Below are 56,910 nucleotides of genomic sequence, written 5' to 3'. Positions count from 1 at the left end.
ATACGGAGCCTGGTCTCCTCGGGGATCGAGGGCATCGCGGTGATCTGCTGGTCGGTGACGACGGCGACCAGCCGTTCGAAGGCGGAGAGCAGCGAGTTGGTGAGCCCGGCCTCGTCACCGAAGGTGGCCAGCGTCTCCTCGTAGGCGTAGTAGGGGCGGTACGGGATCTCCACCGCGCCCCAGTAAGCGGTGAGTTCCTCGCCGGACAGGCCGCGCGGCAGTCCGTCGAACCGGAGCCTCGCCAGCGCCCGCCCGGCGTCCGCCTTCTCCTTCTCCCCCTCGTCGATGCGCATGGGCACCGGCAGGATCTGGATGCCGCGGCCACCGTCGTGCTTGTCGATCTGCCGGGCCACCGCGGCGGCGCCGTCGATGGACTGGTCGCTGAGGGTGAAGCAGTCCACCAGTGCGTCCGGCAGATGGACCGTGCAGATGTCGGCGATGTCGCTCAGACCCGTCCTGCTGTCGATGAGGACGTAGTCGTAGTTGGCCTTCATGTCGTCGCGCAGAGCGTCGAAGAAGTGGCCGCCGCCGAGCCGGTCGTAGAAGTTGTCCCAGTCGAACGTGGAGACGGTGGCGGAGTATTCGCGGTTCTGCCGGCCCGCCGACACGAAGTCGAGGGTGCCTCCGTCGGGGAACTCCCAGCCGAGCGTTTCCGGGGTCAGTGAGACCGCGTGCTGCTGGATCCGTGCGTAGTCCCGGTGCCAGTCGTCGGGCCGGGCGACGGGGCTGGTCGCGGCCCAGGCATACTCGGTGATCAGATCGATGATCCCGGTGGTCGCGCCGAGAGTGGACGGGTCGAGGAAGGGGTGGAAGAAGCGGTAGAGGCCGGGCGCCTCCAGGTCCCAGTCGACCGCGAGGACGCGCTTGCCGTTCGCGGCGAGGATCCAGGCCGTGTTGGCCAGGGCCATGGTCCTGCCGGTGCCTCCCTTGTAGGAATAGAAGGTGACGATGCGTCCGTCACGCCCTGCCGTCATCCGTGTCCTCCGCATCGAGCGCGTTGTCGTGCGTACCGGGTATGAAGTGGGTGGTGGCCTGTTCGGTGGCCATCGGGCCGATGAGACGCGGTCGTTCGCTGTGGCCGCCGCCGCCCGGCGGGTACACCACGGCGTGTTTCAGGTACTGCTGGGCGGCCGCCTCCACGACCTGGGGCAGGATCTGGCCGAAGGCCTCCATGCTCGGCACCCCCTTGGCCGCGGCGCGCGATGTCGCGCGGCCCAGTTGCATCTTGGACGGCATGGTGGCTTCTAGCTGGGCGCTGAGTTCGGCTTCGGATGCTCTGCTCTGGTGGTCGTCGCGGTTCCACGGGACCACCACACTCACCCAGGGGCGGTTCTCCGAGTCGAAGGCGGCGAGCCGCCTGCGCCGCTCCTCGTCGTGCAGCGCCCAGCGGTCGACGAGCAGCACCTCGGGGCGTGACGGGGGCTGCTTCCCGTCGAGGTGGAGCACCTCCTCGTCGAAGGAGGTCACCGTCGCCTGGTAGTTGAGCGAGCGCACCAGGTCCTCGGCCAGTCTGGCCAGCGGTCTGGCGGAGTCCGGCTGGTACGGATTCCAGTCCAGCGGGGTGTCCCCGTAGTACTCGGCGTGCCGCCCGTCGGGCAGATCGTGCCGGGTGGGCGCCGCGACGGTCAGCTGCATCGGGCGCGGGCCGGGGCTCGGCGGGCCGAAGGCGCTGGGTGCGAGCCGGTAGTCGACGGGGCGGCCGGGGCCGACGTCCGACGCGTCGGCGACACTCACGATCCGTTTGGCCAGTTCGTAGACGGCCCGTTCGTATTCCTCGGCGAATATCCGGAGTTTGATCAGTCCGTACAGGCCGTCGGTCACGTACCGGTCCCCGAAAGCCCGGTGGTTGAACTGCAACCGCTCGGCCGGGCCGGGCAGTTGGTGCGGCGGCACCGGCACCCAGAGGGCAGGCACGATCGCCTCGGTGGTGCGGTTGGAACGGGCCTGGTGCTGGATCGCCCGCTGGGCGAAGGCGTACCACTCCTTGCCGCACATCTCGCTGACGAAATAGCGCGGCGAGAAGAGCGGGACGAACACCCGGCAGGTGGCGAGGACCTCCCCGAGCCGCTCCGACCAGCCCTCTCCGGAACGTAACTCCCGGTCCATGAAGCCCGCCGGGGCTCCGGCGGGCAGATCGGTCATGGCCATCACATGGCCGCAGAGGTCACGGTAGAGCCGCTCGACCCACATGTCGGGATCCGGCCCCACGGCGCCGTGCTTGGGCGTGTGCGCATAGCTGAGAAAGAAGTACGGCCTGTGGTTCGCCGCTCTCGGCTGTTCCGTTGCTGCCAACTGGCCCCCGTCCTCCAAGAGGACATCATTCCGGAGCGGAGCGCCTCCACCCCGTCGACGTTCGGTCAATCAACGCCGCTTTTCGGTCATCCACTTCACCGCGTGGTCCACGGCGTCCCCGATCGGTACCAGCAGGGCCGCCGCATTGCCCAGCTTTCCCTCCCGGACCCTCATCCGGGGGAAGTCCGCACCGATCAGCTCGAAATCACTGTCGTCGAGTGCGATGTCCTGGTATTCGAACCATGCGCGCCGTCCGTTCCTGCTGATCACACAGCGGTACGTCTTCAGCGGGATATGCGGAATGCGGTATTCGGCAAGATGGAACGAGGTGCACACCTCGAACCCCACATTGATCATCAATTCGTCGGCCCCGGCTTCCAGCAGTTTCCCGAGCGGCGACTTCTCACCGAGGTGGCTGTCCGGCGGATGTCCCTCTACCAGTTCCCGGGCTCGCGCGCCCAGCGCGGCGAACGAGGTCTGCGGGTGCGCGCTGCGCCGTGCGCCTCGGGTACGCCGGACGCATTCAGCCAGCCGGCCCATGCCCAGGCACGGTGTCAGGCCGGGATCGAAAGGCGGCATCGAGGCCAGGAACGCGGCCTGCTCGCGCGCGGTGAGGCCCGCCACCTGTCGCAGGTGGGCCGAGGACGTCGTGGAGTTCTCCGGTGTGAAGGCCGGCACCACCAGGGTGCCCTCGTCCCCCAGGACGTCCAGCAGCGCGTCGCGCAGCATCCCGGCGCGCAGTGCGGTGCCGCTCAGCGAGGCGTGCACGAGCAGGGTCGCGCCGCGTGTCACCCCGAGGGCGCTCAGCTCGCCGGCCAGCCGCGCACGGTCAGTCACAGACTGTCTCTTCCCACTCGTCCCGGAGGGCGGCCAGCAGGCTCTTGCCGCTGACCGTCAGCTCGGCCGCCTCCTGCAGAGCTTCCAGCGCGGAGCTGATCTGTGTCGGGGCAACGGCACGCTGCTCTCCCGGGCCTTCTCCCGCACGCTTCCGGTACGCGGCGAGGCCGACGCCCTCGAACACCTCGGCCAGCAACCGGGAGACCGGCAGCGGATCCGGCTGCCAGGGCACCGGGTGCAGCCAGGCGCCGTCCTGCGCGTAGAGGTCGGTGACGTCGAGCAGTGCCCGCAGTTTCGCCCGGCGCACGGCGCGCAGCAGGCCTTCCGGGGTGAGCTCCCGCGCGGCGATGCCCAGGGCCCCGGGGCCGTGCCGTCCGACCCGCGGTGCACCGGCGGCCAGCGGGGTCACCGTGGTCAACCGGGCCGCCGCCTCGTCGGCCTGCCCGGGGACGGCGTCGCGCAGCGCCGACCAGGCTCCGGCCAGCCGGCGGCTCCAGTCGGCGGCCTCGGCCAGGCCGAGGCGGGGGGTGACCGGGGTGCCGTAGCAGTCGCGGTACGGATCGAGGTCGTCCAGGAAGAGGTCCGGTGCGCCGTCCCGGCCGAGTCGGCGCACCGGCTCCCAGCCGTCCGTGGCCTCGTCGGGTCGGGCCACCCGGTGCTCGGTGTGTCCGAGCCGCACCAGGAAGCCCTTCTCGACGCGGCGCACCACCGCGTGTCCGCCGCCCCCGGGCGCGGCGAGCCGTAACGCCCCCAGGGTGGGCAGCTGGAGCAGGCCGTCGTCGAAGGCCACGGTGACCGGGGCGTCGGAACCACCGCGTACCGCTGCGGCCGCGACGTATGCGGCCAGCCGGCCCGACGGCCCGAAGCGCCCCCGCTGCACGGCCTCCGCAGCGCCGAGGAGCCAGCTGCGTGCGTAGGGATGGCCGATCACGGTGTCGAACATGCCGTCGGAGCGCTGGTCCACCCGGCCCGCGAGTTCCCAGGCCTCCGCCCACCGCTCGCCGCCCCGGCCGTCCAGATCGGTGTGCAGATGGACCAGCAACATGCGGGAGAGGGACAGTTGCGCGGCGTCCAGTTCCACCGGGTCGGCGATGGCCGGCTCGGTCGTCGCGGCGGCGGTGCGTGTCTCGATACCGCGCACCAGCGCCTCCAGGTCGGTGCAGTAGACACTCTCCTGGTCGAAGGACCGGTCGCGGTAGCGGTGGGTGTAGAGGCCTCCCCCGCAGGACCGGACGACCGGGCACTGCCGGCACTTCTCGCCGACCCCTGCGAGGCCCAGCTGGCGGGCGCGGATCCCGGGGTGCGCGGCGACCTCGTCGAAGGCATGGGTGAACACGTCGAACCCGGTGAACGCGGCGCCTTCGTAAGCGCTCTTCAGCGAGTCGACCTGTTCCAGCGTGCCGTCGGTCTCGACCACCACGAGATCGGTGGGGGCGAGACCCAGCGACTCGGTGAGGCTGGGGCCACCGTTCAGCGTGGAGAGCACCGATTCGAAGAGCCGGACCGGGATCTGCCGCCCCTGTGCGTCCCACCGGTCGAAGACCGTCAGGATCCAGTCCGCGTAGGCGGTGGGTGAACCGGCGGGCCGGTGCGGAGGCTCGTCCCAGGTGGCGTGCGGAAGCAGGAAGTCGACACGCGGCGGGGCGAGGGCGGTCAGTGCGTCGTACACGGCGACGGGATCGTTCCGCACGTCGATGGTGCAGAGCAGGCCGAGATCGAGGTGGGCGTACCGCTCCTGGCGCAGCAGTTCCACGGCTCTGAGCACGAGTGGGTGACTGCTGCGACCGTCGGCGAAGCGACGGTGGCGGTCGTTGGATTCCTGGTCGCCGTCGAGGGAGATACCGACCCGGACCTGGAATTCGTTGAAAAGATCGAGATAGCGCGGGCTGAGCTGCAGCCCGTTGGTGTGGATCCGGAGGTCGAGCTCCGCGACGCCCTCCAGGGCCCCGGTGAGCTCCTCACAGATGCGGCGCAGCCGCGCGGGACCCGCCAGTAGTGGCTCCCCTCCGTGCAGGATCACTGACACGGAGGGCAGGGCATGGGTCCTGGCATGCTCCGCCAGTCGCAGAGCCGTCCAGTGAATCGCCTCGTCAGAGATTGCTTTCGGGCGAGTACGCCAGCTCTGATCTGCGTGTTCGTAGATATAGCAGTGGTCACAGGCCAGATCACATCTGCTGTGGACCTTGAGAACGATCTCGCGGAATGGGACCAGGGGTCCTGTCATTCCGCCAGTCTAGAGCGCCGAGTTGAAGGTCGAGGTCCTCATCGGGCGGCCGTTCGACATGGCGAGCACCCTGCCGAGCTGCTTGGCGGCCTCGGCCCCGCGCACATCGATCTCGGACAGCGGAACGCGTGGCTTCTTCGCCGCGGCGAAGGAGGCGGAAGTTACGGACATGGTGGCGACCGTCCTTGAAGGATGTTTTCCGGACATGGGCTGGAATACCGATAGTGCACCGTTGCAGTGTCGGCGGGTCGACTTTACTCTCATGCAGACCGAAGGCAACTGAGCGCCACCAGCGGTAACAAGCGCATTGCGTCGAGCGTCTTCCAGAAATATGGAAGGCACCATTCCACCTAAAGAGTGAAGACTCGGGCCGGGCGGCCCGAAGTCGCAGACGGGGGTTCACGTGACGGCGTTACCCGGTCCCGGACGAAGCATGGTCTTCCGGAATGCCGATCTGCCCGCGTTGTTCCATCGCGCCGACGGTCTGGCCATCGCCCGACAAGGAGAGGCGGTCGGCTCCACCCGCGCTCAACTGGTTCTTCTGGTGGTGGGGGCCGCGCTGGCGGCGGTGCCCTGGCAGGTGGAGCTGGGCGGCGGGCTGCAGGCGTTCGGCGTGCTGAGCGCGGTGGCGTACGCCGGAGTGTTGCTGCTGACCTTCAGCACCTCCCGGCGCAAGGCGCAGTCTCAGTGGCAACTCAACCGCTCCGCAGCGGACTTCATCAAATCGATGTGCTGGCGCTACGCCGTGCACGGTGCACCCTTCGACGCCGGCTCCGCCGACGCCGACGTGTTGTTCACCACCCGGGTCGAGGAACAGCTCGAGGAGTTGCGGACGGTGGGCTGGACCCTCGAGTCACCGGACGACGACCTGATAACGCCTCAGATGCGGGTACTGCGCGCCAAGTCGTTCGAGGTCCGCAAGGAGACCTACGTGCGGGACCGGCTGATCGAGCAGCGCAACTGGTACCGCCGCAAGCAGGAGGTGTCCCTGTTGGCGACCGCGCTGTGGTCGAGCGCCTTCGCACTGCTCGTCCTGGTCGCGCTGATCCTGGGGGTGCTGCGGGCCTTCTCGGTGACCGAGAACACCGCGATGGCCGGGGTGCTGTCCGCCACGGCCGCCTCCGGGGTGGCCTGGGGCGAGTTCCGCCGCCATCAGCCGCTGATCTCGGCGCATGCGCTGGTGGAGGAGAAGCTGAAGGCGCTGCATATCGCGATGGAGGGCCGGCTCACCGAGAAGCAGTGGTCGTCGGTGGTGTACGAGACCGAGCGGATCGTCTCGCCGCAGTACACCGAGTGGCTGGCCCGGCACGGGAGTTGACCCGCCGAGTCTCGGCTCTTCCCGCTAGTCGCGCTGGACTCCGTCGCGCCAGATGACCGTCACCGGTGTGCCCTTCCCGATGGCGTAGCTCACGATGTCGCCGGTACCGCCGCGCCCGCGGGCCGGCCGGCCGTCCCAGACCGCGACCAGGCGGTCGCAGTTGTCGGCGATATAGGTGCCCGCCGCGTAGTACGCCTCGTCCGTGGCATGGGCGAAGGCCAGCCGGACCTCCTGGGCGGCCCGGCTTCTGAGCCACTGATAGCGGGCGAGCTCGCCCTTGTCGTCGAAGCCCAGCTCGTAGTCGCCGCTGGGGATGACCGCCGTCAGTTCCGCACCGCATTCGAGCGCGATACCGGCAAAGAGCTGGTCCGCGCCGGCCGCCAGGCTGGAAAGCGCCTCCAGGGAGCCCGAATGGCCGCACAGCAGGGCGTGCAGCGCGTCCTGCACATGAGTGAGAGCCTCGTGCGGAATGCTGCGGTGCCCGGTCACTCCGATGCGTTTCATACGCCCCGCCTTTTCCGAGCCCCCCGGCTCTCCCTCCGACATCCTCTCAAAAGTACGCAAGAGCCCCCACCCGGAGAACCGGGCGGGGGCCAGCTGCGGCCGGCAGCACTGCGGAGCACGGACCACCCGTCGGCGGACCGTCAGTAGACGCTGACTCCGTAGGCGTTGAGCGCTTCGGTGACGGGCTGGAAGAAGGTCGTGCCACCCGAGGTGCAGTCGCCGCTGCCGCCGGAGGTGAGCCCGAGGGCCTTGGAACCGGCGTAGAGCGGACCGCCGCTGTCGCCGGGCTCGGCGCAGACGGTCGTCTGGATGAGGCCGGACACCACGTCGCCGCCGCCGTAGTTGACGGTGGCGTTCAGCCCGGTGACCCTGCCGCTGTGGGTGCCGCTGGTGGAGCCGGTACGGGTCACCGTCTGCCCCACGGTGGGGTTGCCCGCACTGGTGATGTCCTGGCCGCCGACGGTGCCCGGGTGGGCGAGGGAGGTGTTGCTGTACTTCACGATGCCGTAGTCATTGCCCGGGAAGCTGGTGCCTACCGTCGGACCGATGCTGGTGCTGTCCGACGCGTTCGTGTACCACGCGGGTGAACCCTCGGTGCAGTGCCCCGCGGTGAGGAAGTAGTAGTTCGAGCCGCTGCGGACGTTGAAGCCGACCGAGCAGCGCCACTGCGTGGTGTAGATCGGGTCGCCGCCCGACAGAAGTTCGTTGAAGGTGCCGGGCACGCGCTGGACATGCACCGCACCGGCGTTGGTGCCGGCCTGGTGCATGATCCCGGAGATCTCGGCCGGGGAGACCGAGCTGTCCGCGGTGACGTGCAGACTGCCGGTCGCTTTGTCGACGTACCAGGCGGTGCCTGCCACATTCGCGCTCTGTACCGCGTTGCTGGCTGCGGCCAGCTGCTGCGGGCTGTACGTCTTGGCCTGGTCGGCGTGGGCGGTGGGTACGGTCAGCGCGGCCGCGACGATCAGGCCGGAGGTGACGGCGATCAGCCGTGCACGTCTCGCGGAGCCGCTATGGGGGGTGGTGTTGATCCTCACTTCAGTTCCTTCCGAAGGGAATCGAGGGTCCGTCAGGGTGGGGGGACCCGGAGGCACAGCCAGCAGGACCGGACGGGGTGTTTCCGCCGTGCCCCTGACAAGCGCTTTCCGGGAGTACAACGCGAACCGGCCATCAGGCGCAAGAGCGCCTTTCGGCCGGGCGCACCGGCGTCGCACAGCGGCGCCCGTGCTGCCCGGTGAGAACCGTGCGTTCTCCTGCCGGGACGTCAATCGGGAGGGTGTTGCCGGGTGGTGGCAAAGGGCAGATGAAGTGCTCGGTGAAGGCGCAGGGCGTCAGCAGCGCCCGGTTGGAGTCGACCTGCCCCTCGATGCGGAAGGCCAGTTCACCGGTGAGGCCGAGCCCACGGTCGCGGCCGTCGGCGTTCGGGACCCGGACGGTGCGGCGCTCGGCGCAGGGCCGGAAGGTTCCGGGCAGCACCCACCTCGGCTCGTACGCGGAGGCCTCGATACGGGCGAAGTCCCGCCGGGCCGCGGACGCCGAGTCCGTGACCCGTATCGCCCAGAGCCCCGCCCGGTACACCACGACCCGATGCCGTTCCCCCTGGGCCGGACGGGCGGATGCGGCCGGTGCGTGGTCGGCGGTGAGCACTGCCCGGCCGGTGAACGGCTCTCCGTCCAGGGTCAGTCCGTCCTCCGCGGTGGCGGTCAGCACCACCGCGTCGCGGGCCGCCTCCCAACGGCCCGCAACGGCCGGAATTCGTCCCTCCGCCGCGTCGTCGAGCCAGTGGGTGCCGGTGAGCGCGAGCGGACCGTACGGCGCGAAGACGGTCGCGGTGCGCTGTTCGGGCCAGTCGGCCCGGTCAGCGGCCGCCGCGTCCTGAGGGCCACCCGTACCGCCGGGGCCGCCCGTACCGTTCGCGTCGTCCGCGCCCGCGCCCATGCGCTCAGTCCTTCCGTCACCCGTACGTCTCAGCCGTCACCCAGACGGTCCCGAAAGATCTTATTTTCATTACGTCAGCAGTCCTGCGTAGGAATAATCCTGACGAACCGCCACAAGTTCTGCACCAGTACCGTCACGAATCCCCTCCGCTCTGCTTATCCGCTTGGCGCGCGATCCGCATCATGGACGACCATAGGGATGCGGAACGCAGACGGACCGCGGTGAAAGGAGGCGTCCATGGGATCGGTACGCAAGGCGAGTGCCTGGCTGGGCCTTGTCGAGGACAACGACGACGACCGCTACTACGACGACGAGTACGCGGAGGGAGCGGCGACCGCTGCCCCCGCCGAGGCATGGGTGACCGACCCCCGGGTCCGCGTCGCCGCCGAGTCGGCACAGGAGAAGAGCCGCCGGATCGCCACGATCACCCCGGACAGCTTCCGGGATGCCCGGAGCATCGGTGAGATGTTCCGCGACGGCGTACCAGTGATCGTGAACCTCACCTCCATGGAGCCCGCGGACGCCAAGCGGGTGGTGGACTTCGCCGCCGGACTGATCTTCGGCCTGCGCGGTTCCATCGACCGGGTCGCGACCCGGGTCTTCCTGCTGACGCCGGCCGACACCCGCATCGTCAGCGGGGAGGCCGCGGGCCGGCCCACCGAGGGCGGCTTCTTCAACCAGAGCTGAGCAGGGTGCTCGCCGGTCGGTCCGGACGCCGCCGGATGTGTGTCTACCGGAACGCGTCGAGACCGGTGAGCGCCTTGCCCAGTACCAGCTGATGCATCTCCACTGTGCCCTCGTAGGTGAGTACCGACTCGAGGTTGGTGGCGTGCCGCATCACCGGGTACTCCAGTGAGATCCCGTTCGCACCGAGGATGGTGCGCGAGGTACGGCAGATCTCGATCGCCTCCCGCACGTTGTTGAGTTTCCCGAAGCTGACCTGCTCCGGCCGCAGCCTCCCGGCGTCGAGACGGCGCCCCAGATGATGCGCGAGCAGGATCCCCTTGTGCAGTTCCACCGCCATGTCGGCGAGCTTGGCCTGGGTGAGCTGGAAGCCCCCGATCGGCCTGCCGAACTGTTCCCGGGTCTTCGCGTAATCGACCGCGGCCTCGAAGCTCGCCCGGGCGGCCCCCATCGCCCCCCAGACGATCCCGTAGCGCGCGTGGCTCAGGCAGCTGAGCGGTCCCTTCAGCCCGGTGACATCGGGCAGCACCGCGTCGGCCGGCACCCGTACGTCGTCCAGCACCAGCTCACTGGTGACCGAGGCGCGCAGTGACCACTTGTGCTTGATCTCCGGAGCCGAGAAGCCGGGGGTGCCGGTGGGCACGACGAAGCCGCGGATGCCGTCGTCGGTCTGCGCCCAGACGACCGCGACGCCCGCCACCGATCCGTTGGTGATCCACATCTTCCGGCCGGTCAGCACCCAGTCGTCACCGCTGCGCCGTGCGTAGGTCCGCATGCCGGCGGGGTCGGAGCCGTGGTCGGGCTCGGTGAGGCCGAAGCATCCGATGACCTCGCCGGCCGCCATCCCGGGCAGCCACTGCTTTTTCTGGTGCTCTGAGCCGAAGCGGTGAATCGCGTACATGGCGAGCGAGCCCTGCACGGAGACCAGCGAGCGGATTCCGGAGTCGGCCGCTTCCAGTTCCAGGCAGGCGAGGCCGTACTGGACCGAGCTGGCGCCCGCGCAGCCGTACCCCTGCAGTGACATGCCGAGCGCGCCGATGGAACCGAGTTCCCTGGCCAGTTCCCTGATGCCGGGCAGCTCGCCCTGCTCGTACCACTCGGCGATATGGGGCAGGACGCGGTCGGCCGCCCAGGACCGGACGGTGTCGCGGATCGCGAGGTCGTCGTCATCGAGCAGGTCGTCCAGGCCGATGGGGTCGCCGGGGTCGAAGGGCGGCAGCTTCGAAGATGCGGACATGGGGATGCCTCCGACGGCTCGCGCGGATAAAACTAGCAGTGTTAGTTACAGCCTGCGGGCGACGTTACGGCTCAACGCGCCGCCCGTCCAGACCCGGCTGCCTCGGCGGGCGCCCGTCGCAGCCGCGGCGGCGCCTGGGCCGGCACCGATGCCTTGGCGGCGGTCTCGCCGGCCGGCGCGGAGGCCTGGGTGACGGGCTCGTCCGCAGCCCCGCATTCCATCACGCGCGGCAGTCGCAGCGCGGCCAGCGCGCCGCACAGCAGCAGCGCCGCACTGACCACAAGCGTCACATGCAGCCCGTGGACGAAGGCTCCGCGAGCCGCGGTGCGCAAGGTCTCGCCGGCCGGACCACCGAGATGCCCGGCCACCTGGTAGGCCTCACCGAGCGAGTTCGACGCCTGATCGCTGGCGGCCGCGGGAACGCCGGGCACCGTGGCGAGCGCGGGCCCGTAGGCCGCGTTCATGACGCTGCCGAGCAGGGCGATGCCCATGCCGGCACCGAGCTGGTAGGCGGTCTCGCCGATCGCCGCGGCGCCGCCCGCCCGGTCCGCGGGCGCATCGCTGAGCATCGACTCGTAGGCACCGAAGAGCGTGGCCTGCAGTCCGAAACCGAGCAGTACGAAGGCGACGGTGAGCAGCCACGGCCGGTCGTGGTCACCCATGGTCACCAGACAGAGCACCGCGGCGGCGGTGAGCGCGAAACCCTGGCTGACCATCCGGCGCGGTCCGATCCGGCGCAGTGCGCAGGAGCCGGTGACGCCCGCGGTGATGGCGGCGAAGGTGAGCGGCAGCAGCCGCAGCCCGGTGGCGAGGGGGCTGAGGCCGAGCACCAGCTGGAGGTACTGGACCGCTATCAGTTCCAGGCCGACCAGCGCCAGCATGGCGAGGACGATGCAGCCGACCGCGGTGGTGAAGGTCGGCCGGGAGAACATCCGCATGTCGATGAGCGGGTGCGCCCGGCGTTCCTGCCGCCGGACGAACAGCACAAGCAACAGGAGGCCCACGACCAGCGGGGCCAGCGTCTCGGGGCCGAAGAGCGCCTCGCCGGCGCCGATGCGCTTCACGCCGAACACCACACCGAGCACCCCGGCCGCTGCCATCAGTGCACCGAGCACGTCCCACGGGCCGTCGGCGCCGCCCTTCGACTCGGGCAGCAGCCAGCGGGCCACCGGCACCAGTACCAGCACCAGCGGGACGTTGATGAGGAAGACCGAACCCCACCGGAAGTTCTCGACCAGGAAACCGCCGAGGACCGGTCCGATGGCGGCACCGACAGCGGCCACCGCGGTCCAGGCCCCGATGGCCACCGCGCGCTCCCGGCGGTCCGGGAATACCGCACGGAGTATCGACAGCGTGGCCGGCATGATCATCGCTCCGCCGATGCCGAGCAGGGCGCGGGCCCCGATCAGCATCTCGGGGCCGGCCGCGAACGCGGCGGCGGCCGAGGCCGCACCGAAGAGCCCGTAGCCGATCAGCAGAACGCGCCGGCGGCCCACCCGGTCGCCCAGGGTGCCGAAGAGGATCAACAGGGAGGCACAGACCAGCGGATAGGCGTCGACGATCCAGAGCAGTTGGACGGCGCTGGGACGCAGGTCCTCGGTGACGGCCGGAACGGCGACATGCAGAACGGTGGCGTCCAGCGCGACCAGCAGCAGACTGACGCAGAGGACGACGAGGACGGTCCAGCGGTTGGCACCGTCGGCGGCACCGGCGCGTGTGCGCCTGCCGGTCATGGACGTCCCTGGCATGCACGTACCTCCCACAGTGGTCCCTCGCACCCGGCGGACCTGCGGGGACGGCGTGCGTCCACCGGGGCCCGGCGTCGACGGGCGAGTGAGTCGCCAGCGTACGCGACACCTCGCCGGCATCCTGTGGCCCATCTCTCACCGGCAGCCTCGACGCCCTGCCGTACGCCGTACGGCACCGCTGGGGGTGATCTTGAAAACTCCCCGCGCCGAGCGCGGACGACGGGAGGATTCCGCGTGAATCACCCCAGAAAAAAGCCTTTACCGCAGGTCTGATAAAGCGAAAGTAAGAAGCTTTCTCACATAAGGCGACAACCGCCGCCCCCTATTCGACATTGCGTTGGAATAAGCCGGGCCGTGAGACATAGTCCACATCACATCGTCATCACAAAGAGACCGGAACGGCCAGGCGCGACACTCGCCCGCTGTAACGTCGATTGGGTGCGTATCGACCGAATCTTTGCCCGCCTGGACCGGGAGCCCGAGCCACCGCGGCTGGAGATCCCGCGAATGAGCCGGCACCGGGTGGCCCTGCTGGGCGCGACGCTGGCGTTCTATCTCGCCATCGTGGTGGCCGTGCTGACCACGTCCTGGCTCGTGGAGCTGGACTGGAAGGTCATGCTCTTCCGGCCCTACCAGCAGTGGCCGCAGCTGCATGCCTTCCTCGACTACTTCGTGGTGCTCGGCCAGCGCGGCCCCACCGCGGTGATGGTCATGGCCTGGCTGGGCTGGCGCTCCTGGCGCCAGCACACGCTGCGCCCCCTGCTGACCCTGGGCGCCGCTCTGCTGCTCCTCAATGTCACCGTGGGCGCGGTCAAGCTCGGGCTCGGGCGCCTCGGCCCGCACTACGCCACCCAGATCGGTTCCGCCGAGCTCTTCGCGGGCGGCGATATATTTCCTTCCGGGCACACCGCGAACGCCGTGGTGACCTGGGGAATCCTCGCGTATCTGGCGACCACGCCGACGGCCAGGCGCTGGCTTTCGGTGGGCTCGGCTTCGCTGGCCCTCGGCGTCGGCGCGACGACCGTCTACCTCGGTACCCACTGGCTGAGCGATGTGCTGCTCGGCTGGGCCGCCGGGCTGCTGATCCTGCTGGGACTGCCCTGGTGCGAGCCGCTGATCGGCCGCACCGAGACGGCGGTACTGGCCTTCCGGGCACGGCTGCGCGAACGCGGGCGGGTTCGCGGGACCACCACCCCGTCCCCGGTGCCCGTCCCGGTCGCCGTCGGGTCCGCGCTCTCCCCTGCCGGGGACCCCCGCTCCGCGGGCACGGCCGGGGAGGATCCGGTCCTGGAGCCGGCGGGCGCCGCCGGGCACTCGCCCGCTCCCAGAGGCTCATCGCATCTCACCGCACCGCATCTCACGGCGCCCCATACCACCGCGGCGTATCCCACCGCTACGCAGTCGCCGCGGCCGCACACGCCCCGCTCCGAGCGGACGCCGGGGACGCCGGTGGTCAGCCGTCGGCCCTCGCACGCCGAGCGCACCCCCCGGGGCAGCCAGGCCCGCCCGGTACCCGGCGCACCCTCGTAGGGAATCCGCCGGAAGCGGGCCGACCGGGCTTCGCCGGTCCGGTGGATCAGCCCGGCCAGCAGCGGGTGACCGTGCCGTCGGTGACCTCGAAGTTGAGCCGGCCCGACAGGAACTCCATGGTGATGACCGAACCCGGCGGCAGGGATCTCACTGTGGACCATCCGCGCTCACGGGCCAGTTCCTCGGCGCGTGCGCCGTCGAGGCCCAGATAGCTGTCGGGATCGTCGTCAGGCTGTACGGGAGGGTCCGGAATGGGTGACATGGCACCCACCGTAGGCGCCCCGACGCCACGGGAAAAGCGCGGCGCCCCGGCCGGGGCGGCACGACGGTACCGCGGACGCGTCACGCTTCTGTCACAGGACCACGACACTCTTCGGCCTCGACGTCTTCACCCGAATGGGCCTTCAGTACAAAGAAAAATCCGAGAAGAACATCGGGCGAACACGGCGTGGATTACTCTCCGGTAATTCAGCCCTGGGCGCCGTGCGGCATACCGAGGAAGACACCGCCGAATTTCCGTCGGACCAGCCACCTCGGAATGCCGCGGACGGAGATCCGGCCCGGCACGAATTCACGGATTCCCTACACGATCCTCACGCCCTGCATGAAAATCCGCACCGCCCACCTGCTGGACGCCGCCGGGCACCGGGGGCGCCCGGTCAGCGCGACCGGAAGTCCACCCGCACGCTGAGGTCGTTGTCCACGGTGTAGTACGGGGCAGCCCGCGCGACCGGGTCCGCACCGCCCCGCCCATCGCCACCGGCATCCGTGTCACCCTCACCACTGCCCCGGTCGGTGACGGCGAAGAACGACGGCGGATACACGAAGACGCTCTTCCGGTCGGCGAGGTCGTCGAGGATCCTGCTGATCCGGATCTCCGGCCCGTTCGGCCCCTCGGGCAGCAGCGACAGGTCCCACAACCGGGATTCCGCCGCTCCGTCCCCGGCCAGCGGCCGGTACGGCAGGGTGCAGCTGAAGCCACCGTCCGCATCGCCCGTCACGGCCTCCCGGTGCACGTGGCCCCGCGCGCCGCGCAGCCGGGCCTGCACGGCGGCGTGTGCGCCGAGTACGGACCCGTAGAGCTGTCCGCGCACGGTGAGCGCCCCGTCCCGCACGGTGAGCTCGCCCGCTTCCGCGTGCGGCGAGCGCATCCAGCAGCGCAGCGAGAGCTTCCCGTTGACGGTCCGGTACGGCACCCGGGCGACGACCGTCCGGGCAGCGGCGGGCGGCATCCGGTCGACGAGCATCCGCAGGTCCCGCAGGCCGGGGTCGATGCGTCGCTCGCCCTCGGAGCCACACTCCGCGAACACGTCCCAGCGGCCCTCCGCGAGTTCGACACCGGCACTCAGCACGGTGCGCAGCCGCCCGTCGCCGGTCGCGGTGAGCGCCAGCGTGACCCGGTCGTCGCTGCTGCGGCGCTTCAGCACCAGTGCCGCGGGGCGGGACGCGGTGACGTCGGAAACCGTGCCGTCCGAAACCGTGCCGTCCGAAACCGTGCCGTCCGAAACCGTGCCGTCGGGAAGGGTGCCGTCGGAAACGGTGAGTTCGAAGGTGAGCGCGCCCTCGGCGTCGGCCGTGCAGTCAGCGGACGGCTGCGGTGCCGTGTCGGTCCGGCTCATGCGACTCTCCCCTTGCGTGCCCGTGCGGCAACCTGGCTGCTCAGTGCGTACGCCTTGCCGAGCAGCGTGCCGCGGGCACGGCTCAGGCCGTCGTGCAGGGCGCTGCGCGGCCGGGTGCCTCCTCGGGCGGCGAGAAGTTCGGCGAACAGGGCCTCGTGACGTCCGGCGATCAAGGCCGGATCGAAGCGGGCCGCGTTCTGCCTGGCGGCCCGGCCCATCCGGCGGCGCAGCCCGTCGTCCTGGATCACCTCCAGGAGTGCTGCTGCGATCGCCCCGGTGTCACCGACCGGCACCAGCCGGCCGTCGACGCCGTCGCTGATGATCTCGCGGGGACCGTGCGGGCAGTCGGTGGAGACGACAACCAGTCCGGAGCGCATCGCCTCGACGATGGACATCCCGAAGGACTCCAGACGTGAGGTGACCGCGGCCACCGATCCCTTGGCCCATTCAGGCTCTATCGGGTTGGCCGGCCCCATCAGGAACACGTGGTTGTAGAGGCCGAGCTCATTGATGAGAGCGCGCAGACTGCTCTTCTCGTTCCCGCTCGCGTCACCGCTGCCATAGATGCGTAACCGCCAGTCGGGGCGTACCGCGACCACCCCGGCGAAGGCCCGGATCAGCAGGTCGAACCGTTTGGTCTCGGTGAGCCGCCCTGCTGCCACCACCCACCGGGCCGTGGAGTCGGAGGGCGGGAGTCCGGGCTCGGGAACACTGTTGGGGATGGCCTCGATCCGCAGACCGGGGATCGCCAGTCGGCGACGGTAAGCCTCCGCGTCGGCCTCGGAGACAGTGGTCACGGCATCGAGCAGCCCGTAGCGGTGTCGGATCTCGCGGTGCAGCAGTCCGCCATGGCTGTCCAGGGTGAGGTGCTCCTGACCTACCCGGACCGGCCCGCGCCGCACCTGGCGGGCGATGTGGACGTTCAGGCCGGGACGGGTACCGACGACGACATCGGCGTCCAGGGTCTTCAGGTAACGGGCGATCCGCGCGTCGGTCAGGCGGCTGTACTGCCGGTGGCGGTTGTCGCCACGGGGGAAGACGGTCGCCGGGCTGGAGTGTTCCGGATCGTCGCCGTCATAGCTCCTGCTGTTCTTCCGCAGATCCACCAGGTGGCTCATCCGCACGCCGGCGGGTGCGCCGAGGGTCGGCCGGTCGAGATGGCGGAAGGCCGACACGATCTCCACGTCGTGCTGCTCGGCGAGCGTCTCGGCGAGGGTGAAGGTGGTCCGGATGGTGCCGCCGATGCCGTAGGCGTTGTGAAGCATGAACGAAATGTGCATGTCGCCGCCGCATCCCCCGTGTTTCTCATGTGACTGCTGTGAATGGACTGTACCTGGGCAGCCGGGAACTTTCGATTGCGTTCGCCTTTACGCGTGACCCCGGCCACGGCTCGCCCGTTGTTCTCTTGATAGCCGGGAACTTCCCGGCGCACGAACCGAGTTCGAGGAGCCACCCGTGCCGCGCATGCTCGACGTCAGCCAGGACGTACGTGCCGAGATCGGCGACGAAGAAGCTGATCAGCTGCTCGCCGGCGACAACGCCTCCGGTAGTTACGACTGCACCTCCTGCCGAACCCCCGGAGACTCCGCGCAGGAACGCACCAGCACCGTGCTCTTCGTCGGCGACGAAACCGCTGTGCTCGCCTTCGCCCACGCCACCTGTATCCCCTCACAGGTGGTGAGGGTCTCCGAGACGCAGTTGCAGGGTGCTGTGCGGAGCATCACCGGCGAAGGTCCGGCGGCGGCAGCAGGACCGGCGCACGCATCCCCGGTCGCCGCCGGTGCGGAGCAGGCCGTGCTGGGCATCACCAGTGGCCTGGTGCTGATCGAGGGCGAACTCCATCCCGCGCTGGTCGTCGAACCGACCGCGCCCGTAGTCCGCCCGGGCTCCCCGGAGACCGGGGACGAGTTCCTCCAGCTCCTCAACGAACAGGGCTTTCGCCCCATCGGCGATCTGAACCAGGTGCCGGCCGCCCTGCCCGGCTGGTCCGTACTGCTCGCCATGGGTCAGCTGCACGCCATCCTGCAGCCGGGCACCGGCGGCGGCAGCCCGGTGTCCTGGTGGCAGGCCCACCAGCCGCTGCACGTCACCGATGACTGGCGCGCGGCCGCCAACAAGTCGCACACCGTGCTCGTCTATGCGGCGCCGGTGGGTTCGATCGGCCAGCAGGGGCGTGAGGATTTGCTGCGGGACGCCCTGGACCGAGCGGCGATGCGGGGCGCACTGGTCGCCGCCGCCCTGCCGCTGGCCGGTACCTGAGCAGCCCTTCCGGCAACCCCCGGCCGCAGCATGCCGGTACCGGGGGTTATCGGCATGTTCGGGCAGAAGAAACCATTACGCTCTGCACCGCATCCCGCGAGCGACCTGATCGTTTGCCCTGTGTGCACCCATACGAGCCGAGCCGCCAGCCGTACCATCAGATTCCCGCCATGCGCCCGTCGCAGGACATGTCGAGCAGCCGCTCGGCCACACCGATCTACGACGCGCTCTGCTCCGAATACCGCAGAGCCTTCCGGACTCTTCCCGGCGACCGAAGCAATGAGGAGAACACCGGCTTCACCGCCTTCGGCACCGGGCAGCACGGCAGCGGTCTCCACGGGACCGGTCTGCACGGCACCGGTCCGCACAGTGCGGGTCTGCACACCGGCGGCCCGCACAGCAGTGGTCACCGGCCCGCGGAGAACGCCGGGTTCTGGCAGCGGCAGTCCGCCGGGACCCACGTCCCGGCAGCGCTGCCGCCCGGCCCGCGCAGGGCCACCTGAACTACTTCTTACGCCCGCGCTTCTCGCGCACCCGCACCGAGATGTGGATCGGTGTGCCCTCGAAGCCGAACTCCTCGCGCAGCCGGCGCTCGATGAAGCGCCGGTAACCCGCCTCCAGGAAGCCCGAGGCGAACAGCACGAAACGCGGCGGCATCGTGCCGGCCTGCGTTCCGAAGAGGATCCGCGGCTGCTTGCCGCCGCGGACCGGGTGCGGGTGCGCGGCCACGATCTCCCCCAGGAAGGCATTCAGCCTGCCGGTCGGGATCCGGGTCTCCCAGCCCTCGATGGCGGTCTCGATCGCCGGGACCAGCCTCTCCATGTGCCGTCCGGTGCGCGCGGAGATGTTCACCCGCGGTGCCCAGGCGACCTGGCCCAGCTCGGTCTCGATCTCGCGCTCCAGGTAGTACCTGCGCTCCTCGTCGAGGTTGTCCCACTTGTTGAACGCGAGAACCATCGCCCGGCCCGCCTCGACGGCCATGGTGACGATGCGCTGGTCCTGCACGCTGATGGATTCGGTCGCGTCGATGAGCACGACGGCGACCTCGGCCTTCTCGACGGCGGCGGCGGTACGCAGCGACGCGTAGTAGTCCGCGCCCTCCTGGAGGTGCACGCGGCGGCGGATACCGGCCGTGTCGATGAACTTCCAGACGACGCCGCCGAGCTCGATCAGCTCGTCGACCGGGTCCCGGGTGGTCCCCGCCATCTCGTTGACGACCACCCGGTCCTCTTTCGCCACCTTGTTCAGCAGTGACGACTTGCCGACGTTCGGTCGGCCGATGAGCGCGATCCTGCGCGGGCCGCCGAGGGTGCTGCCGAAGGTCTGGGCCGGCGCTTCGGGGAGCGCTTCGAGCACGGCGTCCAGCATGTCGCCGGTGCCGCGGCCGTGCAGCGAGGAGACCGGGTGCGGTTCGCCGAGGCCCAGCGACCAGAGCGCGGTGGCATCCGCCTCGCCGCTCTGGCCGTCGACCTTGTTGGCGCAGAGCACGACGGGCTTGCCCGCCCGGCGCAGCAGCTTGACCACGGCCTCGTCGGTGTCGGTGGCGCCGACCGTCGAGTCGACGACGAAGACCACCGCGTCGGACGCCTCGATCGCATACTCGGCCTGGGCTGCGACGGAGGCGTCGAGGCCGAGCACGTCCTGTTCCCAGCCACCGGTGTCGACGACCTTGAACCGGCGTCCGGCCCACTCGGCCTCGTAGGTGACCCGGTCGCGGGTGACGCCCGGCTTGTCCTGCACCACGGCCTCACGGCGGCCGATGATGCGGTTCACCAGGGTCGACTTGCCGACATTCGGCCGGCCGACGACGGCGAGGACGGGCAGGGGGCCGTGCGAGGCTTCTTCGAGAGCGCCTTCGACGTCTTCGGCATCGAAGCCCTCTTCCGCGGCGAGCTCCATGAACTCCGCGTACTCGGCATCGCCGAGTGCTCCGTGGTCGTGCTGGTCGTTCATGAAGTCCGTTCCTCTTGTACGTCATCGATGGACCGCGGTTGCGCGGTCCACTACTCAAGTCTCACTCAGCGCCCGGTGAGGCGCCTGGCACTTTCCAGGTGGCCGGTCAGCCGCTGCTGGATCCGTACGGTGGCGTCGTCCAGCGCCTTGCGAGTACGCCGCCCATGTGGGTCCCCCGCGTCGAAGGCGTCCCCGAAGACGACGTCGATCCGGCTGCGCAACGGGGGCAGTGCGCCCCGCGCCGACCGCCCGCCACGGCGCTCCCGGCTGCCGAGTACGGCGACGGGCACGATGGGCGCACCGCCGCGCACCGCGAAGTACGCGAGCCCTGCCCGCAGGGAGGCGAAGTCGCCCTCGCCCCTGGTGCCCTCGGGGAAGATCCCGAGGACCCCGCCGTCGGCGAGCACGCCGAGCGCCTGCGTGATCGCTGCCCGGTCGGCGATCGCACGGTCCACCTTCACCTGCCCGATCCCGCGCAGAAATGGGTCGAGGGGACCGACGAACGCCTCCTTCTTGATCAGGAAATGCACCGGCCGGGGCGCTGTCCCCATCACCATGGGTCCGTCGATGTTGTGCGCGTGGTTCACCGCCAGGATGACCGGACCGCTCGCCGGGACCCGCCAGGCCCCGAGGACGCGGGGCCGCCAGAGCCCGTACATCAGCCCGATGCCGATGCCGCGCCCTACGGCGGCGCCACGTAGCGCGGGTGCCGTCACTTGGCGGCCTGCTTCTCCTCGACGAGGGTGACGACGCACTCGATGACCTGCTGCAGGGTCAGTTCCGTGGTGTCCACCTCGACCGCGTCGTCCGCCTTGGCGAGCGGCGAGGTCTTGCGGCTGGAGTCGGCCGTGTCCCTCTTGATCAGCGCGTCCTTGGTGGCGGCCAGGTCAGCGGCTTCCTTGCCCTTGAGCTCGCCGCTGCGGCGGGCCGCCCGGGCCTCCGGAGAGGCGGTCAGGAAGACCTTCAGGTCGGCGTCGGGCAGGACCGTGGTCCCTATGTCCCGTCCCTCGACCACGATGCCGTCGGCCGCCGCGGCGGCGATGGAACGCTGCAGCTCGGTGATCCGGGCCCGCACCTCGGGAACCGCGCTGACCGCGCTGACCTTGGCGGTGACCTCCTGGGTGCGGATCGGCCCCGAGGCGTCGACCCCGTCGACCGTGATGGCCGGGGACAGCGGGTCGGTACCCGAGACGATCGACGGCTTGGCCGAGGCCACCGCGACGGCTGCCGCGTCCTGGACGTCGATGCCGTTACTGATCATCCACCAGGTGATCGCCCGGTACTGGGCGCCGGTGTCCAGGTAACTCAGCCCGAGCGCGGCGGCCACTGCCTTCGAGGTGCTGGACTTGCCCGTGCCGGAGGGGCCGTCGATGGCGACGATCACTGCTGCCGGGGCGATCCGGGCGGCGGTTTCCACGGTGACGGACACCTTCCTGCTTCACGGGGAGTCTGGCTGGGACGCCGATGCGCCCAGCCCAAGGTTACTGGCTGGACCGGCCACCCCGTTACGCCGTCCGGCGCAGCCCCCACTACTGCCGCAGCGACCAGCCCCGCTCCCTCAGCGACGCCGAGAGCACGGAGGCCGCGCTCGGCTCCACCATCAGCTGGACCAGGCCTGCCTGCTGGCCCGTCGCGTGCTCGATCCGCACGTCCTCGATGTTGACTCCGGCTCGTCCGGCATCCGCGAAGATCCGGGCCAGCTCGCCTGGCCGGTCGCTGATCAGAACGGCCACCACCTCGTACGAAGCGGGCGCCGCACCATGCTTGCCCGGCACCCGCACCCGGCCTGCGTTGCCCCGCTTCAGTACGTCCTCGATGCCGCCGGCACCGCTGCGCCGCTTCTGCTCGTCCGACGACTGCAGCGCCCGCAGCGCCCGGACCGTCTCGTCCAGGTCATCGGCGATACCGGCCAGCACGTCAGCGACCGGTCCCGGGTTCGCCGAGAGGATCTCGATCCACATCCGTGGGTCCGACGCGGCGATCCTGGTGACGTCCCGGATGCCCTGGCCGCACAGTCGCACGGCGGTTTCGTCCGCCTCCTCGAGGCGGGCGGCGACCATGGAGGAGATCAGCTGCGGAGTGTGCGAGACCAGCGCCACGGCCCGGTCGTGCGCGTCGGCGTCCATCACCACCGGTACCGCCCGGCAGAGCGCCACCAGCTCCAGCGCCAGATTGAGTACCTCGGTGTCGGTGTCCGGGGTCGGGGTCAGCACCCAGGGCCGGCCCTCGAAGAGGTCCGCGGTCGCGGCCAGCGGGCCGGAGCGCTCCTTCCCGGCCATCGGGTGGGTGCCGATGTAGGGCGCCAGGTCGCAGCCCATGGCTTCCAGTTCCCGGCGCGGTCCGCCCTTGACGCTGGCGACGTCCAGGTAGGCCCGGGCCACGCCCCGGCGCATCGCGTCGGCCAGTGTCCTGGCGACGTGGGCGGGCGGCACGGCGACGACGGCCAGGTCCACCCGCCCTTCGAGCGGCTCGTCGGTGCCCGCGCCGAGCGCGGCCGCGGTGCGTGCCTGGGCCGCGTCGTGGTCGACGAGGTGCACGGTGATCCCGCGCCCGGCCAGTGCCAGCGCCGCGGAGGTGCCGACCAGGCCGGTCCCGATGACGAGGGCGGTCCTCACTGGGCGATGTCCTTGCGCAGCGCCCCGGCCGCACCGAGGTAGACATGCGCGATCTCGGCCTTGGGCCGGTCGCTCTCGATGTGGGCCAGTATCCGCACGACGCGCGGCATGGCGCCGACGATGTCGAGTTCCTGCGCGCAGATCAGCGGGACGTCGACCATGCCGAGCTTGCGGGCCGCGGCCGCCGGGAAGGCGCTGTGCAGGTCGGGGGTGGCGGTGAACCAGACGCTGATCAGGTCGTCCAGGGTGAGTTCGTTGCGTTCCAGTACAGCCGTGAGCAGGGCGCCGACCTGCTCCTCCAGGTGTCCGGCCTCGTCCCGCTCCAGTTGGACCGCGCCCCGGACCGCTCGTACCGCCACGTCGTGCTCCTCGTTCTGTGCTGCGCTGCTCGGTTCAGAGTAGTCAGCCGACCCGGTCTGCGGCGGCCGCGACCGCCCTCCGAGACGGACGGGCGTCTCGCGTAGCCTCTCGCGCATGCGACTCACTCCGGAAGCGCTGGTGCGCGACCACACCGTCTACGCCTGTGTGATGGGTTCGCGCGCCTTCGGTCTCGCCACCGACTCCAGTGACACCGACCGTCGTGGCGTCTTCCTCGCGCCGACCCCGTCGTTCTGGCGTTTCGACAAGCCGCCGACCCATGTGGAGGGGCCGGCCGACGAGCAGTTCTCCTGGGAGCTGGAGCGCTTCTGCGAGCTGGCGCTGCGGGCCAACCCGAACATCCTGGAGTGCCTGCACTCCCCGCTCGTCGAGCACATCGACGCCACCGGCCGAGAGCTGCTGGCGCTGCGCGACGCGTTCCTCTCCCGGGCCGTTCACCGCACCTTCACCCGTTGCGCGCTGGGCCAGCGCAAGAAGCTGACGGCCGATGTACGGCAGTACGGCGCCCCGCGCTGGAAGCACGCCATGCACCTGCTGCGGCTGATGGCCGGCTGCCGGGACCTGCTGCGGACCGGTTCGCTGGTGATCGACGTCGGCGATGACCGGGATCGGCTGCTCGCGGTGAAACGCGGCGAGGTGCCGTGGCCGGAGATCGAGCGGCTGATGGGCCGCCTCGCCGACGAGTGTGACGAGGCGGCCGCCCGTACCGCGCTGCCGCCGGAGCCGGACCGTGCGCGGGTCGGCGACTTCCTGTTCCGGACCCGGCGGAGGTCAGCGCTCCAGCCGGGTCCGTACGACGAAGTCGTGGAGCGCATGGGGGCCTGAGCCGAGCCATCGACGTCGAAAGGGCTCAAGCGTCCCAGAGCGCGCCGAGCGCCAGCAGTTCGTCCCGGTACTCGATGCGTTCGGCCCATTCCTCCGGCCAGCCGCCGGGTCCCAGGTGTGCGCCGGCGAACGCGCCCGCCAGGCAGGCGATCGAGTCGGAGTCGCCCCGGGTGCAGGCCGCCCGACGCAGCGCCGTGACCGGTTCGTCCGGGAAGAGCAGGAAGCACAGCAGCGCGGTGGCCAGGGCCTCTTCGGCGATCCAGCCGTCGCCCGTCGCCAGGCACGGGTCCGTCTCGGGGGACGGGGTGCGCAGGGCACCGACGAGCCGGTCGAGGACGGCCAGACAGTCGTCCCAGCCGCGCGCCATGAAGGCGTCGGGGGTCGCGTCCTGGGAGTGCGTCCACAGATCGCCCAGCCAGCGCTCGTGGTAACGGGTGCGATTCTCGAGTGCGTACGAGCGCAGTCGCCCCACCAGCCCCGTCGGCTCGGCGCCCCGGGCCAGCAGGAACACCGCCCGGGCCGTCAGATCGCTCGCGGCCAGGGCTGTCGGGTGGCCGTGGGTGAGGGCGGACTGCAGCTGCGCCGCTCCGGCGCGCTGTTCCTCGCTGAGGCCGGGTAGCAGACCGATCGGCGCGACCCGCATGTTGGCACCGCAGCCCTTGGAGCCGACCCGGCTCGCCTGCTGCCAGGGCCGGTCGCTGTCCAGCAGGTCGCAGGCGGTCAGACAGGTGTTGCCGGGGGCCCGGTTGTTCTCCGGCGAGTGGTACCAGGCCACGAACTCCGCGCGTACCGGCGGCACCATGGCGGCCGGTGCCAGCGGCCCGGCTTCCGTCGCGGTCCGCAGTCCCTTGCCCAGCGCGAGGGTCATCTGGGTGTCGTCCGTGACGAAAGCGGGCCTGGGCAGCTCCATCTCCCGCCAGGGGCCACACGTGGCCAGGATCGAGGGGACGTCGTTGAACTCGGTCGGGAATCCGAGCGCGTCGCCGAGGGCGAGTCCGATCAGCGCACCTGTCGCGGCGCGTTCCGTCGTGGTGACGGGCTTGGTCATGGGGCTCATTCGGTTCGTCCTTCCGGGCGCAGCAGCGGTGGGTACAAGGCGGTGGCAGGGCCCGCCCGGTAGAGGGCGGCCGGTTTGCCCCGGCCGCCGGTCAGGCGTGCGGCACCCGCCACGGGCTCCACGAAGCCCGGTGTGGCGAGGACTTTGCGCCGGAAGTTGGCACGGTCGAGTGCGGCGCCCCAGACCGTCTCGTAGACCTGCCGCAGCTCGCCGAGGGTGAATTCGGGCGGGCAGAAGGAGGTGGCGAGACAGGTGTACTCGATCTTGGCGCCGATCCGGTGGTGCGCGTCGGTGAGGATCTGTGCGTGGTCGAAGGCGAGTTCACGCCCGGTGTCCACCGGCATCCACTGGGCGTGCGCCGCGTCACCGCCGCCCTGCGGCTCCGGCAGGTCCGGTACGAGCGCGGTGTAGGCGACCGAGACGACCCGCATTCTGGGGTCGCGGTCCGGTCGGCTGTAGGTCCGCAACTGCTCCAGGTGTCGGTGGGCCAGGGTCGCGTCGGACAGCCCGGTCTCCTCGACCAGTTCGCGCCCGGCGGCTTCCTCGGCGGACTCCGTCGGCAGGACGAATCCGCCGGGGAGCGCCCAGGCGCCCCGGTAGGGCTCCTGGCCGCGCCGGATCAGCAGCACGTGCAGTGCGGCGTCCCTGACGGTGAAGACGGCGAGGTCGACGGTGACGGCGAACGGCTCGAAGGCGTGCGGGTCATAGCCGTGCATGTCGCCGCCCTTCATCCGGTGGCCTCGCGGTGGCGTTCCGGGAGCGGGTCGGCGAGGTTCCAGCCGTCGGTCAGCAGAGCGTCCACGGCGGCGACCGCGGCATCGAGCCGCTGCCGGTGCGAGCCGCCCAGCATGCGGAACGGCCGCCCGGTGCGGGTGAGTTCCTCGCGGAACCTGCCGGTCATCCAGGGCCGCAGATGCGCGCCGTCGCGCAGCCCGTCGTCCTCGAAGGCGACACCCGCGTGGTCGGTGAGCAGCCACAGGTGCTGTCTGCCCCGTGCGGCGAGGGCGGCGACCTGTTCGCTGGGCGCGCCCAGGTAGCGCTCGTGCCAGATGGTGGTGGCGAAGGCGTCGGTGTCGCAGAACAGCACGGGTGATCCGGTGCGGGCCGCGGCGTTCTCCCGCTCGGCCTGCCGCTGGGCGATCAGCGGGAAGTCCTCCGTTCGGAAGGTGACCTGCTGCCAGTCCGCGTCCGGGCGTACGGCCCGGAGGTCCGCCAGTTTCCGCTCGCTGAACTCCCGCCCGTACTCCGCCACATACCGGGTCTGGGCCCACACCCCACCCCGGCGCCGGTAGGTCTCGGCCAGGGCGCGGGCCAGGGTGGTCGTCCCGGTCGACTCCGCGCCCAGCACCACCACCCGGCGGACGAGTCCGGCCCGCACCGGCGGCTCCAGGAAGTCCCAGCAGTCCGCCGGGGCCCTGCGCACCGCGGTCCCGGACACCGGGAAGACCGTACGGTCCGGGTCCACCGGCACGTGCTCCGCGCCGAACCGGCGGGCCAGCTCGTCCCCGTACCGCTCGGAGGTGAACACGGCGTCCACCCGCTCGGGCACCGCGCCGCGGAAGACCGCCAGGTGCGCGTCCCAGATCAGGGGGTCGCCGGTGTCCATGGGGATGTCGTCGACGGCGCCCACCACCCGTACCTCCGGATGCACTTCACGCATCCAGGCCATCCGGTCCGCGAGGGAGAGTGACTCGACGGCGGCGGCACAGACCAGGACGGTCAGCTTCTCGCAGCGGTCCTGTGCGGTCCGGACGAGATGGTGGTGCCCGGCGTGCGGCGGATAGAACTTGCCGAGGACCAGGCCGTGTCCGTGCTTCTTCATGCCGGCACCCCGGTCAACTGGCGCGCCTCGTCGCCCCGCCAGTTGCGCAGACCCACGACGCAGAGCACGAGGAACCCGACGTAGAGCAGCGAGGTCAGATAGAGGTCCTTGTACGCGTACAGCGGGATGTACACCACGTCCGCGGCGATCCAGAGCCACCAGGACTCGATGAGCTTCTTGCACTGCCCGTAGGTGGCCATCAGCGACAGCGCGGTCGTCAGGGCGTCCCAGAAGGGGACGGTCGAGTCGGTCGCACCTGCCAGCAGGGCCCACAGACCGAGAGTCCCCACCGCCCCCGCCGCGAGCAGCCGGCCCCACTCGGTGCGGTCGGTACGCCGCACCGGCAGCTCGGAGCCTGGTCCACCCCCGTGGGTCCAGGTCCACCAGCCGTACGCGGCGAGGGCGATGAAGACGAACTGGAGGCCTGCGTCGGCGTACAGGCCTGCCTGCAGGAACAGCAGGATGAAGAAGACGTTGTTGGCGATGCCGATCGGCCAGTTGGCGATGTGCTGCCGGGCGACGAGCCAGACACAGAGCGCGCCACTGCCGAAGCCGAGCACCTCGGTCCAGCTCACCGGAGTGTTCAGGATGGTCACCAGTGGCTGCTGCAACGGGTCGAGTACGTCTGCGAGACTCACGCCCGCCTCCTTTATGGTCACTGTGACTATAAAGGAGGACGAGGGCCACCACAAGCAAAAAAACGCCCGGCCCCCGCGAAAGCGGGGGCCGGGCCGGGCGCGGGTGTGGGCCTACAGGCCGACTTCCTTCATCAGCATGCCGACCTCGGTGTTGGTCAGGCGGCGCAGCCAGCCCGACTTCTGGTCGCCCAGCGGGATCGGGCCGAAGCTGACCCGCACCAGCTTCTCGACCGGGAAACCGGCCTCCGCGAGCATCCGGCGGACGATGTGCTTGCGACCCTCGTGCAGGGTCACCTCGACCAGGTAGTTCTTCCCGGTGTTCTCGACGACCCGGAAGTGGTCGGCGCGGGCGTATCCGTCCTCCAGCTCGATGCCGTCCTTGAGCCGCTTGCCGAGATCGCGCGGCAGCGGGCCCTGGATCGCGGCGAGGTAGGTCTTCTTGACGCCGTACCGGGGGTGGGTCAGCCGATGGGCCAGCTCGCCGTGGTTGGTGAGCAGGATGATGCCCTCGGTCTCCGTGTCGAGACGGCCCACGTGGAACAGCCGGGTCTCCCGGTTGGTGACGTAGTCACCGAGGTTCTGACGCCCGTCCGGGTCCTCCATCGAGGAGACGACACCGGCCGGCTTGTTCAGCGCGAAGAAGAGATACGACTGGGTGGCGACGGTCAGGCCGTCCACCTTGATCTCGTCCTTCGGCAGGACCCGCCGGCCCTGCTCCATGACGATCTCACCGTTGATCTCGACCCTGGCCTGGTCGATCAGTTCCTCGCAGGCGCGCCGCGATCCCATACCGGCCCTGGCCAGCACCTTCTGCAGGCGTTCGCCCTCCTCCTCGGCGCCGGGGAAGGTCTTCGGGGTCTTCACCTGCGGCTTGTTGTGCCGCTCCCGGTTGCGCTCCTCGATCTTGGCGTCGAGCTCGCGCGGCCTGGAGGTCTCCCGCTGCCCGTGCGGGCCGCGGCGCGGGGCGCCCCCGCTCTTCGGGGTCTTCGGGCCGCCCTTGGCGCCGCCGCGCGCCGAAGCGCCGCGGCTGCCGCCGCCGGACTTGCGGCCCTGCTCCTCGGACGAACCGGTGCCGACGTCGTAACGGCGCTCCTCGGGGCGAGGCCGGCGCGGACGCTCCTCCTGCTTGTCGCCGCGCGCGCCGCCGGACCTGGGGCGGGGGGACGGGGACTTCCCGCCCGCACCCCGGTTGTCCCGGTTGCCGCTTCCGCTGTTCCTGCCGTTGCTTCGCATCAAAGTTCCGTCTTGTCGTCTGCGTCGGTGTCCGGACCGTCCGGTGCATCCGGATCGAACGACGGCACCCCTTCCTGTGTCTCGGCCTCGATCGCTTCCGCCTCGGGAAGGAAGGGCGCGAGCTCCGGGAGCTCGTCCAGGCCTCGCAGGCCCATCCGCTCCAGAAAGTAGTTCGTCGTCCTGTACAGGATCGCACCTGTTTCGGGTTCCGCGCCCGCCTCATCGACCAGACCGCGCTGCAGCAGGGTCCGCATGACCCCGTCACAGTTCACCCCGCGGACCGCGGAGACCCGGGAGCGGCTCACCGGCTGGCGGTACGCGACCACCGCAAGCGTCTCCAGAGCGGCCTGGGTGAGCCGTGCCTGCTGTCCGTCCAGAACGAATCCCTCGACCGCTTCGGCGTACTCGGGGCGGGTGTAGAACCGCCAGCCGCCCGCCACCAGACGCAGGTCGAAGCCGCGCCCCTGGACGGTGTACTCGTCGGACAGCGCGCGCAGCGCGTCGGCGATCTCCCGCCGGGGCCGGTCGAGCACCTTGGCCAGGTGTTCTTCGGTGGCAGGCTCGTCGACGACCATCAGGACCGCCTCCAGCGCGGGCTTGAGATCACTCACGCCTTCTCCTCCAGCAGGTGATCGAACTGATCGAATTCGTCGGTAACGGCCGGCTTCGCTCCGTCTCCCCCGGTCCACCGCACCAGCAGTTCGCCGAGCGCCTCCGGCTGGTCCAGGGAGATGGCCTTCTCCCGGTACAGCTCCAGCAGGGCGAGGAAGCGCGCCACCACCGTGAGGGTGTCGGTCGCGTCCTCGGTGAGCGTGCGGAAACTCACGTCACCACCTTCCCGCAGCCGTGCCATCACGATCTCGGCCTGCTCCTGCACGGAGACCAGCGGTGCATGGATGTGATCCACATAGATCTGCGGCCGTGCCCGGGGCTGCATCGCCTTGACGGCGAGTTTCGCGAAGCCTTCGGCTCCGATGCGGATCACGACCTCGGGCAGCAGCGCCGCATGATGCGGCTCCAGGCCGACGGTCCGCGGGTAACGCCTGCCCTCGGCCTCCAGCCGCTCACTGAAGATCTCCGCGATCCGCTTGTAGGCGCGGTACTGGAGCAGCCGGGCGAAGAGCAGGTCGCGTGCCTCCAGCAGGGCGAGGTCCTCCTCGTCCTCGATCTCGGCGGCGGGCAGCAACCGTGCTGCCTTCAGGTCGAGAAGCGTTGCGGCCACCACCAGGAACTCGGTGGTCTGGTCGAGGTCCCAGTCGGCGCCCATGGCACGGATGTGCACCATGAACTCGTCGGTGACCTTGGACAGCGCGATCTCGGTGACGTCCAGCTTGTGTTTGGAGATCAGCTGCAGCAGCAGATCGAAAGGGCCCTCGAAATTGGCCAGTCGGACCTTGAACCGGCCATCTGCGGTGTCTTCCACCGGGACCGGAGCCGGTGCGGCGTCCGGCGCGGGCTGAGGTACTGCCGGTACGGGTTCCGGCGCGGGCTGAGGTACTGCCGGTACGGGTTCCGGTACGGGTGCCGGCACGGGTTGAGGTACCGGTGCGGGTTCCGGGGCCGGTGGTTCGGGGGCCGGTGGTTCCGGCGTCGGGTGCGCCACCGGTGCCCCCGATGCCACGGGCGCTGCTCCCGGGCCACGCCCGAGGGCGCGGCGGCGGGGCTGAGCGGAGTCGTCGGTGGGCATCGGGGTCCAGAGTACGGAGATACGGGCGCGGCAGGGACACCGGCGCGCAGCCGCTCAGCGCCCGCGCAGCCGCCGCACCAGAATGCTGGCGTCGCCGCGTGACTCCAGGTCCGCCAGCACCACGGCGACCGCCTCCCGGACGATACGCCCGCGGTCCACGGCGAGGCCGTGTTCCCCGCGCAGCACCAGCCGGGCGTGCTCGAGGTCCATCAGCTCCTCGGCCGAGACGTACACGGTGATCTTCTCGTCGTGGCGTTCCCGGCCGGTAGGGCGCCGGTTGGCCCCCCGGCCGCCACCACGGCGGCGCTGCTGCTGGCCGGTCGGCGGGGCGGGCGCCGGGGCCGTGCGACCGTCCGGCGCCCGGCGGCCGCCGGTGGCGGCTTCCGCCTCGCTGTTCCTGGTGCGGGACTCCGGTGCCTCCGCCCCCGCGGTGGAGTGCTCGGCGGCCTGCGGCTCGGCGCGTTCGGCGGCGGAGGCCACCGAATCGCTCTCCCCCGCGGGCGCGGGCACCCGGGGCTGCTCGCCGTTGACCGGACGCCTCGGGGACGACGACTGGAGTGCCATCCCTCCGGTGGTACGGAACAGTTCGTCGGCGCCCGGCAGACTCACTCGGCGTGACACCGGGCGAGCACCTCCCTGGCGAGCTGACGATAAGCGGCCGCGCCGACCGAGTTGGAGGCGTAGGTCGTGATGGGCTCGCCGGCGACTGTCGTCTCCGGGAAGCGCACGGTCCGCCCGATGACCGTGTGGTACACGTGGTCGTCAAAGGCTTCGACCACGCGCGCGAGCACCTCACGGCTGTGCACCGTGCGGGAGTCGTACATCGTGGCGAGGATGCCGTCCAGCTCGAGCTCGGGGTTGAGCCGCTCCTGGACCTTCTCGATCGTCTCGGTCAGCAGCGCCACCCCGCGGAGCGCGAAGAACTCGCACTCCAGCGGCACGATCACCTTGTGCGCCGCGGTCAGCGCGTTGACGGTCAGCAGACCGAGCGACGGCTGGCAGTCGATCACGATGTAGTCGTAGTCCTGCATCAGCGGCTTGAGTGCCCGCTGCAGGGTGGACTCCCGGGCCACTTCGCTGACCAACTGCACTTCCGCGGCCGACAGGTCGATGTTGCTCGGCAGCAGATCCATGTTGGGGACCGCGGTCTTCAGCAGCACCTCGTCCGCCGCCATACCCCGCTCCATGAGCAGGTTGTAGACGGTGAGGTCGAGCTCCATCGGATTCACGCCGAGACCCACGGACAGCGCGCCCTGCGGGTCGAAGTCGACCAGCAGGACCCGTCGTCCGTACTCGGCGAGCGCGGCACCCAGGTTGATGGTCGACGTGGTCTTGCCGACGCCGCCCTTCTGGTTGCACATCGCGATGATCTTGGCCGGCCCGTGGTCGGTCAGCGGTCCTGGGATCGGGAAGTACGGCAGCGGCCGTCCGGTCGGGCCGATCCGCTCGCGGCGCTGGCGGGCAGCGTCCGGGGCGAGCGTGGCCGCGTACTCCGGGTCAGGCTCGTACTCGGCGTCCGGGTCGTAGAAGTGACCCTCGGGTACCTCGTTGTAGACGGCGAGATGGGTGGTCGTATCGCCACTCCGGTCGCCGGCCCTGGCGTTCACGTGTTGGCCGTCCATACTCTGGTGGGCTGTCGTCATGTGCTCTTGGGTTGCGAAGGCGCGGACAGCGACGGAGCCGACAGCCTCGCGCCCCGCAGGGCCATGGCTCCGAGCAGGCGCTCCTGGGTGACCACCCCCGGGAGTAAATGTCGACTCATTCACAAGTCGTCTTACCTCCTTGGACGTGACCAGGAAACTTTATCGATAGGTCAGCGTGGCATCATGCCGACGATGGGCGACTCTATGGCGTGTCACCGCTCCGCAGCAACACAATCCGCCGGACCCGACCCCATGTGTCGGCAACCGAACATCCCTCTGTCAAGGGCGCACAGGGGGCACAGGGCACGTTTCGCGGGTGTACGAATCGGCTGAAGGGTTATGTTCGCGGCGAGTTGAGCGAGCGGAACAAAGAGGACGTAAGCGACTCCGGCCGGACCTCTGGGAGCAAGGTCCGGCCGGTTGCGCGAGATTGACGGCGCGTGTTGACGCGTCAGCCGAGCAGCGTGCTCAGTTCGGTGTGCGGAAGGTCGTGCGCCTCGGCCACCGAGCCGTAAACGACCTGCCCGTCATGGGTGTTGAGGCCCAGCGCGAGCGCGGAATCCCGGCGCAGCGCGTCCGCCCAGCCGCGGTTGGCCAGCTCCACGATGTACGGCAGGGTGGCGTTGGTCAGTGCGTAGGTGGACGTACTCGGCACCGCACCCGGCATATTCGCCACGCAGTAGAACACCGAGTTGTGGATCTGGAAGGTCGGCTCGGCGTGCGTGGTCGGGTGGGAGTCCTCGAAGCAGCCACCCTGATCAATCGCAATGTCGACAAGTACACTTCCGGGCTTCATCTTGGCGACCAGGTCGTTGCTGACGAGCTTCGGCGCCTTGGCTCCGGGAATGAGAACGGCGCCGATGACGAGGTCCGCGTCGACGACCGCCTTCTCCAGTTCGTAGGCATTGGAGACAATGGTCTGCACCTTCGTGCCGAAGACCTTGTCCGCCTCGCGGAGCTTGTTGATGTCCTTGTCGAGCAGGGTGACGTGGAAACCCATGCCGACGGCGATCTGAGTGGCGTTCCAGCCGGAGACACCGCCACCGATGACCACCGCCCGGCCCGGCGCCGTGCCGGGCACACCGCCGGGCAGCACGCCGCGGCCGCCCACCGAACGCATCAGGTGGTAGGCGCCGACCTGCGGAGCGAGCCGGCCGGCCACCTCGGACATCGGGGCGAGCAGCGGCAGCTGGCGGTTGGCGGTCTCGACCGTCTCGTACGCGATGGCGGTGGTGCCGGAGGCGAGCAGCGCGTCCGTGCACTCCCGTGACGCGGCGAGGTGCAGGTAGGTGAAGAGCGTCTGGTCCTTGCGGAGCCGGTGGTACTCCTCCGCGATCGGCTCCTTGACCTTGAGCAGCAGGTCGGCGGTGGCCCAGACCTCGTCGGCGGTGGGGAGGATCCGGGCGCCCGCGGCCACGTACTCCTCGTCCGGGATCGCCGACCCGACGCCGGCGTTCTGCTCGATGACGACCTGGTGACCGTGGCGCACCAGCTCGTGCACACCGGAGGGGGTGATCGCCACCCGGAACTCGTTGTTCTTGACTTCGCGGGGGATGCCGACCTTCACGTAGATCACGGTCCTTGGCTCTGGAGGATAACTCGGGCAATGCCAGACATACCCGGGCGTGCTCAGCACAGCTGGAGGCACCACGGATACACGCGACGAACCCAGTCTAATGAAGGACTTCTCGCTGTCTAGCCTTTCAAAGCATCAATCTTCTGCAGATACACCACGGATTTCGTAGGCAGATTTCGAATCGAGCAGCAGTCTCTCGGCCGAACCCCTGTGCAGCCGAGCCGCCGCAGCGTCCCCGCGCCGGTCCAGGGCTTCGGCCAGCCGCAGCTGCAGCACTGCCTGAAGCCGCACGTCATCGGCCCGGCGGGCGCACTCCACCGCCTCCGTGCGGGTCCGCAGCGACTCGTCCGGCTGTCCCGCGTGCTCCTGCACCCCGGCGAGCTCGCTGAGCGCCCGGGCCTGGCCGGCGAGGTCTCCGAGCCGGCGGTGTCCCGCCACGGCCGCCCGCCAGCTGCGCAGCGCATCGCCGTACTGGCCGGCCCGTGCCTGGACGCTCCCGAGCCGACCGTGCAGCCGCGACTCGTCCGCGTGTTCGCCCCGCGACTGCCGCTGGGCCAGGGCCCTGGCGTACCAGTCGGCGGCCCGCTGAAGGTCCCCCAGTTCCTGGTGAGCGCCGCCGACGGATTCCGTCGCCCGGCCCGTCGCGTACGGGTCACGGGCGGACCGCCCGGCGTCCAGCGCGGCCTTGTACCGGGTCAGCGCCTGCTGGATACGTCCGGCGCCGGCATCCAGATCGCCCAGATCGAGCAGCGCGGCGGCCCGTTCCCGGTGCAGTCCGCGCCGCTCGGCGATCTCGAGGAGCAGCTGGTGCAGTGCGTACCGCTCGGGCGCCGCAGCGTCCGTGCCCCGGTGGGCCGCGAGCGCCTTCACCAGCGCGGCCACCAGCCGCCTGGCCAGGGTGTCGAGCTCTCCGTCGGCGGCAGCCCGCCGGGCCGACGCGAGGAGTGCGGGCAGCATCTGCCGCAGCCATGCGGCGGCGGCCGGGGCTCCGGGGAACCGCAGCGAGCGCGGCAGCCCGGCGAGCTTTCTGCGGACGGCCGATCCGTCCGGTTCGGTGATCGCCCAGCAGGACTGCAGCAGCCGGACTGTCCGCTCCAGCATCCGGGCGCGGGCCAGCTCCACCTCGGCGGGACGGTCCTGGCTCGCCACCAGGGCGTCGAGCAGGGGCATCAGGCAGCCCGGCACCTCGAACTGCGGGCCGTGGGCCCGCAGCAGTCCCAGTGCGGCGAACTCCTCCAGGGCGGCCTGCGCCGCCGGGACCGAACAGCCGGCCAGGGCGGAAGCGATGTGGGCATCGGCGAGTCCGGCGGGCGCCAGGGACAGCAGGCGCAGAATTCGCGCGGCGGGCCGCGGCAGCGAACCGTGGACGAACCGGAAGGCGCGGGCCAGCGGCCTGGAGACGGTCCCGGGCTCGTCCACGCCGTCGGGCAGGGTCCACAGCTGCTTGGTGACATCGGCGACCGACGCCTTGGGCCGGGCGGCGAGCCAGCCCCCCACCAGGACGAGGGCCGCGGGCTGGCCTCCGCACTCCTCGGCCAGTGTCTCGGCGGTCCGCGGGTCCACGGTGATCCGCACCGTGCCGGCGAAGCGCCTGAGCAACTCGACCGCTGAGCCGGTGTCGAGACCGCCGAGCGTGCAGGGGCGGACATCGGGGAGGCCGGTCAGCGGGCCGGTGGAGGTGGCCAGCACCAGCGAAGCGGACGCGTCGGGCAGCAACGGCTCGACCTGTTCGGCATCCGTCGCGTCGTCCAGGAGCAGCAGCGCCCGGCGTTCAGCCAGGGCGGCGCGCACCAGCTCGGTGAGCTCCTCCTCGGCTGCTCCGGGAGGTGTCGGTACGCCGAGCCCGTGCAGCAGCTCGCGGGCCGTCTCCGCGGTACTGACGGCCTCGCCGCCGGGTGTGCTGAGCCGCGCCCGCAGCACGCCGTCCGGGTAGTCGGCTGCGAGCCTTCCGGCCAGTTCCCCGGCCAGGGCGCTGCGACCGGAACCGGGCCGTCCGGCGATCAGCAGGACCCGGGGCCTGGCACCCTTGCGGCCGGCCATGGTGTCCAGGCCCGCGCGCTCGATGTCTGCGCGCAGCGCCTTCAACTCCCGCCGCCGGCCCAGAAACTGCCCCGTTGCCGGCGCGGCCTTCGAGGTCGCGGCCCGGCCGGCCGTCTCCACCGCCTGATCCGTCACGGGCCTCGCTCCGTCCGCCAGCGCACCAGTCCGCCGGGGGCCCGGACCGGACAGTGCCGAGCGTAGTTCAGGTACGGAGAGGGGCCCGGCGGACCGGAGCGGCCGAATCCGCCACTCGGATCAGCCGATCATCCGACTGGCGGATCGGCGGATCACCGGATCCGCCGGTCCTGGGGCCGCCCTGCTTCGGGCGGCCGAGCCTCCCCTGGGCCACCCCTAGGCCTCGAAGGGGCGGGCAGGCCAGGGCGCGTCCGCCGGGCGGAGCGCGTCGAGGCCCTCGCCGTTCAGCGCTGCGGTCAGTGCCAGGACTCCGACAGCCAGGCACGTGTTGTGCAACTCGCCGGCCAGCACACCTCGTACGAGTTCCTTCGGGTCGACCCGCGCGAGTTCCATGTCGGCCTCCTCGTGGGCGACCTCGAAACGCTCGCCCTCGATGTCGGATACGCCCCGCGCCAGGAAGATCCGTACGGCCTCGTCGCAGCCGCCCGGCGTGGTGTAGACGTCCGTCAGCACCCGCCAGTCCTCGGCCTTGACGTGCGCCTCCTCGTACAGCTCGCGCTGCGCGGCGTGCAGCGGGTTCTCGCCGGGGACGTCGAGCAGGCCCGCCGGGATCTCCCAGAGCTTGTGGCGCACGGGATGCCGGTACTGGCGCAGTACCAGGACACGGCCCGCCTCGTCGAGTGCCAGGACAGCGACCGAGCCGGGGTGCACCTGGTAGTCGCGGTGGACGACCGCGCCGTCCGGCATGACCACGTCGTCGGTGCGGACGCTGGTCTTGTTGCCGGTGAAGGGGGTGGTGGTCGCGACCACCTGCCATTCCTCGGCGGTGTCCTTGATGGCGTCCCTGGTGGCGTCCTTGCTGGCCATGAAAGCGTCCTCTCCACAAAAGAAAACCGGGGCAGGAGTCCTGTGGGGCTCCCACCCCGGTCAACCGTATCGCTGTACCGCCGGCGGCTACTCGCCGGTCTTGCGCTGCACCGCGGCCTTCACCAGTCCCGCGAAGAGCGGGTGCGGCCGGGTGGGCCGGGAGCGCAGCTCCGGATGGGCCTGGGTGGCCACCAGGTAGGGGTGCACCTCGCGGGGGTACTCGACGTACTCGACGAGCTTGTTGTCGGGAGAGGTACCGGAGAAGACCAGACCGGCCTTCTTCTCCAACTCCGCGCGGTAGGTGTTGTTGACCTCGTAGCGGTGGCGGTGGCGCTCCTCGACGTAGGGCTCGTCCGCGTACGCCTCCCGGACCACCGAGCCTTCGGCGAGCTTCGCCGGGTAGAGGCCGAGGCGCATGGTGCCGCCGAGGTCACCGGCGCCCTCGACGTACGCCAGCTGCTCCTCCATGGTGGAGATCACCGGGTGCGCGGTGGCCGCGTCGAACTCGGTGGAGTTGGCGTCCGGGATGCCGGCGACGTTCCGCGCGGCCTCGATGACGATGCACTGCAGACCGAGGCAGAGACCGAGCAGCGGGATGCGGTTCTCCCTGGCGTACTGGATCGCGCCGACCTTCCCGGTCACGCCGCGCTCGCCGAAACCGCCGGGGATGCAGATGGCGTCGACGTCGCCGAGCTGCTGCCGGGCGGCGGCCGGCGTCTTGCAGTCGTCGGACGTCACCCACTTGACCTTGACACGCGCCTTGTTGGCGAAGCCGCCCGCGCGGATCGCCTCGGTGACCGAGAGATACGCGTCGGGCAGATCGATGTACTTGCCGACCAGGGCGACGGTGACCTCGTGGTCGGGGTTGTGCACCCGGTCGAGCAGATCGTCCCAGGTGGTCCAGTCGACGTCGCGGAACGGCAGGTCGAGCTTGCGCACGACATAGGCGTCCAGGCCCTCGGTGTGCAGCACCTTGGGAATGTCGTAGATCGACTTGGCGTCCACACAGGCCACCACGGCGTCCTCGTCGACATCGCACATCAGCGAGATCTTGCGCTTGATGGCGGTCGGAACGTCACGGTCGGCGCGCAGCACGATGGCGTCCGGCTGGATACCGATGTTGCGCAGCGCTGCCACCGAGTGCTGGGTGGGCTTGGTCTTCAGCTCGCCGGAGGGGCCGATGTAGGGCAGCAGCGAGATGTGCACCACGAAGACGTTGTCCCGGCCGACCTCGTGGCGGACCTGCCGGACGGTCTCCAGGAAGGGCAGCGATTCGATGTCGCCGACCGTGCCGCCGACCTCGGTGATGACGACGTCGACGTCGTCGGTGGCCATCCGGCGGATGCGGTGCTTGATCTCGTTGGTGATGTGCGGGATGACCTGCACGGTGTCGCCGAGGTACTCGCCGCGCCGCTCCTTGGCGATGACCGTGGAGTACACCTGACCTGTAGTGACGTTGGCGGAGCCGTCCAGGTCGACGTCGAGGAACCGCTCGTAGTGTCCGATGTCCAGATCGGTCTCGGCACCGTCGTTGGTGACGAAGACCTCACCGTGCTGGAAGGGGTTCATCGTGCCGGGATCGACGTTCAGGTACGGGTCGAGCTTCTGCATGGTGACCCGCAGACCGCGGGCCTTGAGGAGCGCACCGAGGCTGGAGGCGGTCAGACCCTTGCCGAGGGAGGAGGCGACACCCCCAGTGACGAAAATGTGCTTGGTCGTCGTGGCTGTGCTGTTTCGGAAAGCAGCGGTCTGCATGGCCAAGAGGGGGCTCCCGTGGTCGCGATCTGAGGTGCGTGCCGGCACGAGGCTCCGGAGAACTCCGGGGGTGCCGCCGCTGCGGTTCGGGGGCATGAGAGCCACCGGGCCACGGGCCACCAGGGTATCAGCGGCAGCGTGAGGCTGCGTCCGGGCACGCGAGCCACCGCCTTCACCGGGAGGTCACATCTCACTCACCCGACGCTCACTCGTTCGGCCCAGCCAGGTTGCCGGACCGGTCATGCAGATCACTAGGGTGCGTCGTATCCTGCTCGGACACTCGCTGCCGAGACGGCCGGAAACCGGCACCACCCCGCCCGTTCCCGGAACAAGCGCTCGTCAACGATCCCTTGACTGCAACGCAAGCGCCCCAAGGGGCGACGTGGCCGTTCGACTGGAGATTGCACGTGGCCGGGCGCATCGAGGATTACGCACTCATCGGAGACATGCAGACCGCCGCGCTGGTCTGCCGGGACGGCACGGCCGATTGGCTGTGCCTGCCCCGCTTCGACTCACACGCCGTCTTTGCCGGGCTGCTGGGAACCGAGGAGAACGGCTTCTGGCGCCTGGGACCGGCACATGCCTCTTCGGCATGCCCTCCTGACGCCGACCGGCGCCGCTACCGCGGGGACTCACTGATCCTCGAATCGGAGTGGGACACGCCGCGCGGCACCGTCCGTGTGACGGATTTCATGCCACCCCGCGACGGCGCTCCGCAACTGATCCGGATCGTCGAGGGCGTCACCGGGCGGGTCCCGATGCGCTCCGCACTCCGGGAGCGTTTCAGCTACGGCCGGGTGACCCCGTGGGTCCACAAGGTCGACGGCCGTACGGTCGCGGTCGCCGGCCCCGACTCGGTCTGGCTCGACACCGCTGTGGACACCTTCGGCGAGGACCTCACCACCTACTCCGACTTCACCGTCGGCCCCGGGGAGCGCGTCGCCTTCACCATCAGCTGGGAGGCGTCGCACAAGGAACCGCCCGCGATTCCGGAGCCGGAGAACGCGCTTGCGGCGACCGAGGACTTCTGGCGTGAGTGGGTCGAGCAGTGCACTTACCACGGCCCCTACCGGGAAGCCGTGGTCCGTTCGCTGATCACCCTCAAGGCACTCACCTACGCACCGACGGGCGGAATCGTCGCCGCGCCGACCACCTCGCTGCCCGAGGACATCGGCGGCAGCCGCAACTGGGACTACCGCTACACCTGGTTGCGCGACGCCGCGATCACGCTCTCCTCGCTGCTGCGCACCGGCTACCGCGAGGAAGCCCGTGCCTGGCGCGAGTGGCTGCTGCGGGCGGTCGCCGGTGACCCGGAGAACCTGCAGATCATGTACGGGATCGCCGGCGAGCGGGAACTGGGCGAAGCGGAACTCGACTGGCTGCCCGGCTATGAGAACTCCACCCCGGTCCGGGTCGGCAACGGGGCGGCGGGCCAACTGCAACTCGACGTGTACGGCGAAGTGACCGAGGCGTTGCACCTCGCCCACATGTCGGGCCTGGCCCGCAGCGACTACGCCTCGCTCCTGCAGCTCAAGCTGATCCACTACCTCGAGGGGCACTGGAACCAGCCCGACGAGGGGATCTGGGAGGTGCGCGGGCCCCGCCGCCACTTCGTGCATTCCAAGGTGATGGCCTGGGTCGCCGTCGACCGGACCATCAAGCTGATCGAGTCCGGCGACGCCGAAGGCCCGCTCGAGCGCTGGCGCGCCCTGCGCGAGGAGATCCACCGCGACGTCTGTGAGAAGGGCTACGACAAGGACCGCAACACCTTCACCCAGTCCTACGGGTCGACGGAGCTGGACGCGTCCTTGCTGCTCATCCCCCAGATGGGTTTTCTGCCGCCGGACGACAAGCGGGTCATCGGCACCGTCGAGGCCATCCAGCGCGAGCTGTCCACGAGCGACGGATTCGTGCTGCGCTATCCGACAGCCGGCACCGTGGCCGGGGTCGACGGCCTGGAGGGCGACGAGGGCGCCTTCCTGGCCTGCTCCTTCTGGCTCGCCGACGATCTGGCGATGATCGGCCGGGTCGATGAGGCACGCAGGCTCTTCGAGAAGCTGCTGTCGCTCCGCAACGACCTGGGCCTGCTCGCCGAGGAATGGGACCCCAGGCTTCAGCGGCAGGTGGGGAACTTCCCGCAGGCGTTCAGCCATGTGCCGCTGATCGACACGGCTCTGCGGCTGACCGCATCCGGGGCGTACGGCGGCTGACCTGCGGCCGGACGCTTCCGGGCAGCCTCCGCGGCCCTGTAGCGTCCGGACCGTGGAGAACCAGGGCGGGATCACGGTGCGGCGGGCGCTCGAGCTACCGGGGCTGCGCGCCGGTCTGCCCGAGGTACTGGCGGGCGCCGACCGGCTGAACCGTACGGTGCGCTGGGTGCACGCCGGTGAGGCGCCGAACATCGCCGCACTGCTCAAGGGCGGTGAACTGCTGCTCACCACGGGCCTGGCGCTCGGCACCCGCCCCGCCGAACAACGGGCGTTCGTGCGCCGGCTCGCCGAGCGCGGAATCGCGGCGCTCGTGGTGGAGCTGGGGCCGCGCTTCAGTCGGCTGCCCGCCACGCTGGTGGAGACCGCGCAGTCGGCCGGACTGCCGCTGGTCCAGCTGCACCGGGAGGTGCCCTTCGTGTCGGTGACGGAGGAGGTGCACACCGAAATCGTCAACGGTCACTACGCCCTTCTGCAGCAGGCAGAAGAGGTGCACCGCCGGTGCACCCGGGCACTGCTCGACGGCGGCGGGGTGCCCCAGGTGCTCTCCGTGCTGGCGGATTTCGCCCGCAATCCGGTCTTCCTCGAGACGCCCGACGGACAGCTGCTCTACGCCGCGGGGGAGGGCGAGCCGCTCCAGGTGTGGGAAGGGCTGCGCGGGCACCGGCCGGCCGGTGCCGTGCTGGTCGAGGTGCCGGGCGGCGGTTCGGGGCCGGGCTCCGTCCGGGCCATGCTGGCGCTGCTGCCGGTGTCGGCGCCGCCGGAGCCGGTGCACCGGATGGCGGCCGAGCAGGCGGCGGACATCCTCGCCGTCGTGCTGATGCAGGCCCGCCAGGAGGAGGAGCTCGCAGCCCGCGGCCGGGGCGATTTCCTCACCGATCTCGCGGAGGGCCGGATCACCGCGCAGGATGCGCCGGCACAGGCCCGGGTACTGGGCTTCAAGCCCGGTGAGGGGCCGCTGTTGCCGGTGGTGATGCGGCTGGCCGCCGAGCTGTCGCCGTCGGGCAACTGGGCGGTGCTGGCCCGCGCCGTCCTCGAGGAGCTCGGCGCGGTGGGCGTGCCCGTCCTGCTCGGTGTCCGTCCGGTGGAGGGCCGGGTGCCGCTTCTCCTCGGCCTCCGTACCGCATCCGAACGTGCCGCGGTGGCCGACCGGGTCGCGGTGGCGCTGCGGGCCGGTGTGGAGCGGGCCGGCCTCGAACGGGCCGGACTCGAGCGGGCCGGCGGCCATCCGCCGGTTGTGGTGGTCGGCGAGGCGGGCGGCTGGGCCGCCGCCTCGGCGGGGCTGCGGCACGCCGCGGAGACCGCGACGGCCGCACAGGGGCTCCCCGACCGGCCCTGGTACGACGCGCGCCGCCTCGACATCGATCTGCTGCTGTGGCGGCTGCGGGACCAGCCCGATCTGGCGGCGTTCGTGGACCGGGCGATCGGTCCGCTGCGCGAGCACGACCGCACCTCGCGGCCCGCGCTGCTGCCGACCCTGGAGAGCTATCTGGCGCACGCCGGCCGCAAGGCGGAGACGGCGCGCGAGCTGCACCTCAACCGGCAGACGCTGTACAACCGACTGGCCCGGATCGCCGAGTTGCTGGGCACCGATCTGGAGGATCCGCAGACCGTGCTGGCGCTGAGCCTGGCCCTGCGGGCCCGTCGGCATACCTCCTGACGCGTCAGCGCGATACGGCCGACTGCATCAACTCGTCGTACACGCTCAGTATCTGAGCGACGGTCTCGTCCTCGGTCGGCCAACTCGACGCCTGGATACGGCCGGCGGCGGCGAGCGACCGGCGGCGTTCAGGGTCGGCGAGCAGTGCGGTCACCCGGGCGGCCAGTGCCGTCGGGTCGCCGTACGGGACGAGTTCGGCCGCGCCGCCGACCAGTTCCGGTGTCCCGCCGACGGCGGTGGCGACCAGCGGTACGCCGAGGCGCAGAGCTTCCTGCGCCAGCAGGGAGCGCGCCTCCCAGCGGCTGGGCAGGAGGGCGAGATCCGCCGCGGCGAGCAGTTCGGTGACCTGGTCGCTGCTGCCGATCAGCCGGACGGCGAGCGACTCGGCCTCGACCCGGTGCTGCAACGCCGCTCGCTCCCGGCCCTCGCCGGCGATGACCAGCAGCGGCGCCGGGTCGAGTCGCTGCCAGAGCCGGGCCGCGTCGAGCAGCGTCCGGTAACCGCGGTGCGGCTCCAGGCTGCCCACGGCCATCAGCAAGGGCCGCCCGACGGCGCCGAGTTCCGCGCGCACCTTGCTCCCGTCCCGGCCGCCCACCGCTCGGGGTGCGGGGACAGCGACCGGCGCGAGACGCGCGTCGCGCGCCCCCCGGTCACGGGCCCGGTCCACCAGATCGGATGAGGCACCCAGCACAACGGTGGCCGCCCGGACCGCCCTTCGCTCCAGCAGCCGCATCAGATGACGTCGCGCGCCCTCGGTGTGCGAGCGGGTGTGCCAGGTGACGACCAACGGCAGCCGCTGCCCGCTCAGCGCGAGCGCGGTGCGGACGGCGGCGTTCAACCCGTGCGCGTGGACGACGTCGGCCCCGGCGCAGGCGGAGCGCAGGGCGGCGACGCTTGCCGGGTCGCTGCTCCGGGGCACCGGCAGGAAGTGCGCACCGGCGCCGCCGAAGCCGTAGGAGTGCTCCAACTCGACGGGAGCACACACGGTGACATGGACGCCCCGCTCGACGAGTCCCCCGGCGATCGACCGGACGTGTGCGCTGCTGCCCGCGCTGCCCCCGCCGAGTACCTGGACGGCACGCAGCGGCGATCGGCCGTACGGCGGGACCTGGGTGCTGCTCACTGACCGGAGCTCCTGAGTCGGCGTCGGGCGGGATGTCGCGCCCCAGGATGCCAGCCCGCACGCGCGTTCCGGCACTCTCCCGGAGGATGAGGGCCGACGCGGTCGGGTCAACGCCGAGGGGTGTCACTCGTCTGGGTGAGCAGTCCACTGGTTACGCGGTGCCGGGCCGAACGGTCGGCGGACTGCGCCGCAACTCAACTCGCTGCCGCGCGGCTCACCTTGTCACCGTACGCTGCCGCGGTGACCAGAGCTGCCGCGTGGGCGGCGAGTCCCGCCCGGCCGTTCCCCGTCACGATCGCCACCCCGAGGGCGGCCCCCAGCGCGTGCGCTCCCGTGTCCCCGAGCATGGTCTGCTCGCCCAGGTCGTCGATGACCACGGCGGCCGCCGCCCCCATCGGGGCGGCGGCGGCCGCACCGCCCGGCGCGCGCCGCAGCAGGCCGGGGCCGGCCAGTCCGAGCACGGCGATGGTGGCCCGTCCGGGGCGCACATCCAGCAGATTGACGAGGTGGGCGCTGCCGGCCACGACGATTCCGGCGAGCAGCCGGTCGACGGGCCGTTCCTTGAGTACCGCGCCGATGGCCAGACCGGCCGCGCCGATCCCGAACAGTTTCACCGCGCCGCTGGTCACCTCGCCCTGCCGGAGCGCGGAGAGATGCGCCCGGAACCCACGGCGGGGGTCGTCCGCGCCGACGATGTCGTCGTATCCCCCACAGGCACCGGCGACGAGCACCGCGAGTGTGGCGACTCCACGGGGTCCGGCGGGGAGGGCCCCGGCGGCCGCGCCGAGCGTGGCGGCCGGTCCCGCGCAGAGGTCGACGACTCGGCCCGCGTAGTTCGTCCGCTGCCAGCGCTCGGGGCCTCCGGGCGGCCGCCGCCGCAACGCGGTCGCGACGGTACGGGTCGCGGTGTAGGCGGCGAGGAATGCGGTGGTGCGGGCGCCGTGTCTCATGCCGCCCACCTTAAGGGCTGTCCCGTAATCCCTGGCGGGCGCACGACGACAGCTACGGCACCTCGCCGCGTTGTCGGAACGCCCGAATACATCCAGTATGCGGACGCCCCTCCGCCTCGCGATGCACCGCATCTGACGCCGCGCGCTGATCCACCAGGGACTACGGGACCGCCCCCAGCGCGTGGTTATCGGCCCGCCGCACCGTTCATCGATCGCCGGCACACCGCCCGTTCAGCCCGCGTCCCCGCGGGCCGTGGCCAGAAGTTCCTCCGCGTGCGCACGCGCCGTCTCCGAGTCCTCCTGGCCCGCCAGCATGCGGGACAGCTCCCGCACCCGGTCCTCACCCTCCAGCACAGTGACGCCGCTGCGCGTCACCGAACCGTCGTGGGTCTTCTCCACCAGCAGTTGCCGGTCGGCGAACGCGGCCACCTGCGGCAGGTGCGTGACGACCACCACCTGGGCGGACCTGGCCAGCTTGGCCAGCCGGCGGCCGACCTCGACGGCGGCCTTGCCGCCCACCCCGGCATCGACCTCGTCGAAGAGGTAGGTCGGTACGGGGTCGGACCCCGCGAAGACCACCTCGACGGCCAGCATGACGCGCGAGAGTTCACCGCCCGACGCCCCCTTCGCGATCGGCCGCGGGGCGGTACCGGGATGCGGCGCGAGCAGCAGTTCGACTTCGTCCGCGCCCAGCGGGCCGTACCCGACCAGCCGGCCGCCGACCTCGATGCCCTCCGGATCCTCGGTCTGACGGACATCGATCGAGACCCGGGCGTGTGGCATGGCGAGCGAAGCGAGCTCCTCCGTCACCGCGTCGGCGAATCGGTCGGCCGCATGGGTCCGGGCATCGGTGAGCGCCTGGGCGAGCAGGGACAACTCGTCCCGCAGCGCGTCACGCTCCGCCGTCAGCTCACCGATCCGCTCGTCGTCGCCCTCCAGTTCGGTGAGGCGCGCCGCGCCCTTCTCGGCCCAGGCCAGTACGGCTGAGATGTCCTCGCCGTACTTACGGGTGAGCTGGGTCAGCGCGGCCCGCCGCTCCTCCACGGCGGCCAGCCGCAGCGGATCGGCGTCGAGACGGTCGGCGTACCCTGCCAGCTCCCCCGACACGTCGGAGAGCAGAATGCCGATCTCCCCGATGCGTTCGGCGAGCGCGGCGAGCGCCGGGTCGTGGGAGCGTACGGCGTCCAGTGCCCGGCCGGCCCCGGCGACCAGCGTCGTCGCGTCCATGCCTTCGGGATCCTCCGGGTCACCTACGAGCGCGGTGTGCGCGAGGGCGGCGGCGGAGGCGAGCGCTTCGGCATGGCCCAGCCGCTCGGCCTCGGCCGCGAGATCGGTGTCCTCGCCCGGTAGCGGCTCCACACCCGCCACCTCGTCGAGCCCGAAGCGCAGCAGGTCCGCTTCCTGGGCGCGTTCGCGGGCCCGGGTGGTCAGTTCGTCGAGCTCCGTGGCGACCGCCCGCAGCCTGCGGTACGCAGCGGCGTACTTCTCGTGCGGCACGGCCACCGTGTCCCCGGCGTACCGGTCGAGAGCCTGCCGTTGCCTGGCCGGGCGCAGCAGCCCCTGCTGGTCGGTCTGCCCGTGCACGGCGACGAGCTCGTCGGCGAGTTCCGCGAGGAGCCCGACCGGCACGGACCGCCCGCCGAGATGCGCCCGTGAGCGTCCCTCGGCCGAGACCGTACGGCTGATGAGCAGCGCACCGTCGTCCAGCTCGGCCCCGGCCTCCTCGGCGCGGATGGTGGCCGGTGCGCCGGCGGGCATGGTGATCCGCCCCTCGACCAGTGCCGACTTGGCGCCGAGCCGCACCAGAGCGGGGTCGGCCCGCCCGCCGAGCAGCAGTCCGAGGCTGGTCACCACCATGGTCTTGCCCGCGCCGGTCTCGCCGGTCACCGCGGTGAAGCCGGGTGACAGCTCCACCACCGCGTCGTCGATGACTCCGAGCGACCGTATCCGCATCTCCTCCAACACGACCCCGACCATACGAGGTTTTGCCCGTGTCGCGCGACGCGCCCTCCCCCTCCAAGGGCTGTCCCGCAATTCTTGGTGGATCAGCGCGCGGCGTCAGATGCGGTGCATCGCAAGGCGGAGGGGCGTCCGCATACTGGATGTATTCGGGCGTTCCGACAACGCGGCGAGGTGCGCCGTAGCTGACGCCGTGCGCCCGCCGGGAATTTGCGGGACAGCCCTCAGTGCGGCGCCCCGCGCCAGCCGGCCACCGGAAGGGCGAATTTGGCCACCAGCCGGTCGGTGAACGAGGCGTGGTGCAGCCGGGCGAGCCGGACCGGCACGGCGCCCCTGCGCACCTCCACCCGGGCACCGGCCGGAAGCCCCACCGAGCGCCGGCCGTCGCACCACAGCACGCCGTGCGGGGTGTGCGGCTGCACCTCGACCGCGAGTACCGACGTCGGCGAGGTCACCAGCGGTTTGGCGAAGAGGGCGTGCGCGCCGATGGGCACCATGAGCAACGCCTCCACCTCCGGCCACACCACGGGGCCGCCCGCCGAGAAGGCGTAGGCCGTCGAACCGGTCGGCGTGGCGCAGACGATTCCGTCACAGCCGAACCCGGTGACCGGGCGGCCGTCGATCTCCAGGACGACCTCCAGCATCCGCTCCGGTTCGGTCTTCTGCACGGCGGCCTCGTTGAGCGCCCAGTCCCGGTGGATGACGCTGCCGTTCTGATGCACGACGACATCGACGGTCATCCGCTCCTCGACCTGGTAGGAACGGCCGACCACCCGGTCGACCACCTTGTCCAGGTCGTCCCGCTCGGCCTCGGCGAGGAAGCCGACCCGGCCGAGGTTGACGCCGAGCATCGGCACCCCGGACGCCCGGGCGAACTCGGCGCCGCGCAGCAGCGTTCCGTCACCGCCGAGCACCACCAGGAGTTCGCACCCGTCGAGGCAGGCGGGGGTCGCCGCGGGGGCCAGCTCGACCGAGGGAGGCAGCGGCAGATCGGCCGCCTCCGCCTCCAGCACCCGTACGCCGATACCGGACTTGAGCAGTCCGTGCACGACCAGTTCGGCGCTGCGGATGGCGGCCGGCCTGCCGGTGTGCGCCAAGAGGAAAACGGTGCGTGGCGCGCGCGGTTCCGCCGAAGTCGGTGCTGTGTCTGTCACTGAGGCCCCTCCGCCACTGCACGGTCCACATCCGCCGGATCCAGCGCGGGCGCGTCCGCCCGCAGCCACAGAAAGTACTCGACGTTCCCGGAAGGTCCCGGCAACGGGCTCGCGGTGACCCCGCGTACGCCCAGGCCCAGCTCCGCGGCCTGCCGTGCCACCGTCCGGACCGTCTCGGCGCGGAGCTGCGGGCTGCGCACGACGCCGCCGCTGCCGAGCCGGTCCTTGCCGATCTCGAACTGGGGTTTGACCATCAGCACCAGATCGGCGCCGGGCCCGGCGCACCGCACCAGAGCGGGCAGCACCAGACCCAGCGCGATGAACGAGAGGTCCCCGACGACCAGGTCGACCGGGGTGCCGCCGATCGCTTCGAGGGTGAGTTCGCGTACGTTCGTACGGTCCTTCACGGTGACCCGGTCGTCGCTCTGCAGCGACCAGGCGAGCTGGCCGTACCCGACGTCCACGGCGACCACCTGCGCCGCGCCGGCCCTCAGCAGCACATCGGTGAAGCCACCGGTCGACGCGCCCGCGTCCAGTGCCCGCCGTCCCGCGACCTTCAGCCCGAGCGGCTCGAAGGCCGTGAAGGCACCGGCCAGCTTGTGTCCGCCGCGGGACACGTAGTCGGGGTCGCTGTCGTCCTTGCGCACCACCACGGCCGCACTGGTCTCGACCTGGGTGGCCGCCTTGGTGGCGGTGGCGCCGCCGACGGTCACCCGCCCGGCGGCGATCAGCTGACCGGCGTGCTCGCGCGAGCGCGCCAGACTCCTGCGGACCAGCTCGGCGTCGAGGCGGCGGCGTGCCACTCCTGCCACGTTCGGTTCAGCTCCTGCTGTTGTACGGAAGGGGGCCACGGGCCGGAGACTGCGGTCCCGGCGCTTTGTCGAGCGCGTCCAGCGCCGCACGCAATCCCCGGTGTACATCCTCGTACACCTCGACATGCCCGTCGGCGGCGAGGTGGTCGGCGTCGCCCAGCCGGTCCAGCACCGCGTCCACCGCTTCGTCCCCGGTGGGGGTACGCGTCACACCCAGCGGCGCGAAAGCGGCCGGGTCGGCCACCTCAGCGGCTTGCGGCCCGGGCTCCGTGTCGGAGGGCCCCGCGATCGAGTCACTCATGCCCAGACGCTACCGCGAAGCGCTGCGGTACGGTCGATGACGATGGCGACGACAGAAGAGTGCCGCAGTGCCCTCGACAGACTCTCGGACATTATGGCGCAGGCGAACAGCCAGGTGCGCAGCGCGGCAGCGCTCGACCGGTCGTTGAGCTGCCGCATCACCGACCTCGATGTCACCTTCACCGGCCGTCTGGTGGACGGCCGGATCCAGGTGCTCGACACACGTCAGGGACCGCCGCCGGACAAGGCGGAGATCCGGCTCGCCATGAAGGGCGACGACCTGGTGTCCCTGGTCGGGGGCGAACTGAACTTCGCCAAGGCCTGGGCGTCGGGCCGGATCAGCCTGGAGGCCGGTTTCCGCGATCTGCTGCGGCTCAGGACGCTTCTCTGACCACGGCGTCGGCCCCGGCGGTGCGGGCCCGGCCCTTCCGCGCGGCCGGCACCACCAGCGGCGTCCCGGTCTGCGGGTCGTCGATGACCTGGCAGCGCATCCCGAAGACCTCTTCCACCAGCTCAGCGGTCACCACCTGCTCGGGCGGTCCCTCGGCGACGACAGCGCCGTCGCGCATGGCGATGAGGTGGGTCGCGTAACGCGCCGCATGGTTCAGATCGTGCAGTACGGCCACCAGGGTGCGGCCCTGCGTCTCGTGCAGTTCCGCGCAGAGATCCAGCACGTCGATCTGGTGCTGGATGTCGAGGAAGGTGGTCGGCTCGTCGAGCAGCAGCAGCGGTGTCTGCTGGGCCAGCGCCATCGCGATCCAGACACGCTGACGCTGACCGCCGGAGAGTTCGTCGACATAACGATCTGCCAGCTCACCGATCCGGGTCGATGCCATCGACTCCTCGACGATCCGCTCGTCCTCGGGCGACCACTGCCGCAGCAGCCCCTGGTGGGGGTAGCGACCGCGCGCCACCAGGTCGGCGACCGTGATCCCGTCCGGTGCGACCGAGGACTGCGGCAGCAGGCCCAGCGTTCTGGCGACCTTCTTGGCCGGCATCGACCCGATCGCGTGTCCGTCCAGCAGCACCCGTCCCTGTGAGGGCTTGAGCATCCGTGAGAGGGCGCGCAGCAGCGTCGACTTGCCGCAGGCGTTGGGGCCGACGATGACGGTGAAGGAGTGGTCGGGGATCTGTACGGAGAGGTCCTCCGCGATGATCCGCTTCTCGTAGCCGAGGGTGACCGACTCGGCGGTGAGTCGCTGCATGGGCGTGCTCCTGGATGTCATCAGATCCGTCCTGCCTTGCGTTCGGAGACCAGCAGCCACAGCAGATAGCAACCACCGATCGCCCCGGTCACCACTCCCACCGGCAACTGCCGGTCGCCGAAAGCCTGCTGGGCGGTCCAGTCGGCGACGACGAGCAGGGCCGCCCCCATGACGGCCGAGGGAATGAGATTCGCCCCCGGCGAGCGGGTCAGCCGCCGGGCCAGCTGGGGCGCGCTGAGCGCCACGAAGGCGATCGGCCCGGCGGCGGCGGTGGCCACCGCGGTGAGCAGCACCGCGGCCAGCAACAGCACCAGCCTGGTCCGTTCGACTCGTACCCCCAGGGCATGGGCGGCGTCCTCACCCATCTCCAGCATCCTCAGGTCGCGCCCCTGTCCGACGACCACGGGCAGCAGCACCACGCCGGTCACCAACAGCGGCCAGAACTGCGACCAGTCCCGTCCGTCGAGGGAACCCGTCATCCACACGACGGCGCGCGTCGCGTCGACCAGGTCGGCCCTGGTGAGCAAGTAGCTGTTGCAGGCGGTGAGCATCGCGGCGGCGCCGATGCCGACGAGGACCAGCCGATAGCCGTGCACGCCGCGTCTCCACGCCAGGGTGTACACGGCGATGCCGGTCACCAGGCCTCCGACGATCGCTCCGCCGGCCACGGCGGTCGCTCCGCCGTGGAAGAGCACGATCACGGTGAGCGCCCCGACGCTCGCGCCCTGCCCGAAGCCGATCACGTCCGGACTGCCCAGCGGATTGCGGGAAATGGACTGGAAGACCGCTCCCGAGACACCGAGCGCCGCTCCGACCAGCAGCCCGACCAGGGCTCTCGGCAGCCGCAGGTCGTTGACGATGAACTCCTGGGCCGCGCTGCCGCCGCCGAACAGCGTACGGACGACGTCACCGGGCGCCATCGGGTAGTCGCCGCTCCCGATGAGCACCACGTCGGCCGCCAGCGCGACCGCGGCGAGCAGCACCGTCACGGCCACCGCTCTGATGTCGACCCGCAGGGAGAACCCCGCCGTGCGTATCGCGTGCGTCGCTTTCACAGCTGAGCCATCCTCCGGCGGCGTACGAGAAAGATGAAGACCGGCCCGCCGATGAGCGCGGTCACGATCCCTACCTGGAGCTCGGCGGGACGGGCGACGACCCGGCCCACCACATCGGCGCCGAGCAGCAGCACCGGTGAGAGCACCGCCGCGTAGGGCAGCGTCCACCGCATGTCCGGCCCGGTGATGGCCCGGACGATGTGCGGCACCATCAGCCCGATGAAGACGATCGGGCCGCAGGCGGCGGTCGCGGCGCCGCAGAGCAGCGTGACGGCGATCATCGACAGGATCCGGGTACGGGTCAGATGGGCGCCGAGCGCCCGCGCGGTGTCGTCCCCCAGTGCCATCGCGTTGAGCGGTCGGCCGATCAGCAGCGCGATCAGCAGCCCCGCCACCACGAACGGCCACACCTGGGAGACGGTCCCCCAGGTGGCGGACGCGAGCGAACCGACCGTCCAGAAGCGCAACTTGTCCAGCGCGGCCGAGTCCAGCAGTTGTACGGCGTTCACGTAGCCGAAGAGCGCCGCGCTGACCGCTGTGCCGGCCAGCGCGAGCCGAACCGGTGTGGCACCGCGGCTGCCGCTCAGCGCGTACACCAGCACCGACACCACCGCGGCACCGGCGAACGCGAACCACACGTAGCCGGTGAAGGAACTGACGCCGAGAAAGCTCATCGCGGAGACCACCGCGGCGGACGCCCCCGCGTTGACGCCGAGGACACCGGGCTCGGCCAGCGGGTTGCGGGTAAGGGCCTGCATCACCGCTCCGGCGACACCCAGCGCCGCCCCGGTGAGCAGCCCCAGCACGGTGCGCGGCAGGCGCACCTCGCGGATCAGTACGTCATTGCCCCGGCCCGAGCTGTGCGCCAGGCCGTGCCACACATCGCCCAGCGGCACCGCCTTGGCGCCGATCGCGGTGCTCGCGACGGCCACCACCAGCAGCACGGCCAGGGCAAGCACCAGCCCGGCGGCGCGCGGCAGTACGCGCTCGGGGGGCGCGGGGGCGGGGTCCGCGCTCTGCACGGGAGGACTGTCGACCAACACCCGGTTAGGTTAGCCTACCCTGCATATCCCCTCACAGTCCGGCCCGGGACAGCGCCTTCCCGGCGTCGAGACCGCAGGAACCGTCCCCCGCATCCGTCCAGGCCGCGGCGCACAGCGCCCGCAGCCCGTCCAGCGGGCCACCATCCCCCTCCAGGACCAGCTCCCCGCCCCGTACGGACGCCGTCCATCCGCCGCATCCGAACCCGCCGTCCGCAGCCGCCACTTCCGGCTGTCCGGCCAGCAGCCCGCGCAGATCGGCGGCCACGAACGTCGGGCGGTGCTGGGGCTTCGCGGCCAGCAGCTGCGGCCCGTCGGTCACTCCGGTGAGCACCAGCAGCGAGTCGACGCCTCCGTTGAACGCGCCTTCGATATCCGTGTCGAGACGGTCCCCGACCACCAGCGGCCGCTCGGCACCGGTCCGCAGCACGGTCTCCCGGTGCATCGGCGGCAACGGCTTCCCGGCCACCTGCGGCTCGGCGCCGGTCGCGATCCGGACCACCTCGACCGCCGCACCGTTACCGGGAGCGATGCCGCGCGGTGTGGGGATGGTCAGATCCGTGTTGGAGGCGAACCACGGCACCCCGCGGTTGATCGCGTACGCAGCCTCGGCCAACCGCGACCAGGCCAGGTCGGGGCCGCCGTATCCCTGCGCCACGGCCACCGGATCGTCATCGGCGGAGTCCACCGGCTCGAGCCCGCGCTCCCGCAGCGCGACCCGCAGTCCTTCGCCGCCGATGACCAGCACCCGTGCGCCCTGCGGCACCTGATCGGCGATCAGCCGGGACACGGCCTGCGACGACGTGATGACGTCAGTGGGCTCGGCGGGGACCCCGAGCTCGGTCAGGTGCCGCGCCACCGCGTCCGGAGTCCGCAGCGCGTTGTTGGTGACATACGCGAGACGCATCCCTCCGTCCCGCGCCGTTCCGAGTGAGGCGACCGCGTGGGCGATCGCCTCTCCGCCCGAGTACACCACCCCGTCCAGGTCGAGCAGCGCAGTGTCGTACGCCTCATTCAGCGCCGTGGTACTGCCCTCGGGCCTGGTCCTGCTCTGCCGGCTCATCGCACTCCTCGTTCCGGGGTTCTCCCCCGATCATCCCGCATATCGAGACCGCACTTACCATGCAGCAATGAGCAAACGTGGTCAGCAAGCGGACGCCGGACTGCACCTGCTCCCCTTCCGTGGGCTGCGTTACGTCCCCGAGCGGGTGGGGAGCCTCGCGGCAGTGACATCACCGCCCTACGACGTCGTGGTCAGGCCCGACGGGCTTCTGCACCTCGAGTCCGCCGATCCGCACAACATCGTCCGGCTGATCCTGCCGCAGGCCGCCACCCCTGCGGCTCGCAACGAACAAGCCGCGACGACGCTCTCCCACTGGCTCGCCGACGGCATCCTCGCCCCGGACCCCGAACCTGCGCTGTACGTCTACGAGCAGCGCAAGGGCGAGCTGCTGCAGCGGGGGCTGATCGGTGCGCTGGCCCTGTCCGGCCCCGAGCACGGTGTGGTCCTTCCGCACGAGGCGGTGATGCCGGACATCGTCGAGGACCGGGCGGCCCTGATGCGCGCGACCGCCGCCAACTTCGAGCCGCTCCTGCTGACCTATCGCAGCGACGGCAGCGCGACGGGAACGGGTCGGGGGCGGGAGGACAGCCCGGGGCGCGAGATGAACGAGGGGTGCGAGACGCATGCGGCCGGTCCGACAGGCGCGGCCGGTGCGGCGGCGGTCATCGAGCGCACCATCGCCCGTCCGCCGCTGCTCGCGACAACCACCGAGGACGGTTTCAGCCACCGGCTCTGGTCCCTCACCGATCCGGCGGAGATCGCCGAGGCCCAGTCCGACCTTGCCCATCGGCAGGCATTGATCGCCGACGGGCACCATCGCTGGGCCACCTACCTCCGGCTGCGCACCGAGCACCCGGGCCCCGGACCCTGGGGTTACGGACTGGTGCTGCTCATCGACACGGTCCGCCATCCGCTCCAGGTCCGGGCCATCCACCGGCTGCTGCACCGGGTACCGGTCGCCGAGGCGCTGGCCGCCTTGGAGGGACTGTTCCGCATCCGGGAGGTCGACGGCCTCTCGCGGGCGCTGGACGCGCTGGCCGAGGCGGCTGCCACGGGCAACGCGTTTCTACTGGCGGGCGACGGCGGTTTCCACCTCATCGACCGGCCCGACGAGGAACTCCTCGCCCGCACGGTCCCCCAGGACCCTCCGTCGGCCTGGCGCACCCTGGACGCGACGGTGCTCCACCACACGCTCCTCGACGAGGTCTGGCGCATTCCCGACGCCCCTGAGCACATCGCGTACATCCATGCCACGGACGCGGCCGTCGAACAGGCGGAACGCCGGGGCGGCACGGCGGTGCTGATGCATCCGGTGCGCGAGGAGGTCGTACTGGAGCTCGCCCGGCAGGGCGTGACCATGCCCCGGAAGTCGACGTCGTTCGGCCCGAAGCCGGCCACCGGACTGGTGCTGCGGAGCCTCAGCCTCGACTGACGACCGGAAAAAGGGCGGTGTCCCCGGGGACTTCCGAGGGCACCGCCCTTCCTCGTCCGCATCAGCGGACGTAGCGTCAGGACTCGTCTTCGGGTCCGTTGTCCGACTCGTCGCCGGACTCGTGCTCGACGTCGACGAATTCGACGCCCTCCAGCTCGGCGAGCCGGTCCGAAGCGTCCGTCGCGCCGTCCTTGTCGCACTCGATGGTCTTGGCGAACCACTCGCGCGCCTCGTCCTCGCGCCCGGCGGCCAGCAGTGCGTCGGCGTACGCGTAGCGCAGCCTGGCGGTCCACGGCTGCACGGAGTTCGACGCCAGTTCCGGGCTCTGCAGCGTCACGATCGCCGCATCGATCTGCCCCATGTCACGGCGCGCTCCGGCTGCGACCAGACGCATCTCGACCTGTCCCGCCTTGTCGAGCTTCTGCACCTCGGGCTCACCGGCCATCGCCATGGCACGTTCCGGCCGCCCGAGTCCGCGCTCGCAGTCCGCCATGACGGGCCACAGTTCGACGGTGCCGGTCATCCGGCGGGTGGCACGGAACTCCGCGAGCGCCTCGGAGTACTTCTGCGTTGCGTACGCGGCGAAGCCGGCCGCCTCACGTACGGCAGCCACCCGCGAGGCCAGCCGCAGCGCGATACGCGAGTACGCGTATGCCTCGTCAGGGTCCTCGTCGATCAGCCGGGCGACCATCACCAGGTTCTTGGCGACGTCCTCGGCGAGGGTCTTCGGCAGGCTCATCAGCTCCTGCCGCACGTCCTTGTCGATCTCCTGGCCCGTGACGTCCTCAGGGATCGGCAGCCGCTTGATGGGCTCGCGGTCGCGATCCCGGTCGCGATCCTCCCGCTGGAACCCACCACCGCGCTCATCGCGTCGCCCACCGCGGAAACCACCCCGGTCGTCACGGCGGTCGTCACGGCGGTCACTGCCACGGTCGTCGCGTCGGCCGTAGCCGCCACCGCCGCTGGGACGGTCGTCACGACGGAAGCCGCCGCCACGCTCGTCGTCCCTGCGGGGGCCGCTCGGACGGGCGTCACGGTTCCCGCGGTACCCGGCGTTGCCGGCGCCGGCGGGCCGGCTGCCACGGTCGTCACGGCGGTCGTCACGGCGGTCGTCACGGCGCGGTCCGCTGGAACGGTCGTCGCGGCTGGGACCGCCGAAACGGTCATCACGCCGCTCGAAGCCGCCACTACTGCTGGGGCGCCCACCACGCGAGTCGTCACGCCGGTCGTCCCGGCGGAAGGGCGGACGGTCGTCGCGACGGGCGAACCCGCCACCACCGCTAGGACGTCCACCGCGGTTGTCATCACGGCGGGGACCGGTGGGCCGATCGTCACGGTTCCCACGGAAGCCACCACGGTTGTCACCACCACGGGTGTCACCACGGCTGTCACCACGGCTGTCGTCCCGCCGGAAGCCCCCACGGTCGCCCCCTCGGTAGCCACCGCCGGTGGAACTCGGGCGCCCACCACGGTCGTCATCGCGGCGCGGACCGCTCGGCCGGTCGTCACGGTTACCCCGGTACCCGCCACCGCCGCCGGCCGGACGACCGCCACGGTCATCACGCCGGTCGTCACGACGCGGACCGCCGAAACGGTCATCACGCCGCTCGAAGCCGCCACCACTGCTGGGGCGCCCACCACGCGAGTCGTCGCGCCGGTCGTCCCGGCGGTCGTCCCGGCGGAAAGGCGGACGGTCGTCGCGACGGGCGAACCCGCCACCACTGCTGGGACGCCCACCGCGGTCGTCGCGCTGCCCACCGCGGTAGCCACCGCCGGCGGAACTCGGGCGCCCACCACGATCATTGTCGCCGCGCGGGCCGCTCGGCCGGTCATCGCGGTTACCGCGATACCCGCCACCGCTGCCGGCACCGGCCGGACGACCGCCACGGTCATCACGACGATCACCACGGCGGTCATCACGGCGGTCATCACGACGCGGACCGCCGGAGCGGTCGTCACGGCGGAAGCCACCACGGTCGTTGTCTCGGCGCGGACCACTCGGACGGTCGTCACGACCACCTCGGGACCCGCCCTGGTCGCCGCCGTCCCGGCGACGCGGCTCGCGCTCCGGACGGTCGTCGGGAGAGTTGGTGGACATCGGTGTGACTCCTGTCTTCGGGTACCGCAATCATTCTCACGCAGTCGGTCATCCGCCGCGCTTCGGGAAATAAAAAAAGGACCTTTGGTCCCAGCGTGAACGCTGGGACCAAAGGTCCTTCAAAGATTGTTCGGCGGTGTCCTACTCTCCCACAGGGTCCCCCCTGCAGTACCATCGGCGCTGAAAGGCTTAGCTTCCGGGTTCGGAATGTAACCGGGCGTTTCCCTAACGCTATGACCACCGAAACCCTATTTGGGCTCTAGCGAACAAGCACACTCTTCAATTAAGAATCAAGCAGTGAAACTTTGTTCCGCCGGCCACGATTGTTCGTGGTCTGGGAACTACACAGTGGACGCGAGCAACTGAGGACAAGCCCTCGGCCTATTAGTACCAGTCAGCTCCACCCGTTACCGGGCTTCCACATCTGGCCTATCAACC

53 protein-coding genes and 2 rRNA genes (1 of these 55 only partly in view) are annotated in these 56,910 nt (G+C 70.8%); 10 read left to right on the top strand and 45 right to left on the bottom strand.

Annotated features, from left to right (window positions below; translation table 11 throughout):
• The 5 genes from fxsT to fxsA all read right to left on the bottom strand — a co-directional run.
• Positions 1–974, bottom strand: the beginning of a protein-coding gene (fxsT, locus tag AB0M87_RS28605) for an FxSxx-COOH system tetratricopeptide repeat protein (RefSeq protein ID WP_365857951.1). 2,974 nt of this gene lie to the left of the window's left edge; only the first 974 of its 3,948 coding nucleotides appear in the window; the start codon lies at positions 972–974; its stop codon lies beyond the left edge, outside the window.
• Complete coding sequence (gene fsxC, locus AB0M87_RS28600; RefSeq protein WP_365857949.1) at positions 958–2,292, bottom strand: FxsC protein; 1,335 nt, start codon at positions 2,290–2,292, stop codon at positions 958–960. Before fsxC ends, fxsT begins: the two co-directional genes overlap by 17 nt.
• Before the next feature lie 69 nt (positions 2,293–2,361).
• Entirely contained in the window at positions 2,362–3,129 is a 768-nt protein-coding gene (locus AB0M87_RS28595) for an AAC(3) family N-acetyltransferase (RefSeq protein ID WP_365857947.1), read from the bottom strand.
• Entirely contained in the window at positions 3,122–5,353 is a 2,232-nt protein-coding gene (fxsB, locus tag AB0M87_RS28590) for a radical SAM/SPASM protein FxsB, inactivated metallohydrolase extension form (protein ID WP_365857945.1), read from the bottom strand. The genes AB0M87_RS28595 and fxsB overlap by 8 nt, the downstream gene beginning before the upstream one ends.
• Positions 5,354–5,362: 9 nt before the next feature.
• The gene (gene fxsA / locus AB0M87_RS28585; RefSeq protein ID WP_365857943.1) at positions 5,363–5,524 is read right to left on the bottom strand and encodes an FxSxx-COOH cyclophane-containing RiPP peptide; all 162 of its coding nucleotides are present in this window, start codon (positions 5,522–5,524) and stop codon (positions 5,363–5,365) included.
• A 262-nt stretch (positions 5,525–5,786) separates the two neighbouring features.
• Here fxsA and AB0M87_RS28580 point away from each other — a divergent pair, with 262 nt between their 5' ends.
• The gene (locus tag AB0M87_RS28580) at positions 5,787–6,671 is read left to right on the top strand and encodes a DUF4231 domain-containing protein (protein ID WP_365857941.1); all 885 of its coding nucleotides are present in this window, start codon (positions 5,787–5,789) and stop codon (positions 6,669–6,671) included.
• A gap of 24 nt (positions 6,672–6,695) precedes the next feature.
• On the opposite strand, the gene AB0M87_RS28575 is transcribed toward AB0M87_RS28580, so the two are convergent.
• The 3 genes from AB0M87_RS28575 to AB0M87_RS28565 form a co-directional block, all read right to left on the bottom strand.
• Positions 6,696–7,175: a hypothetical protein gene (locus AB0M87_RS28575; protein ID WP_365857939.1), complete on the bottom strand. Its 480-nt coding sequence runs from the start codon at positions 7,173–7,175 to the stop codon at positions 6,696–6,698.
• Between the two features lie 140 nt (positions 7,176–7,315).
• Positions 7,316–8,212 carry a S1 family peptidase gene (locus AB0M87_RS28570; protein ID WP_365857937.1) on the bottom strand — a complete coding sequence of 299 codons (897 nt, stop codon included), beginning with the start codon at positions 8,210–8,212 and terminating at the stop codon, positions 7,316–7,318.
• 133 nt (positions 8,213–8,345) lie between these two features.
• The gene (locus tag AB0M87_RS28565; protein WP_365857935.1) at positions 8,346–9,113 is read right to left on the bottom strand and encodes a DUF1684 domain-containing protein; all 768 of its coding nucleotides are present in this window, start codon (positions 9,111–9,113) and stop codon (positions 8,346–8,348) included.
• 237 nt (positions 9,114–9,350) lie between these two features.
• Here AB0M87_RS28565 and sepF point away from each other — a divergent pair, with 237 nt between their 5' ends.
• On the top strand, positions 9,351–9,800 hold the full coding sequence (sepF, locus tag AB0M87_RS28560; protein ID WP_365857933.1) for a cell division protein SepF: 450 nt from the start codon (positions 9,351–9,353) through the stop codon (positions 9,798–9,800).
• A gap of 43 nt (positions 9,801–9,843) precedes the next feature.
• Here the strand turns inward: sepF and AB0M87_RS28555 are convergent, their stop codons facing one another.
• Both AB0M87_RS28555 and AB0M87_RS28550 read right to left on the bottom strand, forming a co-directional pair.
• Positions 9,844–11,034: an acyl-CoA dehydrogenase family protein gene (locus AB0M87_RS28555; protein WP_365857931.1), complete on the bottom strand. Its 1,191-nt coding sequence runs from the start codon at positions 11,032–11,034 to the stop codon at positions 9,844–9,846.
• A 71-nt stretch (positions 11,035–11,105) separates the two neighbouring features.
• Entirely contained in the window at positions 11,106–12,767 is a 1,662-nt protein-coding gene (locus AB0M87_RS28550) for an MFS transporter (RefSeq protein ID WP_365857929.1), read from the bottom strand.
• Positions 12,768–13,220: 453 nt separating this feature from the next.
• On the opposite strand from AB0M87_RS28550, the gene AB0M87_RS28545 reads away from it, so the two are divergent.
• A complete protein-coding gene (locus AB0M87_RS28545; protein WP_365857927.1) occupies positions 13,221–14,312 on the top strand; it encodes a phosphatase PAP2 family protein in 1,092 nt (363 codons plus the stop codon).
• Positions 14,313–14,358: 46 nt separating this feature from the next.
• On the opposite strand, the gene AB0M87_RS28540 is transcribed toward AB0M87_RS28545, so the two are convergent.
• The 3 genes from AB0M87_RS28540 to AB0M87_RS28530 all read right to left on the bottom strand — a co-directional run bounded on the left by AB0M87_RS28540 (position 14,359) and on the right by AB0M87_RS28530 (position 17,211).
• Complete coding sequence (locus AB0M87_RS28540) at positions 14,359–14,574, bottom strand: I78 family peptidase inhibitor (RefSeq protein WP_365857925.1); 216 nt, start codon at positions 14,572–14,574, stop codon at positions 14,359–14,361.
• A 397-nt stretch (positions 14,575–14,971) separates the two neighbouring features.
• On the bottom strand, positions 14,972–15,931 hold the full coding sequence (locus AB0M87_RS28535) for a transferase (RefSeq protein ID WP_365857923.1): 960 nt from the start codon (positions 15,929–15,931) through the stop codon (positions 14,972–14,974).
• Positions 15,928–17,211, bottom strand: a complete 1,284-nt coding sequence (locus AB0M87_RS28530; protein WP_365857921.1) for a glycosyltransferase family 4 protein — start codon at positions 17,209–17,211, stop codon at positions 15,928–15,930. The genes AB0M87_RS28535 and AB0M87_RS28530 overlap by 4 nt, the downstream gene beginning before the upstream one ends.
• A gap of 175 nt (positions 17,212–17,386) precedes the next feature.
• Here AB0M87_RS28530 and AB0M87_RS28525 point away from each other — a divergent pair, with 175 nt between their 5' ends.
• Positions 17,387–18,190, top strand: coding sequence for a hypothetical protein (locus AB0M87_RS28525; protein ID WP_365857919.1), 804 nt, complete (start codon positions 17,387–17,389; stop codon positions 18,188–18,190).
• A 170-nt stretch (positions 18,191–18,360) separates the two neighbouring features.
• Positions 18,361–18,693, top strand: a complete 333-nt coding sequence (locus AB0M87_RS28520; protein WP_365857917.1) for a hypothetical protein — start codon at positions 18,361–18,363, stop codon at positions 18,691–18,693.
• A 1-nt stretch (position 18,694) separates the two neighbouring features.
• On the opposite strand, the gene der is transcribed toward AB0M87_RS28520, so the two are convergent.
• From der to aroH, 5 genes are all read right to left on the bottom strand, one after another.
• Positions 18,695–20,143: a ribosome biogenesis GTPase Der gene (gene der / locus AB0M87_RS28515; protein ID WP_365857915.1), complete on the bottom strand. Its 1,449-nt coding sequence runs from the start codon at positions 20,141–20,143 to the stop codon at positions 18,695–18,697.
• Between the two features lie 65 nt (positions 20,144–20,208).
• Positions 20,209–20,898, bottom strand: a complete 690-nt coding sequence (locus AB0M87_RS28510) for a lysophospholipid acyltransferase family protein (RefSeq protein WP_365857913.1) — start codon at positions 20,896–20,898, stop codon at positions 20,209–20,211.
• A complete protein-coding gene (gene cmk / locus AB0M87_RS28505; RefSeq protein ID WP_365857911.1) occupies positions 20,856–21,572 on the bottom strand; it encodes a (d)CMP kinase in 717 nt (238 codons plus the stop codon). The genes AB0M87_RS28510 and cmk overlap by 43 nt, the downstream gene beginning before the upstream one ends.
• A gap of 100 nt (positions 21,573–21,672) precedes the next feature.
• On the bottom strand, positions 21,673–22,758 hold the full coding sequence (locus AB0M87_RS28500) for a prephenate dehydrogenase (protein ID WP_365857909.1): 1,086 nt from the start codon (positions 22,756–22,758) through the stop codon (positions 21,673–21,675).
• The gene (gene aroH / locus AB0M87_RS28495) at positions 22,755–23,117 is read right to left on the bottom strand and encodes a chorismate mutase (RefSeq protein WP_365857907.1); all 363 of its coding nucleotides are present in this window, start codon (positions 23,115–23,117) and stop codon (positions 22,755–22,757) included. Before aroH ends, AB0M87_RS28500 begins: the two co-directional genes overlap by 4 nt.
• A 115-nt stretch (positions 23,118–23,232) precedes the next feature.
• Here aroH and AB0M87_RS28490 point away from each other — a divergent pair, with 115 nt between their 5' ends.
• The gene (locus AB0M87_RS28490) at positions 23,233–23,961 is read left to right on the top strand and encodes a nucleotidyltransferase domain-containing protein (protein ID WP_365857905.1); all 729 of its coding nucleotides are present in this window, start codon (positions 23,233–23,235) and stop codon (positions 23,959–23,961) included.
• A gap of 25 nt (positions 23,962–23,986) precedes the next feature.
• Here AB0M87_RS28490 and AB0M87_RS28485 read toward each other — a convergent pair whose 3' ends face one another.
• The 13 genes from AB0M87_RS28485 to AB0M87_RS28425 all read right to left on the bottom strand — a co-directional run bounded on the left by AB0M87_RS28485 (position 23,987) and on the right by AB0M87_RS28425 (position 38,414).
• The gene (locus tag AB0M87_RS28485; RefSeq protein WP_365857903.1) at positions 23,987–25,018 is read right to left on the bottom strand and encodes an ADP-ribosylglycohydrolase family protein; all 1,032 of its coding nucleotides are present in this window, start codon (positions 25,016–25,018) and stop codon (positions 23,987–23,989) included.
• On the bottom strand, positions 25,015–25,749 hold the full coding sequence (locus AB0M87_RS28480; RefSeq protein ID WP_365857901.1) for an NUDIX domain-containing protein: 735 nt from the start codon (positions 25,747–25,749) through the stop codon (positions 25,015–25,017). Before AB0M87_RS28480 ends, AB0M87_RS28485 begins: the two co-directional genes overlap by 4 nt.
• Complete coding sequence (locus AB0M87_RS28475) at positions 25,746–26,840, bottom strand: AAA family ATPase (protein ID WP_365857899.1); 1,095 nt, start codon at positions 26,838–26,840, stop codon at positions 25,746–25,748. Before AB0M87_RS28475 ends, AB0M87_RS28480 begins: the two co-directional genes overlap by 4 nt.
• A complete protein-coding gene (gene pnuC, locus AB0M87_RS28470; protein ID WP_365857897.1) occupies positions 26,837–27,478 on the bottom strand; it encodes a nicotinamide riboside transporter PnuC in 642 nt (213 codons plus the stop codon). The genes AB0M87_RS28475 and pnuC overlap by 4 nt, the downstream gene beginning before the upstream one ends.
• A 111-nt stretch (positions 27,479–27,589) precedes the next feature.
• The gene (locus tag AB0M87_RS28465; protein WP_365857895.1) at positions 27,590–28,711 is read right to left on the bottom strand and encodes a pseudouridine synthase; all 1,122 of its coding nucleotides are present in this window, start codon (positions 28,709–28,711) and stop codon (positions 27,590–27,592) included.
• Positions 28,711–29,286, bottom strand: coding sequence for an SMC-Scp complex subunit ScpB (gene scpB, locus AB0M87_RS28460; protein ID WP_365858089.1), 576 nt, complete (start codon positions 29,284–29,286; stop codon positions 28,711–28,713). The genes AB0M87_RS28465 and scpB overlap by 1 nt, the downstream gene beginning before the upstream one ends.
• A 32-nt stretch (positions 29,287–29,318) precedes the next feature.
• Complete coding sequence (locus tag AB0M87_RS28455; RefSeq protein ID WP_365857893.1) at positions 29,319–30,398, bottom strand: segregation/condensation protein A; 1,080 nt, start codon at positions 30,396–30,398, stop codon at positions 29,319–29,321.
• 54 nt (positions 30,399–30,452) lie between these two features.
• A complete protein-coding gene (locus tag AB0M87_RS28450) occupies positions 30,453–31,007 on the bottom strand; it encodes a hypothetical protein (protein WP_365858087.1) in 555 nt (184 codons plus the stop codon).
• Positions 31,004–32,164 (bottom strand): ParA family protein, encoded by a 1,161-nt coding sequence (locus AB0M87_RS28445; RefSeq protein ID WP_365857891.1) that lies wholly within the window; start codon positions 32,162–32,164, stop codon positions 31,004–31,006. The genes AB0M87_RS28450 and AB0M87_RS28445 overlap by 4 nt, the downstream gene beginning before the upstream one ends.
• 328 nt (positions 32,165–32,492) lie before the next feature.
• Complete coding sequence (gene ald, locus AB0M87_RS28440; RefSeq protein ID WP_365858085.1) at positions 32,493–33,608, bottom strand: alanine dehydrogenase; 1,116 nt, start codon at positions 33,606–33,608, stop codon at positions 32,493–32,495.
• A 144-nt stretch (positions 33,609–33,752) separates the two neighbouring features.
• The gene (locus AB0M87_RS28435) at positions 33,753–35,792 is read right to left on the bottom strand and encodes a tetratricopeptide repeat protein (protein ID WP_365857889.1); all 2,040 of its coding nucleotides are present in this window, start codon (positions 35,790–35,792) and stop codon (positions 33,753–33,755) included.
• A 216-nt stretch (positions 35,793–36,008) separates the two neighbouring features.
• Positions 36,009–36,659 carry an NUDIX hydrolase gene (locus tag AB0M87_RS28430; RefSeq protein ID WP_365857886.1) on the bottom strand — a complete coding sequence of 217 codons (651 nt, stop codon included), beginning with the start codon at positions 36,657–36,659 and terminating at the stop codon, positions 36,009–36,011.
• Between the two features lie 87 nt (positions 36,660–36,746).
• Positions 36,747–38,414, bottom strand: a complete 1,668-nt coding sequence (locus AB0M87_RS28425) for a CTP synthase (RefSeq protein ID WP_365857884.1) — start codon at positions 38,412–38,414, stop codon at positions 36,747–36,749.
• 407 nt (positions 38,415–38,821) lie between these two features.
• Between AB0M87_RS28425 and AB0M87_RS28420 the strand changes: the two genes are divergently transcribed.
• Both AB0M87_RS28420 and AB0M87_RS28415 read left to right on the top strand, forming a co-directional pair.
• Positions 38,822–40,624: a glycoside hydrolase family 15 protein gene (locus tag AB0M87_RS28420; RefSeq protein WP_365857882.1), complete on the top strand. Its 1,803-nt coding sequence runs from the start codon at positions 38,822–38,824 to the stop codon at positions 40,622–40,624.
• A gap of 52 nt (positions 40,625–40,676) precedes the next feature.
• Positions 40,677–42,281, top strand: coding sequence for a PucR family transcriptional regulator (locus AB0M87_RS28415; protein ID WP_365857880.1), 1,605 nt, complete (start codon positions 40,677–40,679; stop codon positions 42,279–42,281).
• 4 nt (positions 42,282–42,285) lie between these two features.
• On the opposite strand, the gene AB0M87_RS28410 is transcribed toward AB0M87_RS28415, so the two are convergent.
• From AB0M87_RS28410 to AB0M87_RS28385, 6 genes are all read right to left on the bottom strand, one after another.
• Positions 42,286–43,404, bottom strand: a complete 1,119-nt coding sequence (locus AB0M87_RS28410) for a glycosyltransferase family 4 protein (protein WP_365857878.1) — start codon at positions 43,402–43,404, stop codon at positions 42,286–42,288.
• Between the two features lie 194 nt (positions 43,405–43,598).
• The gene (locus tag AB0M87_RS28405; protein ID WP_365857877.1) at positions 43,599–44,354 is read right to left on the bottom strand and encodes a hypothetical protein; all 756 of its coding nucleotides are present in this window, start codon (positions 44,352–44,354) and stop codon (positions 43,599–43,601) included.
• Between the two features lie 231 nt (positions 44,355–44,585).
• Positions 44,586–46,331: a DNA repair protein RecN gene (gene recN, locus AB0M87_RS28400; protein WP_365857875.1), complete on the bottom strand. Its 1,746-nt coding sequence runs from the start codon at positions 46,329–46,331 to the stop codon at positions 44,586–44,588.
• 206 nt (positions 46,332–46,537) lie between these two features.
• Positions 46,538–47,467, bottom strand: coding sequence for an NAD kinase (locus AB0M87_RS28395; protein ID WP_365857873.1), 930 nt, complete (start codon positions 47,465–47,467; stop codon positions 46,538–46,540).
• On the bottom strand, positions 47,464–48,279 hold the full coding sequence (locus tag AB0M87_RS28390; protein WP_365857871.1) for a TlyA family RNA methyltransferase: 816 nt from the start codon (positions 48,277–48,279) through the stop codon (positions 47,464–47,466). The genes AB0M87_RS28395 and AB0M87_RS28390 overlap by 4 nt, the downstream gene beginning before the upstream one ends.
• A 7-nt stretch (positions 48,280–48,286) precedes the next feature.
• Positions 48,287–48,580: a hypothetical protein gene (locus AB0M87_RS28385; protein ID WP_365857869.1), complete on the bottom strand. Its 294-nt coding sequence runs from the start codon at positions 48,578–48,580 to the stop codon at positions 48,287–48,289.
• A gap of 42 nt (positions 48,581–48,622) precedes the next feature.
• On the opposite strand from AB0M87_RS28385, the gene AB0M87_RS28380 reads away from it, so the two are divergent.
• On the top strand, positions 48,623–48,970 hold the full coding sequence (locus AB0M87_RS28380; RefSeq protein WP_365857867.1) for an SCP2 sterol-binding domain-containing protein: 348 nt from the start codon (positions 48,623–48,625) through the stop codon (positions 48,968–48,970).
• Here AB0M87_RS28380 and AB0M87_RS28375 read toward each other — a convergent pair.
• The 4 genes from AB0M87_RS28375 to AB0M87_RS28360 all read right to left on the bottom strand — a co-directional run bounded on the left by AB0M87_RS28375 (position 48,954) and on the right by AB0M87_RS28360 (position 52,942).
• On the bottom strand, positions 48,954–49,784 hold the full coding sequence (locus AB0M87_RS28375) for an ABC transporter ATP-binding protein (protein WP_365857865.1): 831 nt from the start codon (positions 49,782–49,784) through the stop codon (positions 48,954–48,956). The two genes, AB0M87_RS28380 and AB0M87_RS28375, sit on opposite strands and share 17 nt — an antisense overlap.
• A gap of 20 nt (positions 49,785–49,804) precedes the next feature.
• Positions 49,805–50,839, bottom strand: coding sequence for an iron chelate uptake ABC transporter family permease subunit (locus AB0M87_RS28370; RefSeq protein WP_365857863.1), 1,035 nt, complete (start codon positions 50,837–50,839; stop codon positions 49,805–49,807).
• Positions 50,836–51,819 carry an iron chelate uptake ABC transporter family permease subunit gene (locus tag AB0M87_RS28365; protein ID WP_365858083.1) on the bottom strand — a complete coding sequence of 328 codons (984 nt, stop codon included), beginning with the start codon at positions 51,817–51,819 and terminating at the stop codon, positions 50,836–50,838. The genes AB0M87_RS28370 and AB0M87_RS28365 overlap by 4 nt, the downstream gene beginning before the upstream one ends.
• Positions 51,820–51,913: 94 nt before the next feature.
• The gene (locus tag AB0M87_RS28360; protein ID WP_365857861.1) at positions 51,914–52,942 is read right to left on the bottom strand and encodes an HAD-IIA family hydrolase; all 1,029 of its coding nucleotides are present in this window, start codon (positions 52,940–52,942) and stop codon (positions 51,914–51,916) included.
• A gap of 67 nt (positions 52,943–53,009) precedes the next feature.
• Between AB0M87_RS28360 and AB0M87_RS28355 the strand changes: the two genes are divergently transcribed.
• A complete protein-coding gene (locus tag AB0M87_RS28355) occupies positions 53,010–54,374 on the top strand; it encodes a DUF1015 domain-containing protein (RefSeq protein ID WP_365857859.1) in 1,365 nt (454 codons plus the stop codon).
• Positions 54,375–54,450: 76 nt separating this feature from the next.
• On the opposite strand, the gene AB0M87_RS28350 is transcribed toward AB0M87_RS28355, so the two are convergent.
• From AB0M87_RS28350 to AB0M87_RS28335, 4 genes are all read right to left on the bottom strand, one after another.
• Positions 54,451–55,173, bottom strand: a complete 723-nt coding sequence (locus AB0M87_RS28350) for a hypothetical protein (protein ID WP_365858081.1) — start codon at positions 55,171–55,173, stop codon at positions 54,451–54,453.
• Complete coding sequence (locus AB0M87_RS28345) at positions 55,113–56,387, bottom strand: hypothetical protein (RefSeq protein WP_365858100.1); 1,275 nt, start codon at positions 56,385–56,387, stop codon at positions 55,113–55,115. Before AB0M87_RS28345 ends, AB0M87_RS28350 begins: the two co-directional genes overlap by 61 nt.
• Before the next feature lie 213 nt (positions 56,388–56,600).
• Positions 56,601–56,717: ribosomal RNA gene (gene rrf / locus AB0M87_RS28340) — 5S ribosomal RNA — on the bottom strand.
• A gap of 119 nt (positions 56,718–56,836) precedes the next feature.
• Positions 56,837–56,910, bottom strand: a 23S ribosomal RNA gene (locus AB0M87_RS28335); the annotation flags it as partial.

It is taken from the genome of Streptomyces sp. NPDC051320 (assembly GCF_040682175.1).
Lineage (GTDB): Bacteria > Actinomycetota > Actinomycetes > Streptomycetales > Streptomycetaceae > Streptomyces.
This window is presented reverse-complemented; position numbering and strand designations above follow the sequence as displayed.

Bases quoted from the DNA above. Each gene is read 5' to 3' on its own strand.
- fxsB (WP_365857945.1), bottom strand. From the start codon at position 5,353: ATGACAGGACCCCTGGTCCCATTCCGCGAGATCGTTCTCAAGGTCCAC.
- fxsA (WP_365857943.1), bottom strand. From the start codon at position 5,524: ATGTCCGTAACTTCCGCCTCCTTCGCCGCGGCGAAGAAGCCACGCGTT.
- AB0M87_RS28580 (WP_365857941.1), top strand. From the start codon at position 5,787: ATGGTCTTCCGGAATGCCGATCTGCCCGCGTTGTTCCATCGCGCCGAC.
- AB0M87_RS28575 (WP_365857939.1), bottom strand. From the start codon at position 7,175: ATGAAACGCATCGGAGTGACCGGGCACCGCAGCATTCCGCACGAGGCT.
- AB0M87_RS28565 (WP_365857935.1), bottom strand. From the start codon at position 9,113: ATGGGCGCGGGCGCGGACGACGCGAACGGTACGGGCGGCCCCGGCGGT.
- sepF (WP_365857933.1), top strand. From the start codon at position 9,351: ATGGGATCGGTACGCAAGGCGAGTGCCTGGCTGGGCCTTGTCGAGGAC.
- AB0M87_RS28555 (WP_365857931.1), bottom strand. From the start codon at position 11,034: ATGTCCGCATCTTCGAAGCTGCCGCCCTTCGACCCCGGCGACCCCATC.
- AB0M87_RS28550 (WP_365857929.1), bottom strand. From the start codon at position 12,767: ATGACCGGCAGGCGCACACGCGCCGGTGCCGCCGACGGTGCCAACCGC.
- AB0M87_RS28540 (WP_365857925.1), bottom strand. From the start codon at position 14,574: ATGTCACCCATTCCGGACCCTCCCGTACAGCCTGACGACGATCCCGAC.
- AB0M87_RS28535 (WP_365857923.1), bottom strand. From the start codon at position 15,931: ATGAGCCGGACCGACACGGCACCGCAGCCGTCCGCTGACTGCACGGCC.
- AB0M87_RS28530 (WP_365857921.1), bottom strand. From the start codon at position 17,211: ATGCACATTTCGTTCATGCTTCACAACGCCTACGGCATCGGCGGCACC.
- AB0M87_RS28520 (WP_365857917.1), top strand. From the start codon at position 18,361: ATGCGCCCGTCGCAGGACATGTCGAGCAGCCGCTCGGCCACACCGATC.
- der (WP_365857915.1), bottom strand. From the start codon at position 20,143: ATGAACGACCAGCACGACCACGGAGCACTCGGCGATGCCGAGTACGCG.
- AB0M87_RS28490 (WP_365857905.1), top strand. From the start codon at position 23,233: ATGCGACTCACTCCGGAAGCGCTGGTGCGCGACCACACCGTCTACGCC.
- AB0M87_RS28485 (WP_365857903.1), bottom strand. From the start codon at position 25,018: ATGAGCCCCATGACCAAGCCCGTCACCACGACGGAACGCGCCGCGACA.
- AB0M87_RS28480 (WP_365857901.1), bottom strand. From the start codon at position 25,749: ATGAAGGGCGGCGACATGCACGGCTATGACCCGCACGCCTTCGAGCCG.
- AB0M87_RS28475 (WP_365857899.1), bottom strand. From the start codon at position 26,840: ATGAAGAAGCACGGACACGGCCTGGTCCTCGGCAAGTTCTATCCGCCG.
- AB0M87_RS28465 (WP_365857895.1), bottom strand. From the start codon at position 28,711: ATGCGAAGCAACGGCAGGAACAGCGGAAGCGGCAACCGGGACAACCGG.
- scpB (WP_365858089.1), bottom strand. From the start codon at position 29,286: ATGGTCGTCGACGAGCCTGCCACCGAAGAACACCTGGCCAAGGTGCTC.
- AB0M87_RS28455 (WP_365857893.1), bottom strand. From the start codon at position 30,398: ATGCCCACCGACGACTCCGCTCAGCCCCGCCGCCGCGCCCTCGGGCGT.
- AB0M87_RS28430 (WP_365857886.1), bottom strand. From the start codon at position 36,659: ATGGCCAGCAAGGACGCCACCAGGGACGCCATCAAGGACACCGCCGAG.
- AB0M87_RS28425 (WP_365857884.1), bottom strand. From the start codon at position 38,414: ATGCAGACCGCTGCTTTCCGAAACAGCACAGCCACGACGACCAAGCAC.
- AB0M87_RS28405 (WP_365857877.1), bottom strand. From the start codon at position 44,354: ATGAGACACGGCGCCCGCACCACCGCATTCCTCGCCGCCTACACCGCG.
- recN (WP_365857875.1), bottom strand. From the start codon at position 46,331: ATGGTCGGGGTCGTGTTGGAGGAGATGCGGATACGGTCGCTCGGAGTC.
- AB0M87_RS28385 (WP_365857869.1), bottom strand. From the start codon at position 48,580: ATGAGTGACTCGATCGCGGGGCCCTCCGACACGGAGCCCGGGCCGCAA.
- AB0M87_RS28380 (WP_365857867.1), top strand. From the start codon at position 48,623: ATGGCGACGACAGAAGAGTGCCGCAGTGCCCTCGACAGACTCTCGGAC.
- AB0M87_RS28375 (WP_365857865.1), bottom strand. From the start codon at position 49,784: ATGCAGCGACTCACCGCCGAGTCGGTCACCCTCGGCTACGAGAAGCGG.
- AB0M87_RS28360 (WP_365857861.1), bottom strand. From the start codon at position 52,942: ATGAGCCGGCAGAGCAGGACCAGGCCCGAGGGCAGTACCACGGCGCTG.
- AB0M87_RS28355 (WP_365857859.1), top strand. From the start codon at position 53,010: ATGAGCAAACGTGGTCAGCAAGCGGACGCCGGACTGCACCTGCTCCCC.